This is a genomic window from Cohnella xylanilytica (assembly GCF_014212175.1).
Taxonomy (GTDB): domain Bacteria; phylum Bacillota; class Bacilli; order Paenibacillales; family Paenibacillaceae; genus Cohnella; species Cohnella xylanilytica.
The window spans coordinates 1-57,116 of the sequence record NZ_JACJVR010000130.1 but is presented as its reverse complement, the minus strand read 5'-3'; the positions used below and the strand labels follow the sequence as shown (position 1 = coordinate 57,116).

The window sequence follows — 57,116 nt, the reverse complement described above, 5'->3', positions numbered from 1 at the left end:
AAGCCGCGCAAAAATGAGGGTTGACTTTGACGCTGCGTAAAGGTGTACCGTTTATGTCGACGGGAGGCGATCGGAAGTGGAATACACGGTTCAGAAGCTGGGAAGGCTCGCGGGCATCAGTACCCGGACGCTCCGCTATTACGACGAGATCGGCATCCTGAAGCCGGCCAGAGCGAGCTCGTCGGGATACCGGATTTACGGCCCCGCGGAGGTGGACCGGCTCCAGCAGATTCTGTTCTACCGGGAGCTCGGCGTCGGGCTGGAGAAGATCAAGGAGATCGTCTCCTCGAAGGACTTCGACGGCGTCCAGGCGCTGAGGGAACATCGCCGCCAGCTTCTGGAGCGAAGAGAGCAGCTCGACAGACTGATCGCCAACGTCGACCAATCGATCGCGCAAGCGGAAGGGAGAACGGTCATGAGCGACCAAGATAAATTCGAAGGCTTCAAGCGGAAGATGATCGAAGAGAACGAGAACAAGTACGGCAAGGAGGTGCGCGAGAAATACGGCGACGACGTCGTGAACCGCTCGAACGAGAAGCTGATGGGCATGACGCAGGAGCAGCACGCCGAGGCGACCCGCCTCGCCGAGGAATTGACCCGCAAGCTGGCCGAAGCGTTCGAGACGGGGGATCCGGCGGGCGAGAAGGCGCGCGAAGCGGTCGAGCTTCATAAGCGCTGGCTCCTGCACTATTGGACGGAGTACAGTCCGGAGGCGCACGCCGGTCTCGGGAGAATGTACGTCGAGGACGAGCGCTTCAAGGCTCATTACGACGTCCAGCAGCCGGGAACGGCGGAATTCCTCCGCGACGCGATTCTCGCGTACACGGGCATTCAGGCGTAAGAGGATGCGAAAAGCAAGCGAAAATCAAGGGGCGGCGCGAATCGGCGCCGTCCCTTGATGTCCATTCGCGCCCGGCCGCGCTCTCTGGATTGATAACCTCGCTCCGGAATGGTAAAATTGTAAACACGCGTTCACGATGCCGCCCATCGGGTTCGCCGAGGCTTATTTTCTCCGAAGGAGGGCGTATTCATGAGATACCGAAGATTGGGAAGAAGCGGTCTGCAAGTCAGCGAGATCAGCTTCGGAAGCTGGATGACCTACGGGCATACGGTGGGAGAAGACGTCGGCGCCAAGCTGATCGACCGCGCGTTCGAGCTGGGCATCAACTTCATCGATACGGCCAACGTCTACGAGCAAGGCGAAGCCGAGAAAATGCTCGGCGACGTGCTGCCGAGGTACCCTCGCGAATCCTACGTGCTCGCGACGAAGGCGTTCTGGCCGATGGGCGAAGGGCCGAACGACCGGGGCTTGTCCCGCAAGCACGTCTTCGAGCAAGTTCATGCGAGTCTGAAGCGGCTGAAGCAGGATTACGTCGACATTTTCTACTGCCATCGGTACGATCCGAATACGCCCGTCGAGGAGACGCTGCGCACGATCGACGATCTCGTCCGCCAAGGCAAGGTTCTGTACGTCGGCGTCAGCGAATGGTCGGCGGCCCAGATTCAGGAAGCGCTTCATGTCGCGGATCGATATTTGCTGGATCGCATCGTCGTCAACCAGCCGCAATACAGCATGTTCTACCGCAACATCGAGGCGGACGTGCTTCCTGTCAGCGAGAAGAACGGCATCTCGCAGGTCGTGTTCTCGCCGCTGGCGCAAGGCGTCTTGACGGGGAAGTACCGTCTCGGGCAGCCGCTCCCGGAAGGAAGCCGCGCCGGCGACCCGAAGACGAACATGTGGATCAAGGGCTTCCTGACGGACGACCACCTTCGCAAGGTGGACAAGCTGGACGCGGTGGCGAAGGAGCTCGGCCTGTCCCTCTCCACGCTGGCGATCGCCTGGATCCTGCGCCACGAAGGCGTCGCGAGCGCGTTGGTCGGGGCGACCAAGCCGTCGCAGCTCGAAGAGAACGCGAAGGCATCCGGCGTCGTCCTGCCGCAAGAGGTTATCGACCGCATCGAAGAGATTCTGGCTTAACGGGATATGAGAAGAAGAGAGACCGAACGAGTACGGCGGCCTTGCGGCCGCCCGAAAGCCCGGTCTCTTTTCCGTCGCGGCGTCACTTCCCCTGGATGGGGTATGCGGGCATCGCGGCTTCGGCATACGTCTTCTGGCAGTGCATGTTGGAGATTCTCGGGATGACGACGGTCTCGCCTTGCTGCAGAGCGGCCGGATTCGACAGATGCGGATTCGCTTCCTCCAGAATCGGGGCCGGAATGTTGTACTGATGCGCGATCCGATCCAACGAATCGCCCGCCCGGACCTGATGATGGGCATAGACGCCTTCGTTCTGCTCGCCGTCGCGGAAGAAGGGGAAGAAGAACGGCGAGAAGAAGAAGAACGGGAACAGGAACCGGTTCGGGAAGAAGGGATGGGGGAACGGGCGGAAGAACGGACGAGGGCCGAAGCCGACCGGCGGGAAAAAGCGGGTGTCCATGGGCAATCCTCCATTTTCTTGGGTCATTCGTCTATATACGATATGGATCGGCCGCGTGTCCGGTTCCGGCGGGACAACGGAATTTGACTCTCGCATCCAAATCTTTTATGATTTATTTATCAATAAATCATCTGGAGGGGATCATGGCCGTTCGCGAAGACCGCAGGGAACAGATCATCGACAAAGCCGTCGCTCTGTTCGCGGAGTGGGGGTACTACAAGACGACGACGGCGCATGTGGCGGCCGCCGCTGGCGTTACGCAGCCGTATGTCTTTCATTTTTTCAAGAACAAGGAAGAGCTCTTCGTCGCCGTCATCGACCGGGCCGTTCGCCGCATGCGGGAGGCGTTCGAGGATACGAGGGCGGAGGACGCCCGGCTGCTCGACGGGATGGGGGAAGCGTTCATGCGAATGCTGAAGACCCATCGGGACGAGATGCTGATGGTCATGCAAGCCCACGTGATCGCCGAACCGTTCATTCGGGAGCGCGTGAAGGCGATGTTCCGGGACATTCACTCGTACTTGACCGGGCGGATTCGCGAGGCCGGCTATCCGAACGCGGAAGAGGAGGCGAGCCGCTTCATCGGGACGGGCCAGTTGATTACGATGTCGATCGTGCTGGAGCTGCCGGAATTGATGAAGTTTAAGAAGATGGCGCATAGAAGGGAGGAACTCGAATGAGGAAGCAGTCCGGAATGTTGAGAATGGGCATCGCGGCCGCCGCCGTGCTGGCCGTCCTCGGAATCGCCGCCGCCGGCGCCCACGCGAAGAACGGATTGGAGGCATGCGCCGCCGCGTTCCCGATGATCGCGATCGTTCTGTCGGTCGGCATCCTGATCCGCGGCCGGTCCGGCGGCTGCAAGAGCCGCACGGTCGGACGGGGCTGAGGCGAACGGCATGCTTGCACGCGAATGCACAACAGCGGCTTTTCCAAGTAAGGCTCTTGCCGATCCCAGGGACGACAAGAGCCTTATCTTGTTGGCCGCTTCGGGTCTTCCGGGCGAGGGCCGGACTTATTCCGTGACCGCGCCCTTGGAAGCGCTGGATACGAGCCGAGCGTACTTGGCCAACGCGCCCGTCCTCGCCTTGTTCGAAGGCGGAGCCCAGCGCTCGGCTCTTCGACGCAGCTCCTCGTCCGGCAATTCGACCTTCAGTTCCTGCGTCTCGCTGTCGATCGTGACGAGATCGCCGTCCTGAACGAAGGCGATCGGGCCGCCGACCTGCGCTTCGGGGGCGACGTGCCCGACGACGAAGCCGTGCGAGCCGCCCGAGAATCGGCCGTCGGTCAGCAGCGCGACGTCTTCGCCCAAGCCCTTGCCGACGATCATCGCCGTCACGGACAGCATCTCCGGCATGCCGGGTCCGCCCTTCGGCCCCGCGTAGCGGATGATCAGCACGTCGCCGCTGCGAATCTCGTCGTTCTCGATGGCTCGCGTCGCCGCTTCTTCGCTGTCGAAGACGCGCGCGGGGCCCGTGAAGCGCAGCTTCTTCAAGCCGGACATCTTGGCCACGGCTCCTTCGGGGGCGAGATTGCCCTTCAGCAGCACAAGGGGGCCCGTCGGCTTCAGAGGCCGATCGAAGGGACGGACGACATCTTGGCCTTCCTTCAGCGGCGCCGCTTCGGCCAAGTTCTCGGCCAACGTTTTGCCGGTTACCGTGAGGCAATCTCCGTGGAGAAGCCCGCGCTCCAGCAGCAGCTTCATAACGGCCGGCACCCCTCCCGCATCGGACAAATCCTGCATCATGTACTTGCCGCTCGGCTTCAGATCGGCGAGATGGGGAACCCTTCGGCGGATTCGCTCGAAGTCTTCGATCTTCAGGTCGACTCCTACCGAATGAGCGATCGCCAAGAGATGCAGGAACGCGTTCGTCGATCCTCCGAGAGCCATGACGACCGTGATGGCGTTCTCGAAGGCTTGCTTCGTCATGATGTCGCGCGGATAGATCCCCTTCCTGAGCAGCTCGACGACAAGCCGTCCGGCCTCGACGCATTCGGCTTCCTTGGCCGGAGCGATCGCGGCGGCGGAAGAGGACCCCGGCAGCGCCATGCCCAGCGCTTCCGCGGCCGAAGCCATCGTGTTGGCCGTGTACATCCCGCCGCAAGCGCCCGCTCCCGGACAGACGCTGCATTCGATCCGGTGCAGCTGCTCGTCGTCGAGGCGCCCGTCGAGATACTGGCCGACCGCTTCGAACGCCGTGACGATGTTGACGTCCCGACCGTCCAGCTTGCCCGGCTGGATCGTCCCCCCGTAAACGTAGACGGAAGGCAGGTTCATGCGTCCGATCGCCATGAGGCATGCGGGCGTATTCTTGTCGCAGCCCCCGATCGCGACCAGGCCGTCGAATCGCTGCGCGCCGGACACGATCTCGATGGAATCGGCGATGATCTCCCGGCTCGGGAGGGAATAGAGCATGCCGGCATGGCCCATCGAGATGCCGTCCGATACGGTGATCGTATTGAACACGAGCGGAGCTCCGCCGCCCTCTTGCGCCCCTCGCTTCGCTTCCCGGGCCAGACGGTCGATGTGAATGTTGCACGGGGTCACTTCGCTCCAGGTGCTGGCGATACCGATCATCGGCTTCTTGAAATCTTCGTCTTGGAACCCCACGGCCCGGAGCATAGCCCGGTTCGGCATTCGGTTGACTCCGTCGGTGACGGCGCTGCTGCGGATCCTCAAGTCCTCGTCGCTCTTCATATTTCTCCATCCTCTCCTTTAGGATTGTATATGCTCGTACAGCTCGCGCATCGGCCGAAGCAGGTTCTGCTTCATCATGGCGCTCGCGGCTTCCCCGTCATGGATCGAGAGAGCGTCCACGATAGCCGCATGCTCCCGGACCGACGCCGCGGTCGCCGCCATCGGCTGGGCTAGGAACACGTATTTGAACCGGCGGATATGGATTTGCAGGGATGCGCTGAAGGAGGCCACGTACGGATTGTCGCAAGTCTCCACGATCAGATTATGGAATTGCTCGTCGAGTTCCATGGCCTGGTAAGGTTGGCCGTTCTCGATCGCCTTGGCGAATCGCGAATTAAGCTCCTTCAGCTGTTCGATCTGTTCGGGCGCGATCCGGGACGCGGCGAGTTCGGCCGCGAGAGCATGCTGGGCCGCAAGGGCGGGATACAGCTTCAGAACGTCTTCCTTCTCGATGGTTCTGACTCTCGTATCCCGGCCCGGATGCATCTCGACGAGCCCTTGGACCTCGAGAAGCTGCAGCGCTTCGCGAATCGGCGTTCGCGACACGCCGAGCGCTTCGGCCAGCTCGGCATCGACGAGCTTCTCTCCGGGCAGAAGCGTTCCGTCGATGATCCAGCGTTGGATCTGGGACAGCGAACGTTCCTTGGCGGACATCCTGGCGGGAGTCGAATAACGGGGTGGAATCGGCATCGGCTTCACTCCTTTGATATGCAATATATCGCATACGTATATTTTGCGCAAGTTTATTTTTCTCGTATGAACCTTCTTCTATCGGGCTATACAGAGAATAGTTGATAGATTCGGGAAGAGGAGGCGCAAGCGATGCATGCCATGTGGAAGGGAACGCTGCAGATCGCGAAGTTCCAGGTGCCGATCAAGCTGTACGCGGCCGCGGAGGACAAGGAGATCGCGCTTAAGACGGCCCACCGGGAGTGCGGGGGCCCGATCTCCCATCTTCGGTATTGTCAAACGTGCCAAACGGCGGTAGAGGCGGGCCAGATCCGGAGAATTTACGATCTGGGCGGGGGGAACCGGGTGGAGATCGAAGAGGAGGAGCTGAAGGCGATCTCGCCGCCGGCATCCAGGAGCTTCGTCGTCGAACAGTTCGTCCGCGAAGACGAGATCGAACCGGTTTATTTGAAGAAGCATTATTACGTCGGCTCGGACGAAGTCGGCGAAGAAGCGTATCGCCTCGTGCATCGCTCGCTTCGCCAAGCCGGCAAAGCCGGGATCGGCTTCATTACGCTTCGTTCCGTCCGGAGCTTGGCCGCCTTGCGACCGACCCGGTACGGCATCGTGATGTCCACGATGCACTATGCCGACGAGGTGCGCGCCAATCCCGCATACAGGGAAGAGGGGAGAGAGGAGACTCCGGCAACGGACGACCTCTCGTTCGTCTTCCAGCAGCTGGTGGGCGCCATGACGGCTCCGTTCGACGGCGCCCGGTACGTCAACCGGTACAACGAAGCGTTGAAGCGGCTAATCGACGGCAAGATCGCCGATCGGGTCCCGGCCGCGCCGGAATGGCCGGAAGCGGACTTCGGGGGAGGCCGCGGCGCGGATTTGTTGTCCTCGCTCCGCAGGAGCCTCGACTTCGTCGCGGCCGACTCCTTATTCGCCGAGCCGAATCCGGATCAGCCGGGTGCTCCTCATTGAGAGGGTACGCCGTCCCGATCCCTCGAAGACGCTCCGCCCTGCCCCTTCTTGGGCCGGGGCGTTTTTTTTCGCGGGAAAGCCAACTTTGCCGGTTCCGCTGCGTACAAGAAGAGGAGAGAACGGCCGAATGCCGCGGTCTGACGCGGGAATCGGGAGCGTCCGAGGAGGCTGAGCGAATGGATTCGCTGAGGGAATGGAACGAGCAGCTGAGGCGGCAGCGGGAGCGGCTTCGCCTGAAGGAGAAGCGGCAGCGGAGAATCCGGGAGCTGGAGGAAGAGATCGAGAAGCAGGGGCGGGTCGCGGAGGAATGCCGGAGCTCGCTGAACGAGGAGCGGGAGGACGTCGAGCGGTTGGAATCGGCATCGCTTCCGCGAGTGTGGTACCGGTTGACCGGGCGTCTGGAAGAGCGGCTTGAGGCGGAGGAGAAGGAAGCGGCGGAAGCGCAGCTCCGGTACGACGCGGCCGAGGCGGCGCTCCGGGCGCTGGAGGCTTCGCGGGACGAGGAAGTCCGGCAGCTGGCCGAAGTGGACGACGCCGAAGCGGAGCTCGAGAGGATCGTTCGCCGGAAGGAGGAGTGGATTCGCCGGTACGACCCGGATACGAGTCGCTTGCTGGAATCTCTCTCCGAAGAGGCCGGGTTGCTGGAGGCGAGGCTGAAGGAGACGCAAGAAGCCGAAGAGGCCGGGCAGGAAGCCTTGGACCGGCTGGACGAAGCCCGGGAGAAGCTGCAATCCGCCCGCAATTGGGGCACCTACGACATGCTGGGCGGCGGGATGATCTCCACGCATATCAAGCACAATCGCATCGAAGAAGCGAGGGAGCATATGTACGAAGCCCAGCACGCCTTGAGACTGTTCGAGAAGGAACTGGCCGATCTCGAATGGAGGTCCGGCGCGAGCGGCGTGGAGATGGGCGGCTTCCTGACGTTCGCGGACTACTTCTTCGACGGCTTCTTGACCGATTGGGTCGTCCAGGGGCGCATCAACGACGCGTTCGACAGCGTGGAACGGGGCATTGAGGAAGTCGAGCGGCAGTTAAGCCGGCTGGCGCAAGAGAGGGCGAGAGTCGAAGAGGAGCTCGACGGGACGAACGCGAGGTACGAGCAGACGATCGAGGGACGTTGACGGCCGATCTCCGCGATCGGGTCCGCGTCTTCCATAGCTCATTCCGCGAAGAAGCGCAAGGTCTATCGAGACCGGGTTGAAAAGCCAACTCCCGCCGACATGGCGGGCATTACCTCGTGCTTGAGCGTATGATTTTTCGAACACAGATCAAGCAAGGAGCCTTTTCAAGGCAGGATTTGTATGATTTTTCGTACACAGATCGAGCAAGGCGCCTTCTCAAGGCATGATTTGTATGATTTTTCGTACACAGATCGAGCAAGGCGCCTTTTCGAGGCAGGATTTATATGATTTTTCGTACACAAATCAAGCAAAGCGTCTTCTCGAGGCCGAATCGGGTCCAAATCCAAATGTACCAGTGCGGGTTCCGTAAGCGTAATGGTCTAATCTAGTTTTTTTAAGATTAGGGCCTTTCCATATTCATGCAAAGTATGGTAAAATGCAAAAAGAGAACAAATGTTCCTAATCGCGCGCTGGTCGAAGGAGGGGCAGGTTCGTTGTCCGAGCGGTATTCCGAGATCGATGAAGTCGTCGCCTATATTCATCGGCATCTTCACGATCCGCTCTCGTTGGCCCGGCTGGCGAGCGAAGCCGGCTACAGCCCGTTCCACTTCACGCGGATCTTCAAGGAGCGGATCGGGCTCTCGCCTCAATACTACATCTCTTCCTTGCGCCTGCAGAGGGCGAAGGATCTCTTGCTGCGCACGAATCTGCATATCCGCGACATCGCGCTCGAAGTCGGGCAGCAGAGCCTCGGAACGTTCACGACCCGATTTACCGGACGGGTGGGGATGACCCCCTCCGAATTCCGCCAATCGCGGCATGAGGCCAATCACCGCCTGGAAGCGCTTAAGCGGTTGTCGGATTGGCAGACCCCCGAGGCTTCTTCTTCGTCGTTCGACCGGATCGAAGGCGAAGTCCGGGGGGAGGAGCCGTTCGATGGAATCGTGCTGATCGGCCTGTTCGCGAAGCCGATTCCCGAAGGGCTGCCGCTGTACGGGACGTTGATTCCGTCGGCAGGTCCGTTCCGGTTGGCCGGGGTCAAGCCGGGAACCTATTATCTGATGGCCACGTCGCTCTCCTGGAATACGGACGCCCTGAACATGCTGATTCCGCAGGCTACGCTGCGGACCCGATCGAAGGACCCGATCGTCGTGTCTCCCCAGCGGCCCGTTCCGCCCCTTCAGGTGACGCTTTATCCGCCGCGGCTGGACGATCCGCCCATCCTGATCTCGCTGCCCGTGCTGATGAACCAATTCCTCCGGCGCATGTCCCAGGAGCCGAAGTCCGCGGCCTTCTATCGGGTCGGCGCCGAATAGCCGGCCAAGAATATGCCAGTTCTGGACGAATAAGCGAACCCGCGCCGAGACAGGATAGTTCAGAAGACTATCCGGGAGGGTTCGATGAATGAGAAGGTTCGCCGCAATTCTGGTATCGTCATTCTGCCTATGGACGGGGATCGCGTGCGCTTCGGCGCCGGCATCCGCCTCCTCCGCCGGGGCCGCTTACGGGCAGGATGTCCGCCCCTACCACTTCGGCTTCAAGAAGAGCAAGAACGGCGAGCTGCCTTCGATCGCGGAGGAAGGATTTATGCCGATTCTGCAGAAGCACGAGGCGATATTCCTCGGGAACACGGACAAGAAGGAGCTGTACCTGACGTTCGACAACGGGTACGAGAACGGATACACGGGGAGAATACTCGACGTTCTGAAGGAGAAGAGGGCGCCGGGGGCGTTCTTCGTGACCGGGCACTTCGTCAAGGACCAGCCCGAGCTGGTGAAGCGAATGGCGCTGGAGGGCCACTTGATCGGCAATCATTCCTGGAGCCATCCGGATATGTCGCAGGTGTCGACGGCCCAGATCAAGGAGGAGCTGGAGAAGGTGAGCCGGGAAGTCGCCCGTCTGACCGGGCAGTCGGACATGAAGTTCCTTCGCCCTCCGCGCGGAATCTTCAGCGACCGGATGCTCGGGGCGTGCCGCGAGCTCGGCTACACGAACGTCTTCTGGTCCGTGGCGTACCGCGACTGGGACGTCAACAGCCAGAAGGGATGGCAATACGCCTATTCGAGCGTGATGGGCCAACTGCACCCCGGGGCGGTTATTCTGCTGCATTCGGTGTCGAGAGACAATGCGGAAGCGCTCGGCCGAATCATCGACGAGGCCCGTCAGCAGGGCTACGAATTCAAGAGGCTGAACCAACTGGACGTCCGGAAGTATCGGTAGAAGCCGGCATGCCGGGTGCGCGGAAGTTATAGAGAACGGCTCGCGGGATAACCTCCTCACGTTACGTGGAGGTTATCTTTTTATTTTCCAACGGGCAAATCGTCTCCTTCCGCCGGCGTCCGGACAGCCATCGCTTCCAGAAGGAAGGTTCGGCTGCTTCGCGAGCGATGAACTCTCCCCGGCGATCGCGTCTGTTCAGCTCCTCTTGCCGCATGCGCTCCAGAGTCTCGATCTCGTAAGGGTTCGGGAACATGGGAAATCTCCTTTCTCCTTGCCATTGAGGCTGTCGATAATCGTTGAAGGATGATCTCATTATGCTCTCGCCAAAAGGGGATAAAAAGGGTATAATCCGCAGCGGCGATTTCCCCTTTTCAAGGAACGCGCGCGGCCGGGCGGTTAATCTAAGACGTCAAGCCTATGACCGGTCCGCTGCCGTCATGATGACGGGCGTCACTACCGTGCCCGGGACAAGCCGATTACAATGAGGGGGCCGACATTCCCGACCTGTCGTGGGAGTGCGAGATCCAAGACGAGGTGCCCTCTATGAGAAAATCAGGAGTCGCTTTCACGTTGCTGCTGGCTTCATCGCTCGCTTTATCCGCTTCCGTTCTCGCGGCGGACACGGGGGAACCGAATGATTCGTTCGACAACGCGGTGCCTCTCCCGAACAGTGAATCCCTGACATCCTATTTATCCTTTTCCGGGGACGAGGACTACTACAAAGTAACGGCGGGGCAGTTCGGTTTGTTCCAGCTGAGAAGCCCGGCCGGCCTCGATTACGACCTCTATCTGTACGACGAGAACCGCCAGTTTCTCATGTCGTCGACGACGTCCGATACGTTCGACTATGTCGGTCGCTATTCTCCTTCGATGACGAACACCTATTACCTCAAAGTCGTCGGGAAGAACGGGCAATTCGATCCGAACGCCGCTTATTCGCTCAATCGGATAACCAAGATTTACGTTTAGTTTTTCCAGACTCGGGATGGGACAAGGGTTGACTCAGGGCTTCCGCCTTGGGGCAGCCCTTTATTTATTCAACGGGACCCTCCACCTGCAGACTGGTTGCTCGACGAATGGCGTACAACTCGCCTAATACTAAACGAAGGCTAGACAAATCGACTCGGCATCTAGTCTTGAAAGTTGACAGTGACTGGATGGAGGAATAGAATGTCTATATATTAAGCAAACGAATCGAAAGAAGGTTTGGCCCGAATGCAAGCAACCGAGTTGTTCTGGGAAGTGCCGCTGAGCGATTTGAAGCAGGGGTATACGTATCTTGAAGAAGCGGATTGTTACGTCTGCCTCGCCTGCGGCGAACGGTTCGAACGGGGAATCGTCTATCCGTCGGACGGAGTCCTGTACGAAGCCGCCAAGTTCGCCAGCCGCCATATCGAGAAGGAGCACGGCTCCATGTTCGACTACCTGCTCGGCCTGGACAAGAAGCTGACGGGACTGACGGACTTGCAGAAGCGTCTGCTGCATCTGTTCAACGCCGGCTTGCCGGACAACGAGATCGTCTCGGAGCTCGGCGGAGGCAGCGCCTCCACGATCCGCAATCACCGGTTCGCGCTCCGGGAGCGAATGAAGCAGGCGAAGGTGTTCCTCGCGCTCATGGAGCTTGCGAACGAACGCTCCGGACGCCAGCACCGCTTCATCACGACGCACCGCACCGCGACGATGACGGATGAGCGCTATGCGATCACGGAGAAGGAGAACGAGGAGATCTTGCGGACGTTCTTCAAAGAGGGGCTCGACGGCCCCTTAAGCGAATTCCCGCGGAAGGAGAAGCGGAAGATCGTCATTCTGCGCCATCTCGCCCGCCAGTTCGAAGAGAATCGAAAATATACGGAGAAGGAAGTCAACGAGATTCTCAAGGCGCGCTATCCCGACTTCGTCACGCTGAGGAGATATATGATCGAGTACGGCTTCCTGGACCGCCAACCGGACGGAAGCCGCTACTGGCTCAAGAGATAAGTAGCCTCGCACCGATGGCCCCGGTCATGCGGAACTGTCGCCCGCGGCCGGGGAAGCTTCAACCTTGCGGGAACTAGGGGTACAATAGAGAGAAGCGCAGACCTGAAGCGAGAGTGGACGGAAGCCGGTCCGGCTCGGGGCGCTAATCCACCGTATAGGGGAGAACGATGATGAGAGCGGTGCTGCAGGACGAGAAGACGAAGGTCTTGTACATAGGCGAGACGGAAGAGCCGGACAACTCGGCGGGCGACGTGCTCGTCCGCGTCAAGGCGGCCGGGATCAACCGGGCCGATCTGGCGCAGAGGCGGGGGCTGTACCCGCCGCCCCCCGGAGCTTCGCCGATCCTCGGTCTCGAGATGGCGGGCGTCGTCGAAGAGGCGAGCGGCGAGTGGAAGCCGGGGGACCGGATCATGGCGCTGCTCCCGGGCGGAGGTTATGCCGAGAAGGTTCGGATCCCGGAGGGGATGGGCATCCGGATTCCCGACGGGATGTCGTTCGAGGAAGCGGCTTCCATTCCGGAAGCGTTCCTGACCGCGTATCTCAACCTGTTCTGGCTCGGCGGCTTGAAGGCCGGGCAGACGGTTCTCATTCATGCCGGGGCCAGCGGAGTCGGCACGGCGGCGATCCAGCTCGCCCGGGAAGCCGGAGCGAACTCGATCGTCACCGCCGGCTCGGAGGCCAAGCGCGAGGCGTGTCTCGCGCTCGGGGCGGGCGAAGCGATCGACTACAGGGCCGGCCCGTTCCTGCCGCGCGTGAGGGAGGCGACGGGCGGCCGCGGCGTCGACCTCATCCTCGACTTCGTCGGAGCTTCCTATTGGGAGCAGAATTTGCAGGCATTGGCCATGGACGGCAAGCTGATTCTGATCGGAACGATGGGAGGCGCGAAGGTGCCGGAGCTCGATCTCGGGCAGCTGCTGTACCGCCGCCTGCAAGTGATCGGAACGGCGCTCCGCTCCCAGCCGCCCGCGAAGAAGGAGCGGCTGACGGCCGAATTCGCCGGGTTCGCGTCGGGCCTCTTCGCGGAAGGCAAGCTGAAGCCCGTCGTCGATTCCGTCTGGGATTGGAACGAAGCCGAGAAGGCCCATGCGCATATGGTCGGCAATCGCAATATCGGCAAAATCGTTCTTCGCGTCTCCGAATAAATCCCCGGTCCCGATCGTCGGATCGTCCGACGGTTCGTCAATTCGCCGGTTCGCCGATTCGCCACTTCGCCGGTTCGCCGGTTCGCCGAATCCCTTGTTGAAGCCGCCCGCCGCGCGGGTATAGAGACAATAAAGCGCGGAAGAGGTGACGGGGATGGAAGCTTACGTCGGCATCGCGATCAAGCTCGCGGCCGCCTTCGCCGGATTGTGGGCGATGACGAGGCTGCTGGGCAAGAGAGAGATCGCCCAGCTGTCTCCCTTCGACTTCGTGTCGGCGATGGTGCTCGGCGACTTGGTCGGCAACACGATCTACGAGGAGCAAGCCTCCTTAGGGATGCTGCTGTTCGCGCTGGCGCTATGGACAGGTCTCTCATACGGCTTCGACAAGCTGATGGAATTCGGCAAGCCGATCCGCAAGCGGCTGGAAGGAGAGCCCGAGCTCTTGATCTCGGACGGCAAGGTGAACCGGGAAGCGATGCGCCGCAACAGCATGGAGTTCGAGGAGCTGCGCATGATGCTCCGGCAGCGGGACGTCTTCTCCCTGGACGAGGTGGCCTACGCCGTCTTCGAACCGAACGGCTCGTTAAGCGTGCTGAAGAAGCCCTCGCACGAGGAAGTGCGCCGGAACGACTTGAAGCTGCCGTCGTCGCCGGCGCGGCTGCCCCGAAGCCTGGTCGAGGACGGCCAGGTCAAGCAAGCCGGTCTCGCCGCGATCGGACGGGACGAGAGCTGGCTGCGCCGGGAGCTGGACAAGCTGGGCTTCTCCGACATCCGGGAGGTCGCCTACGCGGAATGGACCCCGGAGGGGGAAGTCAAGGCGCTGCCGGGGCTGGAGAAGCGGGAGAAGCGAGAGAGGGTCGAAGGAGAAGCCTGAACGGGGGGAAGGGAGCTTGTTGGCAGCGATCGTATTGTTCGTCGTCGCGGGAATCGCGGAGATCGGCGGAGGCTACCTGGTATGGCTGTGGCTGAGAGAATCGAAGCCGATCGGATACGGCATCGCCGGCGGCCTTATTCTGGTCGCGTACGGCATCGTGCCGACGCTCCAGAAGTTCCCGAGCTTCGGCCGGGTGTACGCGGCTTACGGCGGCGTCTTCATCGTCCTGGCCGTTCTGTGGGGATGGCTGGTCGACAAGCGGACTCCGGATCTCTACGATTGGGTAGGAGCGGCGGTCTGCCTGGTCGGCGTCTCCATCATGTTATGGGCGCCGCGGGCTTCTTGAACGAATGCCCGCACGATAACCCGCGCGAAAAATAGAAAAAAATCTCGTCTTCTGCTAAAATGGGTAGAGTCGAAACAGCTGGTCCAACGTGGAACGTACTTCGCCTATCGCAGAGAAAGAGGATTAGAGAATGGGACGCAAATGGAACAATATTAAAGAGAAAAAAGCGTCGAAAGACGCGAACACGAGCCGCGTATACGCCAAATTCGGCGTCGAGATCTACGTCGCCGCCAAGAAGGGCGAGCCGGATCCGGAAGCGAATCGGGCGCTGAAGGTCGTTCTGGAACGGGCCAAGACGTACAACGTGCCCAAGGCGATCATCGACCGCGCCCTCGACAAAGCGAAAGGAGCTTCCGACGAGAACTACGTCGAGCTCCGTTACGAAGGGTTCGGGCCGAACGGCTCGATGGTCATCGTCGACGCGCTGACGAACAACGTCAACCGGACGGCGTCGGCCGTACGCGCCGCGTTCAGCAAGAACGGCGGCAACATGGGCGTCAACGGCTCCGTCGCCTACATGTTCGACGCGACGGCCGTCATCGGCGTGACGGGCAAGACGGTCGACGAAGTCATCGAGCTGCTGATCGAAGCCGAAGTCGACGTACGCGACGTCGTGGAAGAGGACGAGTCCGTCATCGTGTACGCCGACCCGGAACAATTCCACGCCGTTCAAGAGGCGTTCAAGCGAGCCGGCGTAACGGAATTCGCCGTCGCCGAGCTGACGATGATCCCGCAGACGTACGTGACGCTGCCGGAGGAATCGGTAGCCTCCTTCGAGAAGATGATCGAAGCTCTCGAAGATCTGGAAGACGTTCAGCAGGTCTATCACAACGTCGACTTCGAAGAGTAAGAGGGACTGTCCCTCGATCCGAGCATCCGGCCCTGACGGGCCGGATGCTTTTTTTTTGATCAATGGGCCCGCCGCCTCTACCGTTTGACATCCTCTATCGTGTAAAATCAGGAAGCAAATGACATCGGAACGGAAGCGACATTCGAATAACAGGCGAAGCGAGGTCGGAACGACCATGATGGACGCATCCGCCCGACCGTCTCTGGAAGGGCTGCTCCGCACGAAGCTGCACATGCCCGGCACGCCGGCTTGGCACCTCGCCCGAACCCGTCTGTGGGAGAAGCTGGACGGTTCGCCGGCTTGCCGGCTCACGACCGTCGCGGCGCCTCCGGGCTACGGCAAGACGACGCTGGTCAGCGTCTGGATCCGGGAGAGAGGCTGGCCTTCCGGATGGCTCTCGCTGGACGGGATGGAGAACGATCCGCTGCGGTTCTGGAGATATATGGCCGGCGCGGCCGAGAGGGCGCTGGGCTCCCCGCTGGGCGGGGGAAGCGCGGAATCGGGCATCGTCTCGGCCGAATCGCTGCAGGCTCTCATTCTCGACGCCTTGATCGATTACGCCGAACGGGAGGAAGCTCCGCTCGTTCTGGCATTGGACGATTACCACGTCATTCAAGCTCCGGCGATCCACGAAGCGCTTCACCGCTGGATCGAGCGGCTGCCGTCGCCCGTCCGCTTGGTGCTGCTCAGCCGTCACGGCATCCCGATGCCTCTCGCCGGCTGGAGGGCGAACGGACGTCTGCAAGAGCTCGACATGCGGGACCTTCGGTTCAACGAAGAAGAGACGATCGGCTACTGGCGGCTGCAATGGGGGCGGGAACCGGACGGCGAAGCGCTGGCCCGGTGGATGCATCGCACCGAAGGGTGGGCGGCCATGCTGAGGCTGATGACGATCTCCTCGGCGGCCGAAGGAGGCCCGTCCGAGGAAGAAGCCGTCTTGTCCGGACGAAGCCGCCGCGTGTCGGATTATCTGATGGAAGAAGCCTACGGGCGGCTGCCGGAAGAGATGAAGCGATTCCTGCGCCGGACGTCGATTCTGGATCGGTTGTGCGTTTCGCTGTGCGCGGAGGTGGCGAACGATCCGGGGGCGGAAGAGCGGCTGGGAGAGCTGGAACGGATCGGGATGTTCCTGATTCCTCTCGACGACGAGCGGAGATGGTTCCGCTACCACCATCTGTTCGGGGAATTTCTGAGGGATCGCCTGCGGCGGGAACAAGGCGAGGCGGAGCCTGAGCTTCAAGCGAAGGCGGCGCGATGGCACCAGTCCCACGGCTACGACGAGGAAGCGGTCGAGCACGCCTTCGCTTCCGGGGACGTCGGCCTGGCGGCGGAATGGATCGAGCGGAAGGCGCATGTCTGGTTGAAGCTGCGGGAGATCGCCACGCTGCGGGGCTGGCTGGAGCGGATTCCGGCTCCGTTCGCGAACCGGCCGGAGCTGGTGCTGCTCTCCCTCTGGATCGATCTGATGGAAGGAAGGACGGCCCCCGCGGACGAGAGGCTGCGGCGGTTGAACGAGGCTCTCGAGGGGATGAAAAGAGAAGGGAATGGCGCGGCCTATGCCCGCATGCACGAGGAAGTACGGATCGCGGAGAACTTCGCCGCCGTCCGAAGCGGCGACTTCGACCTCTCGCTCTCCCTTATTCGCGGCTACGGGGAGCGGAACGATCTGCCGGACCGGGATACGCCGCTGCTGCTCAGCCTCGGCCTCGAGTTGAACGAGGGGGCCGTGCCCTTCATCCGCGGCGCGTTCGGGTTCGAAGGAAGCGTCGCCCGCGCGGAGAGCTACCACCGTGCCTACGGCTACTTCCTGAGCAAGAACGGGCTGCAAGAGTTCGCCTACACTTCCTATCAGCAGACGGCCATGGCGGAAGTCAGCTATCTTCGCAATCGTCTCGCCGAGGCCAGGGAGTATGTCGAAGAAGCGCTTCGGCTCGCGAAGAAGAACGGAACGGCGGGAGCCTTCGTCCCGGCGGCCCTCGTCCGGTCGGATCTATGGGCGGCCGAAGGGGAGGAGGACGCGGCGCTCGCGGAGATCGACGAGGCGATGCGGGAGCTGCGCCGCCGGCACTGGCAGACGACGGCCTGGTACGGGAAGCTGGACGCGAGAAGGGTCTACCGCCGGCTGCTTCGGGGGGATCGGGAGCCGGCGGTTCTCTGGGCGGACGATTACGTTCGCCGTTCCGCCGCCCGGAAGGGCGGCCGTTCGGTCGTCTATCCCGACGACGAAGATTTCGCGTACGCGCGGATCCGGTTCGCGCTTGGCGAGACGGAAGCCGCGGCGACGGCGGCGCGCTCGCTGCTGCGCGCGGCGGTCGGCCGCGCCAACCCGTTGAGCGAGGTGCAGGCTTGCCTTCTGCTGTGCGAGATAAGCGCGGGACGCGGCGCTCCGGCGGAGAGCGAGCGTCATCTGCTCCAGGCTCTCAAGCGGGCTTGCCCGGACGACATCGCGCGTCCGTTCCTCGATGCCGGTCCGCCGGTCGCGAAGCGGCTGTCCGAATGGGCGAACGCCGCTCCGGTCGTGGCCGGGCTCGCGCCTTCGGAGACGGAATTCGCGCGAAGGCTGGCTTCGGCGGCCGGGTATGCGCCCGGGGAGCCGGAGCGGAGTCCGGGCGCCCGGTCCCTCGAATCGCTAACGCCGAGGGAGAGGGAGGTTCTGGCGTGCATGGCCCGGGGAATGTCCAACAAAGCGATCGCTTCCGAGCTCTATCTGACGGAGGGGACGGTCAAGCTCCATCTCCACCGGATCTACGGCAAGCTCGGGGCGGAAGGACGGGTTCAGGCGATCCGGATCGCGGAGAGGCTCGGGCTTCTCGAAGCTCGGTAGCGCCGCCGGGTGCTCGAACGGCGGGGTATCGCCGGACCTCCATCCTTTCCCGTATATCTTCGGTCTATATCTTTCGATAGTCGCCCTCTGCCATCCCGAAGAAGTAGGATGATGGTATCCGCAACGGGAGAAGGAGTGGAAGGGATGGAAGAGATGAATGAGATGGACGGAAGGGGCGGAACGGAAGGAATTCGTTCGGATTACGACGTGGTCATCGTAGGCGCCCGCGTGGCGGGCGCTTCTTTGGCTTGGGAGCTGGGACGTGCGGGGTACCGCGTTCTGCTGGCCGACAAGAGCCGGTTCCCGAGCGACGTCTTGTCGACCCACAACTTTTTCAACAATTCGGTGGGGATGTTGCGGGAGATGGGCGTGCTGGACCGGCTGCTCGCGACGGGGACGCCGACGTACCGGCGGGCGTACCTGAGGCTGGAGGACGCGGAGATCGACGGCTTCTTCCCCGAGGCGAACGGGGAGACCGAATGCCTGTGCGTTCGGCGGACGCATCTCGACCGCATTCTGTTCGAGCATGCCGCTTCGCTGCCCGGCGTCGACGCGAGGCCGAACTTCCGAATCACGGGTCTGCTGCGGAGCGGGGGGGCCGTCGCGGGCGTGGAAGGAACCGATTCGGAAGGGAAGCCCGTGCGGATCCCGGCTCGGCTCGTCGTCGGCGCGGACGGCCGCCGCTCGATCGTGCGGGAACTGGCGGGAAGCCGGCGGATCGTCTCCGTGCCGACCGACTTCGCTTCCTACGTCGGCTACTTCGAAGGCTTCCGGCAGGAGGGGGAACGCTGCACCGAGTTTTATCGGATCGGGGAGACGCTCGCCATCGCGTTCCCGACGAGCGACGATCTTCACGTGATCGGACTGATGTTCCCGCTCGAATGGAAGGATGCGCTCGCCCGGATGAAGGAGAACCCGGAAGCGGGGTTCCGCGAATTCGTCGCCCGAGGACTCGGCGCGACGTCGTTCCCCAGCCGATTGAAGGAAGCCAAGCGGTCCGGTCCGATCCGCGGCTTGCTCGGCTATGACAACGACTGGCACGAAGCGATGGGCCCGGGCTGGGCGCTCGCCGGAGACGCGTTGTCGTTCAAGGATCCCGCCGTCGGGCAGGGAATGCACGACGCCCTCCTCGGAGCGAGGCTGCTGCGGCGAATTCTCTCCTCCGAGCCGGATTGGGAGAGCCGGTGGGACGACATGGCTCGCCGGTACGAGCAGGAGCTGAACGACCATTTTATGCCGTTATTCCGGATGGCCTGCGGCATGACCCGCAACGTCCCTCTCCGTCCCGAACAGGCGGCCGTCAATCGGCTGATCGGCCGTCATCCGGAAGCGACGTCCGCCTTTCTCGGGCTGTACAATCATTCAAGGACGCCGGAAGAGCTGGAGAGGATCGTCGGCGGCCTTCTGCGGCAAGCGCCGCAGATCGATTCGGGAGAGGGATAGTCGACCTTCGGACCGGTCCTGCGATAGAGCGGGGCCGGTTCTCTGTTTTACGGGAGCGGATCGGACAAGGCGAATAGGGGTTCGATTATCGCGGAAATGGAAGGAAATTCGGAACAAAACGAAGCGCGCGTTGTCTAATGGGTAGAGGTGAGGGGCTTGGAGTATTTGAAAGGCATCCGGATTACGGACGACAACGTCCGCTGGATCGTCGAAGACTTGATGGAAGCCTACTCCGGCGACGTCTGGAACTACGTCTTCTTGCTCACGCGCGATCGCGAAGCCGCCGACGATCTGACGCAGGAGGTGTTCCTGAGCGCTCTGCGCGGTCTCCGCCGGTTCGAGGGGAGAAGCGCTCCGAAGACGTGGCTGCTGGCGATCGCCCGGAACGCGTCGCTCAATTGGCGGAAGTCCTCGTTCGTCCGGCGCGTCCGTCTCGTCGGCTTCGTCCGCCCGAGCTCGAGCCAGCGGTCGGCCGAGCAGGAAGCGCTCGAGAAGATGGGGATCCGCGCGATCTGGCGTTCCGTGATGAAGCTGCCCGTCAAGCAGCGGGAGGTGCTCCTGCTCGACGCGCATCACGGCTTGTCTTACTCGGAGATCGCCCGCGTGTTGAACGTCTCGGAAGGCACGGTCAAGTCCCGGCTGCATCGCGCCCGCGCTCGCATGGAGATTCTGCTGATGGAAGAAGGTGCCGATTCATGAACGACAAGATGAAGGCCAGACCCGGCTGGTACGCCGGGCTGACCGAGACGCCGTTCGAGTCGCCGGCTTGGACGGAGGAGAAGAAGGAGGCTCTGCGCACGGCTCTGCGCTCCGGCCCGGAGTCCGGCTTCGCTCGCCCCCGCCTGAAGAAGCGCGCCGCCGTCGCCGCCGCCGCGCTGCTGCTCGTTCTCGTCGCCGCGGCTTCGCTAGGAATCCCGAGTTCCGGCGCGCCGGGGATCGCGGGTCCCGCCGGGGACGAATCGTGGCTCCCCCGGTCGCAATACGAAGTCGGCGGCGTCGTGCAATGGGAAGTGTTCCCCGGAGGCGATCTCGTCGCCGGCAAGCCGGCCGGGGCCGGGTGGATGATTCGCAAGCCGCTGGCGGAACTGATGGGACACAAGGCGAGAATCGTGGCCACCCACCGACAGACGGGGCTGACGCTCGTGGAGCTGCCGGAGACGACGATCGACGAGACGACAGCCGTCGAATTCGATCGCCATTTGTCTTCCGCGTTCGGAGCGGTCGACCAGACGAGGCTCGCAACAGACCTGGCCTTGCCCCTTGGAGGCGAATGGAAGTTCCAGCTGTCGCTCGACGGAGAGCCGCAGGGGGATGTCGTGCTGAACGTACCGGAAGCGGCAGACTCGTGGAAGCCCAGCGGTTCGTTCGTCTCGGGTCCCTTCGAGATGACGGGCGTGAAGGACAAACTCGCCTTTATCCACCCCGGCTTCGTCGCGGGCAAGGGGAACAAGTACATGTGGCATTTCTGGGGGACGGACGAGGAGATCGGCGGCGACTTCCAAGTGTTCGGAGTCAAGCGGGGGAGCGGCGAGCTCGTCAAGGTGTTCGAAGGCCAGGTGCGTCCTTCCCCCCATAACGGAGCGGACGCCGCCATTCCGAGCAGCATGATGCTGCCCTCCGCCGGCGCCTGGAAGCTCGTCGTCACGATCAATGAACGGTGGTTCGGAACGGTGGTCGTCGAGGTCCGGGAGCCGACGGAACAGGAAGCAGCCGAGGCCGCGCGCCAAAATCAGTCCAATGAATAGAGGAGCAAGGGATCGCTATCTCCTCGGATCAAGCGAGTGCCGGCTTCGTACAGGTTCGGCGGGTATTCCGCGATCCGGCGGCATAGGTAAAGGAACCGTTCGTCGCCGTAGGTGACGTAGATGCGGACGGGAACCCCTTCGTTCTTCAGCCGCGCGGCGAGATCGGGACGCTCGCCGTCCCGGTACAGCTTCATGGCGGCCATCGGCATCCTCCTTCGTCGAAGCGTTATCGCAGTTCCCATCTTCCCCGTCGCGGCCGCGAAGTTGCAAGCTTAGGCCGCGACTTTTGTGGGTATAGGTATTGGCTATAGCTGGATATAGTTTATTCGAGTTACGTAATAACCGTTGCTCCATGATATCTTGGCAGTAATGGCGGGTTCGGCCGCCGAACATCGAAGCATGGAACAAGGGAGAGGAAGCAGATGATTCGAAGCAGCGCGTTAGGTTATCCGCGAATCGGCGATAACCGGGAATGGAAGAAGGCGATCGAAGCGTTCTGGGCGGGGAAGCTCGGAGAGGACGATCTTCACGCGGAGCTGAAGGCCATACGGCTCGGCCGCTTAAGGAAGCAGAAGGAGCTGGGGATCGACCTTATTCCGGTTCACGACTTCAGCTATTACGACCACGTTCTCGACACGGCCGCGATGTTCGGCCTCGTGCCGCCTCGGTTCCGCTATGGCGGAGGACCCGTTCCCCTGTCGGTCTACTACGCGATGGCTCGCGGCTCGAAGGACGCGGCCGCCTGCGAGATGACGAAGTGGTTCGACACCAACTACCACTACATCGTCCCCGAGCTGAACGGAACGAATCCCGCTCTGACGTTCAACGGCCCCTTGCGAGCGTACCGGGAAGCGAAGGAGGAGCTCGGCATCGAAGGGAAGCCGGTTATCCTCGGTCCGGTTACGTTCCTGAAGCTGTCCAAGGGCTATCCGCCCGAGCAGGCCGACTCCTGGCTGGAGAAGCTGCTGCCCTTGTACCTAAGGGTGTTCCGGGAGCTGGCGGACGAAGGGGCGGCCTGGGTGCAGGTCGACGAGCCGATCGTCGCGGCCGAACTGTCCGAGGAGGATATGCGGCGCCTCGAGTTCGCGTACGGGGAGATCGCGAAGGCGGTTCCCGAGCTGAACGTCATGCTGCAGACGTACTTCGAATCGGCGGATCGCTACGACCGCATCGCCGAGCTTCCCGTCCGCGGCATCGGACTGGATCTGGCTCGCGGCCTCGCCGGCAACCTGGCTTCGCTCGAAGCGCACGGCTTCCCGGGGGATAAGATCCTCGGCGCCGGAATCGTCGACGGCCGCGGCGTGTGGAGAGCCGACCTGCGGGAGAAGCGGGCGCTTCTCGACCGGCTGCGCGGGTTCGTTCCGGACGACAGGCTTATTGTGCAAACGTCCTGCAGCCTGCTGCACGTGCCGGTGTCGAAGGCAAGAGAGGATCGGCTGCCTCCGGCCTTGAAGGAGGCGCTGTCGTTCGCCGACGAGAAGCTCGCGGAGGCCGTCTGGCTGGCGAGAACCGCGCGCCTCGGAGAAGGCGAGCCGGCGGAGGAGCTGGCTGGCTGCGATTCCGCTCTCCGGGCGATGGCGGACAGTCCGGCCCGGCAGCGGCGGGACGTGCGGGAGGCGGTCGAAGAGCTGCGCGCGGCTTCGCCGGCTCGCTCGAAGCCGTTCGCGGAGCGGCGTGCCGTCCAGGAGGAGAAGTGGCGGCTTCCGCTCTTCCCGACGACGACGATCGGCAGCTTCCCGCAGACGGCGGAGGTGCGGAAGGCTCGCGAGCTGTGGCGCAAGGGAGAATGGACGGAAGAGAGGTACGAGGAATTCATTCGCGGCCGTATCGAAGAATGGATCGGTCTGCAGGAGAAGATCGGCCTCGACGTGCTCGTTCACGGCGAATTCGAACGGACGGACATGGTCGAGTTCTTCGGAGAGAAGCTGGACGGCTTCGCCTTCACCCGGTACGGATGGGTGCAGTCGTACGGTTCCCGCTGCGTCAAGCCTCCAATCATCTACGGCGACGTCGCATTCCGGGAGCCGATGACCGTGAAGGAGACGGCCTATGCGCAATCGCTCACGACCCGGCCGGTCAAGGGAATGCTGACGGGGCCCATCACGATTCTCAACTGGTCGTTCGTTCGGGACGATCTCCCGCGGGAGGAAGTCGCCTATCAGCTGGCTTACGCGCTGCGCCGGGAAGTCGAAGCGCTGGAGAAGGCGGGAATCGGCATGATCCAGGTCGACGAGCCCGCCGTCCGCGAGGGGCTGCCTCTGAAGGCGTCTCAGCGCCAAGCTTATCTGGATTGGGCGGTACGGGCGTTCCGCATGGCCACCTGCGCCGTGAAGGATACGACGCAGATCCACACCCATATGTGCTATTGCGAGTTCCAGGACATGATCGGATCGATCGAAGCGATGGACGCGGACGTGATCTCGATCGAGTCGTCCCGCAGCCACGGCGAGCTTCTCGACTCCTTCGAGAGGGAGACGTACCCGCTCGGCATCGGCCTCGGCGTCTATGACATTCACAGTCCTCGCGTCCCGGCGGCGGAGGAGATGGAGGCGACGATCCACCGCGCGCTGCGCGTCCTGGATCCGAAGCTGTTCTGGATCAACCCGGATTGCGGGCTGAAGACGCGAGGGCGAGAGGAGACGGAGGCCGCGCTCGGGCACATGGTGAAGGCCGCCCGCTCGGCTCGCGCGAAGTACGGATCTTCGACGCGAAGAAGGATTCCCGAACCGGGCGGGGAAAACATAGTCTGACGGACTTGCGTTCGACGTCCGGCAAGGAGGGAGAAGGATGCAGCTTTTTTTCCGCTATAACCGGATCGTCAGAGAGCAGTGGTACCGATGGTGCGAGGAGGTTCCGCCGGAAGAGCTGCTGCGCGAGAGAACGGGCGGCGTCGGGAGCATCCTGCGGACTCTGTTCCATGTCGTCGACGTGGAATGGAGCTGGATTCGCGTACTTCAAGGGAAGCCGGATTTCGAGGAGAGCTTCGAAGATTACGCCTCCCTGGAGAAGGTGCGGGAGTTGGACCGGCTCTTCCGTCCCGACGTCGAAGACTTCGTGAGCCGTTGGGAGGACTCGATGGAGACGAGAGTTCTGTACAACGATACGCCGGACGGCAAGGTCGAGAAGCATGCGTGGGGAGAAGTAATGCGCCACGTCATCGCCCATGAGATCCATCACATGGGGCAGCTGTCGGTCTGGTCCCGAGAACTGGGCCGAGCGCCCGTCTCCGCCAACGCGATCCGCAAAGGCTTGATCGAGCCGGCGGAGCCCCCGCGTTCATAAGTCCCTCTCCCGGCCGGTCCTTCGCTTGAAGGAGCGGCCGGCTGCGTTCCGCAGGGCAATCGGCCGTCTTCAACGCCGGGGGAAGCGGGACGGCGGAAGGAATCGGGGCCGAGATCGCCAATATAAATAGAAGACGCACGAATAGGGAGGAGAAACCAAGTGAAAGCGATTATTTTCGACCTCGACGGGACTCTCGGCAACACGCTTCCGCTCTGCATCGCCGCGTTCAAGAAGTCGATCGAGCCGCTCGCCGGACGCGTTCTTAGCGACGAAGAGATCGTCGCCACGTTCGGTCCGTCCGAGGAAGGGACGATCTCCGCGCTCATCCCGGAGCATTACGATCGCGGGGTCGAAGATTATCTCGCCCATTATCGCGAGCTTCACGGCATGTGCCCCGCTCCGTTCGACGGGATCGTGGACGTTCTGGAGCATCTGCGAAGCCGGGGAGTCCGCATCGCCCTGGTGACGGGCAAGGGGGGGCGCAGCGCCGATATTACGCTCGAGGCGTTCGGGCTCGGACGCTATTTCGAGGCGGTCGAGACGGGGTCGCCTCTCGGACCGCGCAAGGTGGAAGGAATCGCGGGCGTTCTGGAGAAGCTCGGGGTCTCGCCCGAAGCGACGGTCTACGTCGGGGACTCCCCGAGCGACGTCACGGCCTCGCGCGAAGCCGGGGTCCAGGTCGTCGCCGCGGCATGGGCCGAGACGGCCGAACCCGAGAAGCTGTCGACGATGAAGCCCGACGCCATGTGCCGGACGATCGAGGAATTCGCGCAATACGCGAGGTCCGTCTGGCCTTGATTCGAAGCCGGTGATTCAACATCGCCGAATTCGGGTTAATTGTTGTGTCAATACCTGCAACCCGGCGCATGGGAGAGGGTTCGCTCCAACGCAGATGCCGGCAGCCAGTGAACGGGGGCCCCGCAATAATGGAGAACACGCAGCTCCAGCCGAATACTCTTTTCGAACACTTGTTTAACCATACGCCCATCGGAATCGTGATGCTATCGCTCGATCGAAGGTGGATCCGAGTCAATCCGGCGGCTTGCCGCATCTTCGGCTACGACCGGAACGAGCTTCTGTCGATGAGACAGGAGGATCTCGCTTACCCGGACCCGCAGAACCCCCTGGACGCTTCCTTCCAAGCCCTTGTCGATGGGAGAATTTCCGAATTCACCCAGGAGAAGCGCTACAGGCACAAGAACGGCAGCGTCATCTGGACGTCCACTCACGTCTCTATTATCCGGGACGAGCTCGATTCCAGTCCGAAGCACTTCATCGCTCAGATCATCGACATTTCGGCGAACAAGCTCGCCGAGCAGAAGCTGATCGAGACGGTCGAACGGTATACGTCCCTGAAGAAATACAATCACGACGCCATCATCTCGTTCGATCTGCAGGGGAAGATCATGAACGCGAACGTCATGGCCGAGAAGCTGCTCGGAAGGCGCGTCGCCGACATGATCGGCACGCCGATCGCCGATATCATCGGAGAGTACCACGTGGGACGCATCCTGGCCGACAACGAGCAGTACGCGCAGATCGAAGGAGAGATCGACAGCGTCCCCCATGTCGACGGACATACGGTGGAAGTGCTCGTCACGATCGCCCCCATCATCGTCAACCAGAAGAACATCGGGTTCTATCTGCTGATCAAGGACATCACCGAGCAGAAGAAGCTGTTGATCGAGAAGGAAGCCGCGGTACGCACGAACGAGGTCAAGAGCGAATTCCTCGCGATGATGAGCCACGAGATCCGCACTCCGATGAACGGCGTCATCGGCATGACGGACTTGCTGCTGGATACGGAACTGGATTCCGAGCAGAGGGAGTATGTGTCGATTATCAAGAAAAGCGGAGATACGCTGCTCGCCATCATCAACGACATTCTGGACTTCTCCAAGGTCGAATCCGGCAACGCGGAGCTGATCGAAGAGCCGTTCAGCCTAAGCGGCGCGATCGCGGAGACGCTCGACACGCTGATGCCGAAGGCTCTCGAGAAGAACCTGCGCCTTAACGTGTCGATCCGGCCCGGCATTCCGCAGACGCTGTTCGGGGATTCGCTCAAGTTGAAGCAAATTCTGATGAACCTGACCAGCAACGCCATCAAGTTCACGCCGGAGGGCTCCATCTCGATCACGGTCGACGAGGCCGAGCCGGAAGGGGACAGGGTCCGGCTGCACTTCGCGGTACGGGATACGGGAATCGGCATTCCGGAGGACAAGGTCGAGAAGCTGTTCGAGCCGTTCTATCAAGTGGATCACTTCATGGCGCGGAGGGCGGAAGGAACGGGATTGGGGCTGGCGATTACGAAGAAGCTGATTCAGCTTATGGACGGCGAGATCCGCTGCGAGCCGAACGAAGGGGGCGGGACGGTCTTCCGCTTCCACGTTCGGCTTCGGCCCGAGGACCATCGGGAGACCGAGCCGTGCGAACCCGAAGCCGCTCCTTCCGGGCTTACGGGCGATTCTCTTCGGATCCTGGTCGCCGAGGATAACGACGTGAACCGCAGGGTGCTCGTCCGAATGGTGGAGAAGCTGGGCTTCCGCCCGGTCGCCGTTCGCAACGGCGCCGAAGTGCTGGAACAGGTCGGCCGAAGCCGATTCGACATCGTCTTCATGGACATCCAGATGCCGGTCATGAACGGACTCGAGGCGACGAGGCATATTCTGCGGTCGACGAGGCCCGAGGAACGGCCGTACATCGTGGCCGTGACCGCCAACGCGCTGGTCGGGGACCGGGAGCGGTACATGGAAGCGGGGATGAACGAATATATCAGCAAGCCGCTGCAGAGCGCGATCGTCTCCGAGATTATCCGGAGATGCCAGGCTGCGAGGAACCCGAATCCGTAGAATCGGCTTCGGGCGCGGGGGAATGGGATCTGCGGTATTCGCCGAGCGTAGTTCCCATTCGCTTCCGGAACAGGCGGCTTAGCGTCTTCCATTGCTCCAAGCCAACCCTCGGAGGAAGGTCCTTGATCGGGATCCGGGTGTCCCGCAGGAGCCGGCAGCAGGCTTCCGTCCGGATCTCCTCGAGGGCGGAGCGGAACGAGGTTCCCATGCGCCGCGCGAACAGGCGGCTCAGCTGGCGCGGACCGATTCCGGCCGCGGCGGCGGCGTCGGCCAGCGTGACGCGCTCGGCGTAATGCCGCTTCATATAGGCAAGCGCGAGAGACAGCGGGCTTCCCGGCCAAGGCCGGCGAACGGGCGATTGCGAATCGTCCGGGTCGCCGGCCTTGGCCGTTCGTTCCCGCGAACCCCGGTAGACGGCGGACAGCAGCTCCATCGCGCTCGCCCACAAGGACAGGGAGTCCGGTTCGAGGGAATGGCGGGAGTAGGCTTCCTTCAACCGGAGGAACGTTCGGCGAAGGTCTCCGCCGTCGTCGCGCAGCCGCAGCCAGCCCGATTCCGCGACGGCGTTCCCGAAGTCGCCGCCGTCTCCGACGAGCCAACGGGCGAAGTTCGCCGCTTCGCGATCGGCGAGGAATTCGGCCAGCCTCCGCATGGCCGAACGGCGGATGAGGCAATTGAACACCTTCAGCCGATTCCGCTTGGCGTCCCGGGACGGATCCCCGGACGGGCGGAACACGTGGCGGGTTCCGACGGGAAGGGCGAACAGGTCGCCGGATCGGACCTGCAGAGGCTCGCCGTTCAAATAATGCAGGCCGTTGCCCTCCGCGACGAGAACGATCTCGACGAAGTTGTGGACGTGCTCCAGCAGCCAGAGGTTCTCCTCGGCTTCGACGACGGCGATGTCGGGATGTACGGGGAAGTAGAGCTCTTCTTCGTATCGCAGCAGCACGCGTTCCACGGGCATATCGATCGGCCTCCGGATGTCTCGATTAGGGCGATGAATGTCCTGAACCGGGATATTCCCGCCGCACCTCCCATTCTACAATGAGGGTGAGAACGTTGTCATCCGACGTAACCGGGAGGTTCGCGACCATGGAGAGAAGCAAACGAACGCCTTGGCAGGCGAGATGGATCTGGGGAGGAGACGAAGAGAGCCCGCGGAACGAATGGCGATGGTTCCGCCATTCGTTCTTCTGCCCGGAGGATATGGAGGCGGACGCGGAAGCGGTTCTGTGGCTGACGGCGGATTCGCGGTACGAGGCGTACGTGAACGGAACGAGAATCGGCCGGGGGCCGGTTCGGGGATACCCGACCGACCTCTTCTACGACGGGTACGACGTCGGCTCGCTTCTCCGCCGCGGGGAGACGAACACGATCGCGATCCAGGTCCTGCATTTCGGCATCTCGAACTTCTATTATTTGCGGGGACGCGGCGGGCTGCTGGCCGAGCTCGCCGTCGCCTCAGGCGACGGGGAGACGATTCTGGCGGCGACCGGCGCCGAGTGGCGAACGGCCAGGAACCCGGCGCAGGATCCCGCGGTCTCGCGCATGTCGTGCCAGCAGGCGTTCGCGGAACGGATCGACGCCCGCCGGTTCGACGGCGATTGGACGTCGCCGGATTACGGGGACGACGGGTGGGAGGACGCCCGGGAGATCGGGGAGGCCGGCATGGAGCCGTGGGTTCGCCTTCAGCCGAGGGACATTCCTTACTTGACCGAAGAGCCGGTCGTCCCGGCGAGAGTCGGTTCGCTTCGGAGGGTCGTTCCGTATGCGCTCTCGGCGTTCATCGACACGTACGCGCTGATGAAGAACCCGGGCGAAGAGAACGCGAATCCGATCGGCTATGCCAGCGCGATCGCGACGGTGCTCCGTCTCGCGGAAGAGGCGGAAGTGAGCGTCCTGCTGAACGTGCCGGGATTCGGAGGCGGAAGCTTCCCGAAGGTACTCCGGCTCGGCCAACGTCTCGTGCCGTCCGACCGGTGGTCCGTCGAGCCGCCGCTCGTTCGATGCCGGGCGAAGCTGCCGGCCGGCGATCACTTGTTGCTCTACGCCGACTTCGGGCCGGATCATGGGCATATGCACCGAATCGCCGTCGACTGCGACCGCAAGATCGAATGGCTGTCGCCGATTCAGGCCGAGCGGCCGGGCGGGCCCGGAGGAGCGTCGCCGTTCGCGCTGATCGGGCCGACCTTCGCGTATACGATGGTCGACTATGTCGATCAATCGGCGCTCCAGCAGCGGTGGGAAGAGGAAGCGGCCAAGCTGGCGAATGCTCTCGCGCCGCTGTCGGCCATCGAAGAGATCGTGCAGGCCGGGTTCCCGGTCCGGGCGATACCGTACACGCACGCCAACGATCTCGACGCGTTCGCGCCGCAGTTCGCGATCCGGGAGGCCGAAGCCTATGCGGTGCCGGAGTCGCTGCAGAGGGCGGCGACCGCCTCCGCCGATCCGGGGATCGTGCCTGTGTTCAAGAACGGGGACACGGAATTCATGCTCGACTTCGGCAAGGAATGGAGCGGATATCTGTCGTTCGAGCTGGAAGCCGAAGCCGGCGTCGCGACGGATTGGTACGGAGTCGAGTACCGCAAGGGCGAATACGTTCAGCATACGTTCGGCCTGGACAACACGCTGCGCTATATTACGCGCGCAGGCGTTCAGAGCTACACGTCTCCCGTGCGCAGAGGGTTCCGGTATTTGTACGTCACCGTCCGGGGAGCCTCTTCCCCCGTCAAGATCCGCGCCGTCCGCGTGCTGCAGAGCAACTATCCGGCCCCGGAAGCCGGATCGTTCCAGTGCTCCGACGAACGGCTGAACCGGATCTGGGACATCAGCCGGCATACGACCCGGCTGTGCATGGAGGATACGTTCGTCGATTGTCCGGCCTACGAGCAGACGTTCTGGGTCGGCGACAGCCGCAACGAGGCGCTCGTCAACTATTACGCGTTCGGCGGAGCCGATATCGTCAAGAGATGCCTCCGCCTCGTGCCCGGTTCCTCGTTCCAGACGCCGCTCTACGTCGACCAAGTGCCGAGCGCCTGGACGAGCGTCATCCCGAACTGGACGTTCTTCTGGGTCGTCGCTTGCCGGGAATTCGCGGAGCACGCGGACGACCGGGCCTTCGCCGCCGAGATGCTGCCGCGCATCCTGAATACGCTCAAAGCTTATCTGGAGCACATCGATGGCGACGGACTGCTGAACATGAGAGGGTGGAACCTGCTCGATTGGGCTCCGATCGACCAGCCCGGCGAGGGCGTCGTCACCCACCAGAACGCGATGCTGGTCAAGGCGCTGCGGGATGCCGCCGCCCTGGCGGCATTCGCCGGAACGCCGGACGAGGCGGCATGGTGCGCGGAGGCCTCCGACCGTCTGGCGGCCGCGATCAACGCGCGCTTGTGGAGCGAAGAGCGGGGCGCGTACCTCGATTGCATCCATGCCGACGGGCGCCGCTCGGACATCTTCAGCATGCAGACCCAGGTCATGGCTCTGCTGTCCGGGGTGGCCGAGGGCGACAGGCTGGATAGGCTGACGGGTTATTTGACGGCGGCTCCCGAAGGCTTCGTGCAGATCGGAAGTCCGTTTATGTCGTTCTTCTATTACGAGGCGCTGATGAGAAGCCGGGAGCCGTCGGCGATGAGAACGATGCTGGACGACATCCGGAGGAACTACGGCTTCATGATCGAGAACGGCGCGACGACGTGCTGGGAGATGTACGGCCATACGACGGTGAACCGGGCGAACGAGAACGACTTGACGCGAAGCCATTGCCACGCCTGGTCGGCGGCGCCCGGCTACTTCCTCGGGGCGTACGCGCTCGGCGTTCGAGCGGCGGCGCCCGGGTGGAAGAAGGCGATCGTAGAGCCGCTCCCCGCCGATCTGGCGTGGGCGCGGGGCGCGGTTCCTCTGCCGGGAGGGGGGACGATCGAGTGCGAGTGGACCGCCGACGCGGGCCGGGTCGTCTCGCTCTCGGTCGTCGCGCCCGAGGACGTGGAGCTGGACGTTCGGGTGCCGGCCGGTGGCGAAGTTCGAATTCGCCGGCTCAAGCGGCTGCCGGTGGAATAACGTGCCTCGGCGCGGGGGATAAGCCCTTATTGGTCGCCTCTTCAGGTCTTCATGGACCTGGGGAGGCGGCTTTTATTTGGGGGACGTTCAGCTTCTTCCGCCGAAGCTACGGCCTGCGGCCGTCTCGAAAAATCTGCCCTCGGGCTCAGGATTGCCGCATGTCGGCGCCGGCTGAGATGGGATATAGTTAGATTACGTCAGCACGAATACGCGAAAGGGTGGGGAAACGATGCCGACGCGGCTCGAACCGGCCGGCCGAAGCCGGTCCTGGATCCGGAACCGAATCTACTCCGTCTCGTTCAAAAGAAGGATTTGGTTCGCGTTCGTCCTCCTCGTCACGCTCGGAATTACCGCCGCGGGCAGTCTCGCCTATCTGATCGCGGCGAAGGAGATTCAGAGAAGCGCTCTGCGCTCGAGCCAGGATACCGTGAACCAGTCGGCGCAGATCGTCAACGAACGGCTCAAGAACATCGGCGTCGCGATCCGGGCCCTCATGTTCAATTCCTCGTTCAAAAGCGTCCTGTTCGACGTCCAGAACGGAGACCGCTCCAATTATTACCGGACATGGACGAATCTGCAATCGGTGTTCTCCCAAGTGAAGTTCAACGACTCGATGATCGACAGCATCCTGATCGCCACTCCGATCGGGGACTTCTACCCGACGTCGAATACGCGGGATCCGGCCTCCTCCTTCTACGATTCCGAGATGTACGCCCGCTACAAGGAGCTCGGACACGGCTTCTGGACGGAAGGCCATGCCGATCCGTTCTTCAAGGACAAGCAGAACGTTCTCTCGCTCGTCGTCGAAGGGGTGTACGACAGCGTCGAGATGCCGCGCTCTTCCGACGTCTACGTCGTCGTGAACGTGAAGGAAGACGACCTGCTGGACTTGTTCATGGACAACCTGTCGGCCGCGGACACAAGGTACTATTGGATCGACTCGACGGGCCAAGAAGTCCTCGGGCGAGGAGACGATGAGGGCCCCGCGTTGACGGCGGCCCCCGGCTTCGTCTCCCGGCTTGCGGAGGATTCGACCGGCGCCTTCTTCTACGAGGACGGAGGGGAAGACGTCCTGGTGAATTACGCACGGCTCGGCGTCAAGGACGACTGGATGATCGTCGGCGTCCAATCCCGCGAGGTCCTTCTATCGAAGCTGAACGGCATCCAGAAAGCGACGACTCTTGTCATCGCGGGATTCGTCCTGCTCTCGCTGTTCATCTCCAACCGCCTGACCTACTGGCTGCTCCGGCCGCTGCGCCGACTTCAGCAGCTGATGAAGCGGGTGGAGGACAACGACTTGTCCGTCCGGTTCGAGAGTCCGTACCGGGACGAAGTGTCGCAAGTCGGGTTCCGCTTCAACCGGATGCTCGACGAGATCAACCAACTCATCTCGGACGTGAAGGAACGGGAGGGGGAGAAGCGAAGAGCCGAAGTCCAGGCTCTATCGGCTCAGATCTCTCCGCATTTTTTCTACAATACTCTCAACACGATCTATTGCAAGTCGGTGCTGGGCGAGAACGAGGACGCCAGCCGGATGATCCTGGCGCTGTCGCAGATGTTCCAGCTGAGCTTAAGCGGCGGCCGGGACCTCATTCCGCTCCGCGACGAATTGGATCACGTCCGCCAATACGTCGCGATTCAGCAGACGTCTTACGAGAGCCTGTTCGAATGCTCGATCGACGCCGATCCCGAAGCCCTCGACTGGCACGTGCCGAAGCTCATCCTCCAACCCCTCGTGGAGAACAGCATCCAGCACGGATTCCAGGACCGGACAAGCGGGGGAATCGTTCGAATCGCGGCGAGACGGACCGATGAAGGGCTCCGCTTGACGGTGGAGGACAACGGAGCCGGGCTCGATCCGGACAAGGCGAAGAGCGGTCTTGCGACCCCGCCGGCCGGGCGCAAGGGCTACGCGCTGCGGAACATCTACCGTCGGATGCAGCTCTATTACGGGGACGGCATGGGAATGGACATCGCGAACAACGAGAGCGGAGGAGCCCGGATCGAGCTCCGGCTCCCCCGCATGCCGGAAGGAGGATAACCGCATGAAGCCGATGCTTAAGCTGTGCGTCATCGACGATATCCGCAGCGTCGTGGACATGATCCGCACGAAGATCCCTTGGGCCGAACACGGAATCGAGGTCGCGGGAAGCGCGACCGACGGGGAGGCAGGGCTGGCGGTCATTCGGGAGGCGAAGCCCGAACTCGTCGTCACCGACATCCGAATGCCGAAGATGGACGGCCTGGAGATGACTCGCCGCATCATGGAGCTGCTCCCCGGCAGCAAGATCATCATCCTGAGCGCGTACACCGACTTCGAATACGCGCGGAAGGCGATCGAGTACGGAGCGTTCCACTACGTGACGAAGCCGTTCTCCGCAGACGATATCGTCCGGATCGTCCTCAAGGCGAAGGAAGCCTGGGAGGCGGACAATGCCGGCCGCCTTCGGGTGCTGGAGCTGGAGAAGCGGATGAAGGAGAGCTTGCCCGCCCTGCGGCAGGAATACTTGTCGCTGCTCGTCCACCATCCGACCGCGGAGGCGGACTCGTCCGAATGGTGGGACTTGCTCCGGCTGAAGCCGGTTCGGCCGCCGCTGGCGGTCATGGTCATCCAGATCGATCCGCCCGCGGAGGGCTTCGCGGCGCTCTCCCTGAAGGAGCTGGAGCTCGTTCGGTTCTCGCTTCAGAATATCGTCGAAGAGACGATCGGCGCCTTCGCGGACGCCGTCGTGTTCCGCGACGAATTCTACCGCTACGTCTGCCTGCTGGACGCTTCGGGCGCGGAGGACGGTCCGCTCGGGATCGCGGACGCCTGCTGCGCGAATATCGCCCGCTATACGAAGTTCACGATCTCGATCGGCATCGGCCGGACGGTCGGCGACGTCAGAGAGCTGCCCCGCGGCTACCGGGAAGCCATCGAGGCTCTCGCGCACCATTTCTACACCGGCGGCAACGGCGCTGTCCTGTACCGGTCGGAGTCGGACAAGGGGCCCGGGGATTGGATCTATTCCGCGGAGGGCGAGAGCGAATTCTTGTTCGCGTTCCGCTCCGGCAACCTGGACAAGTGCAGCCTATGGCTGTCCCGCGTCTTCGGGGAGCTGGAAGGCGCGAGCGGGCGGCCCGATCCCGGCTACGCCAAGCATCTGTTCCAGGGGCTCGCCTTGCGCATGCTTAGGATCATGCTGGAGAAGTTCCCGCGCGAGGCGATCGAGGACTTCGAGGCCGGGGTCGAAGCGAAGCGTCCGGCGGATCCGGCCGATCTGCGGGAATACCGGAGATGGCTGTTCGGCCTGTGCGAGCTCGGATGCGGCCGCATGAACAGCGAGCGGGCGAGCGAATCGCGCAAAATCATTTTCCGTTCCATGGAGTACATCCGGGCCCATCTTCATATGGACCTGACGCTCGAACATTGCGCGCGGCAGGTGAACCTCAGTTGGGGGTACTATTCCAATCTGTTCAAGAAGGCGTCTGGAATGACGTTCCAGCAGTTCGTCACGCAGGAGAGGATCGAGCGCGCCAAGGCGATGCTGCTGGAAGACTTCCAGGTGCAGGAGATCGCCCAGAGCCTCGGCTACGAGCATCGGCGCTACTTCAGCGACGTGTTCAAGAAGCAGACCGGCATGACGCCGACGGAATTCAAAGAGTCGTACTTGGGCAAGCGGGAGTAGGAAGAAGCGCGGGAGCAACAGAGCGAGAATTCTGCCCCCGAACTCGAATTCGCCTCCTTCCGGGCCGATCGGCGTTCCCCTATAGTTGATAGTGCAAGCGATAAAGCGTTCTCATCCACAAGGGAGGATCAGCCATGATCAAGCAAGTTGGAACCGCCGCGCTCGTCGGAGCGCTGACCGTCGCCGTCGCGGCATGCGGAAGCGGCGGAGGGAACGGCGGCGGCTCGGCCGCGTCCCCGACCGGCTCGTCCGAAGCGGCCTCATCCGCTCCGGCTTCCGCGAAGCCGGCCGGGAAAATCAAGCTCAGCTACTGGACGGGCGACCGGCACGATCAAGACTATATCAAAGAGATCGTGCAGAAGTTCAACGACACGAACCCGGACGGCATCGAGGTGGAGATGGTCGTCAAAACCGACGACTTCAACCAGGCGATCGATCTCGCCTTCTCGTCGGGCCAGGCTCCGGACCTGATCCGCGTCAAGGAGAACACGATCCAGCCTTGGGCGAAGAAGGGATACCTGGAGCCCATCGATTCGTATCTGACGGACGAATTCAAACGGAAGTTCCCCGCCATCCCTGACTTCAACGTGATCGACGGCAAGACGTACAGCCTGCCGAACTACGGATCGACAATCCGGCTCGTGTACAACAAGGACTTGTTCAAGAAGGCGGGTATCGCCGAACTGCCGAAGACGCTGGCCGAGATGGTCGAAGACGCCAAGAAGCTGACGGCGGCCGGCAAGGCCGACGGAGCGTACGGCTTCGCCCAGAACTTCAAGAGCACGCAGAGCGCCCTGTTCCGGTCCGCCCGGGTCATCGCCGAGGCGAGCGGGTACGGCGGGCTCGGCTACGACTTCAAGACGGCGAGATACGACTGGAACGGCTATAAGGAGATCATTCAGGCGTTCAAGCAGATGGTGGACGACGGCAGCACGATGCCGGGGATGGAGTCGCTCGACATCGACCCGCTGCGCGCGCAATTCGCCGAAGGCAAGATCGGCATGTACCTGTCGTTCTCGTCCGAGCCGGGCGTCTACAAGGATCAATTCCCGGCGAAGATCGACTGGGCGGCCGCTCCGGCGCCGACGATCGACGGTACGGTGAAGGGCAAGACGTCGCTGCTCGGAGGCCAATGGCTCGCGATCAGCGCCCAATCCAAGAACAAGGACGCGGCCTGGAAGTTCATGCAGTACATGTACGGCGACGACATCCTGAAGACGTACCAAGAGAAGGGCTTCGGCCTCTCGATGGTGCCCGAGATCGCCAAGATCGCCGGGAAGCCGAACATCGTCGGAATCGACGGGTTCCTGCCGACGGAGAACGACGGCACCTGGCCGCTGGAGCCGACCTCGGCCATCAAGGTCGAAGGGGAGCTGGCAACCGACGTGTTCTTCAAGTACATGCTGAGCGGCGGCGATCTGGACGCCATGATCCAGGATCTGAACAAACGTTACAACGACGCCCTGGATAAGGCGATCGCGGCCGGGGAAGCGAAGGCGGAGCCGGACCCGGGCTTCGACCCGATGAAGATTCGATAAGAAGGAGGAAGGGCGGGCAGGGGAACGGATCGTTCCGCCCGCCTTTTCCATCGAACCGAGAGCGTCTATGGGAGTGGAACCAATGATCAAATTGCGGCGAATCGGCTTCTCTTACGCGTTCCTGGCGCCCAGCCTGCTGCTGACCGTCGTGCTTGGAATTTACCCGATCGGCTGGGCTATCCGCTATATGTTTTTCGACTACAAGGGCTACGGCGAGGCCAAGTTCGTCGGCCTGGACAACTTCGAGAGATTGTACCGCGACGGTCCGTTCTGGCATTCGGTCGCCAATACGTTCGTCTATGCGGGCGGCAAGCTGATTCTGACGATCCCGCTCAGCCTGGTCCTCGCGGTCGTCCTGAACCGCGCGTTCCGCGGCCGGAGCGCGCTGCGGGCGATCTACTTCATGCCCACGATCATCAGCTCGTCGGTCATGGCGGTCGTGTTCTACATTCTGTTCAACTCGTATAACGGGATCTTGAATCAATACCTTCTGAAGCTGGGCCTGATCTCCGTTCCGATTCCGTGGCTCGGCCCGAAGCACGCGATGCTGACGACGATTCTGATCGCGGCGTGGGGGGCGGTCGGCAATTACATGCTGCTGTTCCTAGCCGGCTTGCAGAACATCCCAAGGGACGTGTACGAGAGCTCTTCCTTGGACGGGGCGAACCGGTGGCAGCAATTCCGGTACTTGACGCTGCCGATGCTCGGGCCGGTCTTGCAGATCGTCGTCATGCTGGCCATCATCAACGCGCTGAAAGGGTACGAGAGCATCATGGTGCTGACGGACGGAGGTCCGATCGGCAAGACGGAAGTGATGTATCTGTACGTGTATAAGCTGTTCTTCCCGACGCCGTCCGCATCCTACGTGCCCGACCAGCAATTCGGTTACGGCAGCGCCGTCGGCTTCGCCACGGCCGTCATCGTCGGCGTCGTGACGCTGGGCTACCACTTGCTGTCCCGGCGGCTGAATCGGCTTCAATAGAAGGAGGACTCCTCATGAAATCGGAAGCTTGGCCATCCATGCGAACAAGGAATTCCTCCGGGCGCCCCGCGGCGGGGCCTTGGCCAGGCCGTCTGCTGCTGGGGCTGTTCCTTCTGGTCACGGCGGTTCTGATCCTGTTCCCGCTCGTCGCGGCGTTCCTCGGCTCGTTCATGACGAACGCCGAGATCGCGGCGGGCGGCAAGCTGGTCCCGTCCGTCTGGCAGTTCGCCAATTACAAGGAAGCGTGGGTGCAAGCGAACTTCTCCCGGTTCGCCTGGAACAGCCTGTTCGTAAGCGCGGCGACGACGGTAGGGACGCTGATCGTCGCGTCGATGGCGGCGTACGTCGTCGAACGGATGAAGTTCCCCGGCAAAGCGCTGTTCGTCGGCCTTCAGGCGTCCACGATGTTCGTCGCGATCGGAGCGGTCGTGCTGCGTCCCCAGTTCCAGCTGATGGTGGACCTGAATCTGAATACGTCGCTGTGGGGGGTCATTCTCATTCTGATCAGCTCCCACGCGTATATTTTCTTTATCCTCCTCAGCTTCCTTCAGGGCATCTCCCGGGAGCTGGACGAAGCGGCCCGAATCGACGGCTGCTCGAGCGCGGGCATCTACTGGCGGATCGTTCTGCCCTTGCTGCGGCCGGCTCTGGGCGTCGGAGCCTTGTTCACGTTCTGCGGCGCCTGGAACGAGTATTTGAGGCCTCTCGTCTTCACGCTGAACAACCCGAACCTGCAGACGCTGACCGTCGGCCTCTCTTATCTGCGCTACGGGTCGAGCGCCGCCGTTCAGACGCATTACTTGCTCGCCGGCGCGTGCCTGTCCATTCTGCCGCTGCTCGCCGCTTATCTCGTCGCCAACAAGTCGTTCATGCAGATGACGGCCGGCTCGCTGAAGGGATAGGAGGCGCGGATGAACGAGAGACGGTTGTCGAAGCTGCGGGAGAACGCGGCGAACCCCGCGTTCGCTTCCGCGATGGAGGCTCTGCGGCGGGAGGCGGAAGCGGCGAAGGCGATCCGGTACGAGATCGGGCCTCGCGAGCGTGGACAATGGGCGCATTATTACTACTGCCCGAAGGACGGGGCGGCGTTGGTCTTCGAATGGGAGCGTCCGACGCGGCACCGCTGCCCGGAATGCGGCGAGGTCTACGCCGGGGAGCCGTACGATTCGTGCTGGACGACGATCGCCCATAACCGGATCGGGCGCGCCGCGTTCCACGCCTCGCTGCTGAACGCGGTCCGGCCGGACCCGGGGCTTGCGGCCGCGGCGAAGGGCTTCTTGCTGGCCTATTCCGACTATTACGCCGGATACGAGATTCACGGGGATATTCCGTATAACGGCCCGGGGAAGCTGTTCGCGCAGACGCTGGACGAAGCGCACTGGATCCAGGACGTCGCCGCGGCTTACGCGTTCTTGCGCGGGGAATGGTCCGACGAGGAAGAGGAACGCGTCCGCCGGGGACTCCTCGAGCCGTGCGCCCGCTTCCTCGTCGCCCATAAGGAGAAGCAGATTCATAACCATGCCGTCCTGATCACGTCCGCGATCTCGGCGCTGAGCCTCCTGCTCGGAGACGAGGGCGTGCGGACGGCCGGCATGGACGGCGAGTTCGGCTTGCGGGACCAGATGCGAAGAGGCATCTTCTCCGACGGTCTCTGGTACGAAGGCAACATCCAGTATCATGCGTACGCGCTCCATGCGCTGACGGCCTTCGCGCTCGTCGCCGAAGGGACGCATTGGGACCTGTGGACCGATCAATCGCTGAAGGCGATGTTCGATTACCCGCTGGATTGGGTGCAGCCGGACGGAACGATGCCTTCGTTCAACGACGCCGGTCCGAACGACTCCATCGGCAAGTATGCGTCCTTGTACGAGGTCGCGTACGGCGTGTACGGGGACGGTATCTACGGCTCGTTCTTGAACGCGGCTTACGGGTTGCCGTCCGTCCGCCGGGATTCCGCGAACGCGCTGTTGTTCGGCCGGGAGCTCGGCGCGGCCGAAGAGAACGGTCCGGATGCGCTGCTGGAAGCTTGTTGCCGGCCTGTCGTCCGGCCGGAGAGCGGGCTCAGCAAGCTGGCCGGAAGGGAAGGGTGGCAGGTGACCGTGAAGCACAGCAAGTACGGCGGGGAGCATGACCATCTGGACCGGCTCGGGTTGTCCGTCTGCCTGGGTTCCGTTCCGTTGTTCATCGATCCCGGAACGACGGCCTACGGCGTGCCGGCGCATTACGGTTGGTTCAAGCATACGTTCTCGCACAACACGGCGACGCTGAACGGGGCCGACCAGCCGCCCCGCGACGGCCGGCTCGTCCGGTTCGAGGAGACGGACTGGGGCGCGTGGATCGAGACGGCGGTCGACTGGCGCGGCGACGATTATGCCGTTCGGGACCGAATCTATCCGCCGCCGGAGCCGGCGTCCTGGGACGATAGAGCCTACTTCGGCGCGTCATTCCGGCGAATCGCGCTGCTGGCGGACGGCTGGCTGATCGATCTGTTCAGGGCCGATACGCCGGAGCCGAGGGACATCGCGCTCGCTTGCCATTTCAGCGGGGAAGAGGCGCCATCGGCCGGCGAAGAGTGGGCGGAGACCGACGAGACGCCGTTCGCCGCCGCGGATCCGCGATGGCTTCGCGGAACCCGCAAGCTCGCGTCCGGAGCCGGCGGGACGTTCGTCTGCCGGATGAGAGACGGCAGCCTTCTGCGGCAGCTGAGCTGGTGCTCGGAGCCGTCCGACGTGTATACGGCCCGGACGCCGGACAACCCGCCGACGCGGGAGAGAACGACTTGGGTTCGGCGGGCGCCGGGAAGCCGCGGAGCTTTGTTCGTCCAGGCATACGCCGCGACAAGAGAGTCCTATTGCGGTTATGCCCCGGCTATGCCAACGCTCGAGGTGTCGAACGTCTCGGACGGAACGTGGAAGATCGCGCTTCGGACGGCTTCGGCGCCGACCGCCTTTTTGCTCGATTGGCGGAAGGAGACCGGAGCCTCGATCGAGAAAATCGATTATGGGGTTGATAACGAAGGAGGCGAACGCAGGTGAGCGCGAGCGGAGAATGGGAGAACGCGGAGCCGGGAGTCCGAAGGAAGATCTTCGCCCCGGGCGCGTCGCTTATGATGATGGAAGTCCGTTTCGAAGCGGGGGCGGAAGGGTACGAGCATTCGCATCCGCACGAGCAGCTGACTTATTGTCTGAAGGGAAGCTTCGAATTCCGGATCGACGGGAAGAAGATCGTCTTGCGTCAAGGCGAGACGCTGTACATTCCGAGCGGCACCCTCCACGGCGTGACCGCCCTGGAGGAAGGAGCGCTGCTCGATTCGTTCACGCCGCTCAGGGAGGATCTGCTGCGCCGTCGAGAATGAACGAGCCGCGAACTTCCCGATATCTGCGCCGAAGACGAACGTCCGGCGGATAAAGCTCCCTCCCGCTTTTCATAATATAAGGAAAAAAGCGAGCGGAGGGACGTTCATGACCGGGAAGGGAGAACGCCTGCTAATCGCCGCCTTGGGCGGAGTGAACGAAGTAGGCAAGAACATGTACATGCTGCAGCACGGTGACGACATCCTCGTCATCGACTGCGGGTCGAAGTTCCCCGACGAGAGCCTGCTCGGGATCGATCTTATCATTCCGGATATCGCCTATCTGCTGAACAACCGGGACAAGGTTCGGGCGCTCATCGTCACGCACGGCCACGAGGACCATATCGGCGGCATCCCGTATCTGCTGAAGCAGCTGCCGATGCCCGTCTACGCGTCTCGGCTGACGCTCGGACTTATCGAGATCAAGCTGAAGGAGCACGGCCTGCTGCGCGAGACGAGCCTGAACCGCATCGATTCGGACTCGCAGCTCGAGCTCGGTTCCGTGAAGGTGTCCTTCTTCAATACGAACCACAGCATTCCCGATTGTCTCGGCGTCGTCTTCGACACGCCGGAGGGAACGGTCGTCCATACGGGAGACTTCAAGTTCGACATGACGCCCGTGAACAAGCAGTACCCGGACATTCACAAGATGGCGGAGATCGGCCGGCGGGGCGTGCGGATCCTGCTGTCGGAGAGCACGAACGCGGAGCGGCCGGGCTTCACCCCGTCGGAGAGGATCGTCGGCGCCCACCTCGAAGAAGCGTTCGTCAAGGCGAAGCGCCGGGTGTTCGTCTCCACCTTCGCCTCGAACGTCTCGCGGCTGCAGCAGGTCGTCGACGCGGCCGCGCGCACCGGCCGCCGTCTCGCCCTGCTCGGACGCAGCATGGTGAACGTCGTCGAGGTCGCGCGGGAGCTCGGGTATCTCGACATCCCCGAAGGCATGCTCGCGGATCCCGCGGAAGCCGCGAACCTGCCTCCGGAGCAGGTCGCGGTTCTGTGCACGGGCAGCCAAGGAGAGCCGATGGCGGCGCTGTCGCGGCTGGCTTCCTCGAATCACCGGCTGATCGAGATCCAGGCCGGAGACACGGTCATCATCGCGGCGAACCCGATTCCCGGCAACGAGCGGAACGTCTCCCGCATCGTCGACAACTTGTACATCCTCGGCGCGGAGGTCGTCTACGGCTCGCGCAGCGAGCTGCACGTCTCGGGACACGGCAGCCAGGAAGAGCTGAAGCTGATGCTCACTCTGATGAAGCCGGACTACTTCATTCCGATTCACGGCGAATACCGGATGCTGCACCATCATCGCCAGCTGGCCGAGGCGGTCGGGGTCGAAAGCGACCGGATCTTCCTGCTCGGCAACGGGGACGTCGTGGAGTCGAGCGGCGGCGTCGTCCGGCAGGCGGGACGCATCCCGGCCGGACAGATTCTCGTCGACGGGCTCGGCATCGGCGACATCGGCAATATCGTGCTGCGGGATCGCCGCCAGCTGTCGGCGGACGGCATTCTGATCACCGTCATCACGATCAGCAAGGAGGACGGCAAGATCTTGTCCGACCCCGACACGATCTCCAGGGGCTTCGTCTACGTGAGGGATTCGGAAGGGCTGATCCGCGAGGTGAACCGGCTCGTGACCGACACCGCGAGGAGAATGCTCGAGGAGAACGCGAGCCAATGGAACGTCATGAAGCAGACGCTGAAGGACGCGCTCGGCCAATTCCTGTACGAGAAGACGAAGAGAAGGCCGATGATTCTCCCGATTATTATCGAGGTTTGAACCGCGGCCAGCTCCGTCCGCCGGCAAGCGCGAACCGGCCCCCGCATTCCGTTAAGGGAAGCGGGGGCCTTCGCGTTCAAGGCGATTCGCACGATTCGAACAAGGCTGCCCGAAGACGGCAATCGGACGGCGATTAGTCGGCCAAGGCGGCGTCGACCCGATCCCACACCTCGCTGCCGAACCGCAGGCCCGAAGCTTCGGCGTTCTCCGCGACTTGCTCCGGGGTGCTCGCTCCGACGATGGCGCTGGAGATCTCGGGGAGGCGGAGCGTCCACGCGAGAGCCAAGCGGGACAACGAGACGCCGGCTTCGTCGGCGATCGCCTGCAGCCGTCTCGTCTTGGCGAGCAAATCTTCGCGCAGCCAGGACCGGATCGTCTGCGAGCCTTCTTCGGTCGAGGAGCGCGTGGCGGGCACGGAATCGTCCGCGGAGCGATACTTGCCGGTCAGCACCCCTTGGGCGAGCGGGGAGTAGACGACCTGACCGATTCCGTGCTTCTTCGCGAGCGGAATGACGTTCTGCTCGATGTCCCTCGCGAACATATTGTAAAGGGGCTGATTGGCCGCGATCGGGTGGAGAGCGTACTTCTCGACGATCGAGACGGCGCTCGTTATCTCCAGCGCCGACATGTTGCTGATGCCGACGTACAGCACTTTGCCTTGGCGGACGAGATCGTCCATCGCCCGGAGCGTCTCGTCGAGCGGCGTGTCCGCGTCCGGGTAGTGGCAATAATAGAGGTCGATATAGTCCGTTCCGAGCCGCTTCAGCGAAGCATGGCATTGTTCCATAATATGCTTGCGAGACAATCCCTGGTCATTCGGAAGCGGGCCCATCGGGCCGCGGACTTTGGTCGCGAGCGCGTAGGACGTTCTCGGGTATTCGGCGAGCGCGCGTCCGACGACCTGCTCGGCTTCCCCTTGGCTATACACGTTGGCCGTATCGAAGAAGTTGATCCCGGCCTCGTAAGCGGCCCGAATCGTCCGGACGGCCCGGTCCTTGTCCACGTAGCCTCCGTAAGTAAGCCAGCTGCCCAAGCTGATCTCGCTGACCTTCAATCCGGTGCGGCCCAATCTGCGATACTCCATCTTTAAACCTCCCTGTTCGGCACGAAGCTCGTAGGCGCGTCGCGCTTCGTTGTCAGTTGAAATGTATGAGCGGGGGGTCGTCAAACATACATGGACAACGAATGATCCGCGCAAAAAAAAACGGCGACGGCCCCGCAGAGCTATTACCCGTACCCGGCCAAAGACGAAACCGAAGAGCCGGACAGCCGCGCAAAAAAAACGAAAACGCCCCGACGTCGGCGGACGTCGAGGGCGCTTCGGGGTCGCGAGTCCGGTCAGGAGCGAGTCTTGTTCTCGCTGATCGGTCCGGGCGCGTCGGCCTCTTCGATGAGGACCGGCTTCGCGGTCGTGCGGGTCTCGTGCAGCGTCGCGGATCCGGCCTGGTGCGTCTTGAGATCTCTCATCTCGGGATTGGATCGGGAATCGCTCATGTCTTCGGTCGACCTCCTTGCTCTTCGGGTTCGGACGCTTCGTTAGTGTGGGGAAGAGGAAGTTCGGCTATGCGCGGAAGCGGTCGCGGCGGCGAACGCGGCAGCGAACCCCGAAGGGGAACGTCGGCGGGGAACGTCGGCTCCGTCACGAAGCCTCCGGCTCCCGGATCGGCATCCGGATCTTCAGCACGGAGCCCGGCAGCACATCCTCGGAGGGGCTCAGCTCCACGGAACCGCCCAGGCGGCGGATCCGGTCGTGCATCGAGGACAGCCCGAACCCGCGAGGCACCGACGCGACCGGAACCCCGTCGTTATACAGCAAGAAGGTGAGCCATTCTCCCTCGGCCTGGAGCGAGAAATGGAATTGACGGCAGCCCCCGTGCTTGATTCCGTTCGTGATTCCTTCCTGGCAAAGCGTGGTAAATCGTTTTTTTGCGCATGGCGTCGAGAGGCGGGAGGGGCGTCATCGATCGTTCGATCGTGACTCCGGTCATCTTCTCCGTATCGTCCATCAATTCGTTCAAATAAGCGACCAGATCGCGATTCGCGAAGTCGTCCTTCATGAGACGCACGGCGGTACGGACGTCCGATAAGCCCTTGCGGACCGATTCGAGCGCCGAATCCAGCTTCGCCTGGGCCGTCTCCATGTCCTTGTCCATCAGCCTTCGGGCGGCTTCCATCTGAATAATCGTCCCGATCAGCTTATGGCCGAGAATGTCGTGGATCTCGTGGGAGATTCGGTTGCGCTCCTCGAGCAGGGCCACTTCTCCGAGCGCCTCGAACTTCTCCCGCATGGATTCTTGCAGCTGAAGATGCATCCGTTCGAGATCGGCCGTCCGCTCCTTCACTTGCTCTTCCAAGCCTTCGTTCAGCTTCGCCAGCTGCTTCTGCATATCGCCCAGGTAGGAGGCCAGAACCCGGGCCGTGCACAAGGCGAAGATGAAGCCGGCGATGTAGCCGATGTTCGGCTGCCAATAGAACGAGTACAGCGGGAAGCGTTCGAAAATCCATTCCTGCAGCGCGTAAAAATGGGACAGCAGCCATCTCTGGATCCAGAGCAGGAAGATGATGCCGTTGCCGAGCAGCATCCATTCGATCGTGCCTTCCGGCTTCTCGCGCTTCGATCGGAGGATCGAGAACGATACGCCGGCCAGGACGAGGACGAGCAGGAATTGAAAGTTGGGGCCGGTCAGCCAATCGTACGCCTCTTGATTCGCCCAGGAGAACGCGGCGCTGACGAGGAAGCAGGCCAGCATCAGCTGACGCGCCCTTCGAACGATGGACAGGTAGCCGGCTCCGTAGAGTCTCTCCAGGAAGGCGAGGTAGGCGACCATGGAGAACGGCCAGGCCAGCGGATAATAATAGGAGACGGCGGAAGCGTCGACGTAATAATTCAGCGCTTCCGAACGGACGAAGCAGCCGAAGCCTTGGCCCAAGCTTAACAGCCCGAAATAGAGGAACAAAGGGTTGCGGCGGTTCGTCAGATAAGCGAATAGGGAGACGGCCGCCATGAACGCGAAGACGACTCCGAGAATGATCTTGACCGCGTTCTGGCGCAGAATGTGAGCGTAGGCGTCGTCGGCGTCCGCGATCATGACGGAATTGATATGAACGCCGACGCCGTCCTTCCCCGCGACGAAGCGGAACAGAATCGTTCCTTCCGGCGGCAAGGGGACGAGCCGGAATTGAGTGAAGGTGCTCACCCGCGGATTCGGGCGTTCGTTATTGAAGGCCAGGACGGAAGTCCCGTTCACGTATACCTCGTATTGCGGGACCCCGCGGATCCAGACTCTCGGCGAGTGCATGTCCAGATCCCGATAGGTCATGCGCACCCAGTATACCCCTTCGTAGCGATCGGCGGCGGAGGATCCGAGAACGGAAGCGAGCTCTTCCCAACCCGCCCGGCCTTCCGCGTTCCCCGGAACGGCAGGATTCAGATCGCCGAGCCGGATCTGGGCATGCAGCTTGTCGTCCGCCATATCGAGTCCTTGGGGAAAATGGGGCGTCTTCAAGCCGCCGTTGATCAGCGCGGTGAGGAGAACGAAACTGACGCCTATTAGCGTCAGAAAAAGACAGTATTGAAGAAGAAGCCTCCCGGCTTGCCTTCTCCGCGTGGACGACATCTATGAGATCTCTCCCAACCGTTCGGCATATAAACTTCCACTCGTATTATAAGGCATCCTGCCGATTCTCCGATACGGCGAATTGAACGCTCCGAGGCGACCTTCCGGACACGAGGAAGAGACCGAAGTCGGACGCGGGTTCGGGCATATGCGAGTGGATCGTCCTATTCGACGGAGGCGAACATGATGACCGTCCGAATGACCGCGGTCACTACCCGGACGATCGGCCGCATGGTTTGATGGAGGTGGAGTCCATCAATCGAGAGGAAGGTCATCTATGTCCAGCTTAACGGATCTGAGATTGGACCCTTATCCGTGGTACGCTCAGATGCTCGAATCAAGTCCCGTCGTCTTCAGTCCCGAATTCGGCGCTTACCTCGTCTTCCGCGCGGACGACGTCAAGAAGGTGTTCGCCGATCATCAGACATTCTCTTCGGCCGTGTTCGACGGATTGTCCCAGGACTTCCCGTTCGAGAACCAATTGACCGGAATGGACCCGCCCCGCCATACGCAGCTTCGGGCGTTGGCGACGCATGCGTTCACTCCGAAGGCCGTCATGGAGCTCGAGCCCCGCATCCGGCAGATCGTCGACCGGCTGCTCGACGCGATGTTCGCCAAGGAAGAGATCGACTTCGTGCGCGACTTCTCCGTGCCGTTCCCGATCTCGGTCATCGCCGAGATGCTCGGCATTCCGCCGGAAGACTTCGGCCGCTTCAAGGGCTGGTCCGACACGACGGTGGAGATCTCCGAACGGCTGCTGACCGGGCAGACGGAGGCGCTCCCGGAGCACGTCGCCGCTTTTGACGAGCTGCTCGGGTATTTCCGGGATCTCCTTAACGAGAGAAGAAGGGAGCCGAAGGGCGACCTGATCTCCCGGCTGGCCGTCGCCGAAGTGGAGGGGCGGGCGCTGTCGGATACCGAAGCGAGCTATTTATGCTCCTTGCTCCTGGTCGCCGGCAACGAGACGACGACCAATCTGCTCTCCAACGCGATCCGCACGTTCGCCGAACATCCCGACCAATGGGAGAAGCTCGCGAACGATCCGAATCTGGCGTCCCAGGCCGTCGAGGAAGTGATGCGGTATCGGACGTCCGTCCAGCTCATGTTCCGGCTCGTCAAGCAGGATACCCAAGTGGGAGGCGTCGCCATGAAGGCCGGCGACCGTGTCGCCGTCTTCTTGGGAGCGGCGAACCGCGACCCGGCCAAGTACGACCGCCCGAACGAATTCGATATTACCCGGCCGCCGGCTCCGCACCTGACGTTCGGCCACGGCATCCACTTCTGTCTCGGTGCGCCCTTGGCCCGGCTGGAGGTAACGACCGCGCTGAAGGCGTTGGCCGGCCGGGTATCCGCGTTCCGCATCCCGGAAGGCTCCGACTTGGAGCCGCTGACGAACTTCAACCTGCTCGGGCTTAAGCGCCTTCCTCTGCGAATCGAACGCAGAGACTCCGGCCGCCCCAAGTCCTGAGCCATCCGATTCGGCGTCGCGACGCCCGGCGAACAACCGGGCCGTCGCGGCGCCTTTCGTTCTGAAGACGGTCCAAGAAGTCGAGGACTTATGTCCTTTTCGCCGGGGAGGAATCTATCGTGTAATAAAGGGGAGATCGATAGAGGGGTGACGAACCGATTGGGAATCTTGTATGCTGTGGTTGCCGGAGCTTGTCTCGCGCTTCAAGGAGCGGCCAATTCGCGAATCGGCCAGGCGATCGGAACTTGGCAGGCGGCGGCGATGACGCAATTCGCCGGATTCGCGCTGTCGCTGGCCATTCTCGCGTTGCGAGGGGACGGCGGCTGGCGAAGCCTTAAGCGGGCGAAGCCGCTGTATTTGACCGGAGGCGCCTTCGCCGCGCCGATCATCTACTGCAACGTAACGGCCATGCACCGGATCGGCGCCGCGCTGACGATCGCCTCCGTGCTTATCTCCCAGCTGTGCCTCACGTTCGTCGTCGAGAAGCGCGGGTGGCTCGGCTTGGAGAAGCGGAGGACGAATCCGGCCGAATGGGCCGGAATCGCGCTGATGATCGCCGGCGTGGCGATTCTACGAGGGTGAACCGAGGTTCCTCTCGGGTGACAGGAGGAAGAGCGCGCCAATGAAGGAATGGAAGGACCCCGAGGCGATGAACGGCTATCTGCGCCGGTATCGGATCGAATCCGCTCTGCCCGAGGAGCTGCTGCCCCATCTGGCTCTGCGGAAGTACGAGCCCGACGAACGCCTATGTTCCCAAGGAGACAAGCCGGATCATCTCTACTTGCTCGTAGAAGGCAAGCTCAGAGTCTCCACCTCCTCGGCGGAAGGAAGGACGCTAGTCCTCACCTTCCATCAGCCTCCCGAGTTGATCGGGGAGATCGAATTCGCGAGAGGCGCCGATTATCTCAATACGGTCGAAGCCGTCACGCCCGTCGTCGCGATCTCCGCTCCCTACCGCTATTTAAGCGCCTTCGCCTTGGATCATCCCCCCTTCCTGCGATGGCTGCTGGACGTCATCTCGCGCAAGTTCTGGACCAAGTCGGAATCGTTAAGCTTCAACCTGATGCACCCGGTCGAGACTCGGCTCGCGGGTTACTTGCTGTCGCGCGCCGCCGATTGTTCCGGCACGCCGTTCCAAGGACGGTTGCGTTCCGCCGAACTGAAGGACGCGGCGAACGCGATCGGAACGAGCTACCGCCACTTGAACCGCGTCATCGGCCGGTTGTGCGCGGAAGGGCTTTTGGAGCGGGTCGGCGGGCATATCGTCGTGAAGGATAGACGCCGGCTTCAAGAGCTGGTCGATCCGATGCCGAGCGGATAAGAGTTTAAGGAGATAGAAGGAAGGGATACGGCATGATTGCAGGATTCGTCCTCGCCCTGGCCGCCGGGGCTCTCGTAGGCGTGCAGAATGCGTTCAACGGCCGGGTGAACGGAGCCGCCGGCTCCTGGGCGACGACGGCGCTCGTCCTGGGCCTCGGCTTCGCGGCTTCGTTGACGCTGGGCCTCGTCTTCGAAGGCAAGCGGTTGTTCGCGCTGGAATCGATGGAGACCTGGTTCGCGTTCAGCGGCTTCATCGGAGTCGGAGTCGTCTTCTGTCTCGTGCGCGGCATCCAGCGGCTCGGGCCGACCGTCGCCGTCGCGGCGGCTCTGTCCTCGCAGCTCTTGTTCGGACTGCTGTGGGATTCCCTCGGATGGTTCGGGCTTCGCCAAGTCCCGTTCACGGCCCAGCAAGCGGTCGGAGCGCTGGTCATGATCGCCGGAATCGCGCTCTTGAAGCTTGGCGGCCAAGCCCGGGAACGGGCGGCGCCCGGGGAGGAGGCTTCGGAAGCGTAACGATTCGGTGTTGCCCCCGGAATCGGACCTCCTATATAATGTATTCGTACGAAGGAGGTCGGTACGGATGGCAAATCACATTGCCGGGACTCGCAACGACTCATGCAAAGCCTAATTAGGGGCGATACTTTGCATGGGGCGGACTTGAACGAGAGAAGATCGCCCGATTAAGCCGATATCGTTTCTAATAATGGGCTTTGCACCTTATTGAACCATCCAATTTGCCAATAAGGGGCGTAAAGCGATGAACCAACCATTTATTAGAAACCATCAGTATAACCTAATTCGGAAGCAAGTCCGCTTGCTTCAGCATACGTGCCAGACGGTGTTCGATCCCAAGGTGGTCAAGTCGGTCAGAGAGAGCGTCCAGCTGCGAATCGCGGAGGCGTTCCCGAACGCGACGGGCGAGCAGGCCGCGGCGCTGGAGGCGTTCCTGCCGTACGACAAGGAGGAGCAGTTCCAGAGTTATTTGCGCTCCCTCGAGCCTTATCTGGAACCATTCCCGCCAACGACGGAAGCGCAGCTGCGGAAGCTGTTCCCGAAGGCCAAGAAGCTGAAGCTGCCCGACCTCGAAGCGGTCGACTTCCGCCGCGTCTCCTATCTTGGCTGGACCGATATCGCGACGAACAAGCTGTTCCTCGTCTATCCGATGGACGGGAAGCTGGCCGGAGTCGAGGGAAGATTCACGCCGGCTAACAAGAAGAGCACTTGCTTCCTCTGCAATAAGCAGGAAGAGGTCGCCTTGTTCACGGCTACCGCCAAGTCGAAGCCGGCCGGCGCTTCGCCGGATTACTACAAGGCGATCGGCAACTATCTGTGCGTGGACAGCAAGAAGTGCAACGATAACTTGACGGAGATCGACGCGTTGGAGAGATTCCTCGCGGACGTCCTCGGTTAATCGAACGATTCGAAGCGGAAGACCGCCGGAGCCTCCGGCGGTCTTTCCCGGTTGTTCGCGCGGCCGCGACACGGAGTGAACATCGCGGGCGACGCTAGGCCCGAGGATCGGACGGGCCCCGTTACATACTACGGCGCCGGCTTGTCAACGATAACTGCTGCAAGCGTCAGCGCAAGGAAGGGATACGATGAAGCATCGGGGCGTGTTCTCCAAGCTTCGAAGCAAGGCGAGAGAGCTGAAGCAAAATCTGTTCGTCCTGTACTTGGCCTACAAGGACCCGAGAATTCCGAAGTACGCCAAATGGTTCACGTTATGCGTGGTCGCTTACGCGTTCAGCCCGATCGACCTGATTCCCGACTTTATTCCGATCGCGGGTTATCTCGACGACCTGGTCATCGTGCCGCTGGGCATTACGCTGGCGCTCCGCATGATCCCTTCCGAGGTGATCGAAGATTGCCGGGCCGAAGCCGAAGCGATGCGCGGGAAGGGCAAGCCGGCGAATTGGGCGGCCGCCGCCGTCTTCATCGCGGTGTGGATCCTGTTCGCCGTCTGGCTCGGCTCCGTGCTCTATCGCCTCTTCTGACACGAATCCGGCCGCCGGCGAAGGCGGCCTTGATCGGAGGGCGTCCATTGAAGCTGATTTTTCTCGGTACGAGCGCCGGCCGGCCGACGCCGGAACGCAACGTGATGTCCGTGGCGCTCCGGTTCCCGGAGGAGCGGAACCGGTTCTGGCTGTTCGACGCCGGCGAAGGCACGCAGCATCGGCTGCTGGGAACGAAGCTGAAGCTGAGCAAGCTGGACCGGATCTTCATTACCCACATGCACGGCGACCACCTCTACGGACTTCCGGGCCTACTGACGAGCCGCACGTTCCATGACGGCGCCGGCAAGCTGCGGGTGTACGGGCCCAAGGGACTCGCCGACTATCTCGGGACCGTGCTGAGGGTAAGCGAGGCCCACCTGAATTACGAGCTGGAAGTGAGCGAGATCGAGCCGGGCGATACGCTGGACTTGGACGATCGCTTCTCGGTCGAGACGGCCGAGCTCGATCACCGGATTCCGTGCATCGGCTACCGGATCACGGAGCGTCCTCGGCCCGGGGCGCTCGACTTGGCCGCTCTGGCCCGACTCGGCGTTCCTCCCGGCCCCTTGTACGGGAAGCTGAAGAGAGGGGAAGACGTCGCGCTGGACGACGGAAGCACGATTCTCTCCTCGGAAGTCGTCGGACCGCCGTCCGACGGCCGGATCGTCACGATCCTCGGCGATACGAGTCCGTGCGACAATGCCGTGAAGCTGGCCCGGAACGCGGACGTGCTCGTGCATGAAGCGACCTTCGGCGCCGGCATGGAGGAGAAGGCGCTCGACTACGGCCACTCGACGATTACCCAAGCCGCCGGCATCGCCAGGCGGGCGAAGGCCAAACGGCTGATCGTGACGCACATCAGCGCCCGTTACGGGGAAGAGGAGGTCGCGGCCATGGTCGCGGAAGCGCGCAAGGAGTTCCCCGAGCTGGAAGCCGCCCGCGACTACCTCGAAGTCGGGGTGACCCCGTGAAGATTCGAGAAGCCGTTCGCTTGCCTGGGAGATCGATAACGACAAGAAGCTTCCAGTCCGCCGCATGGCTCGTCGTAATCGGATTGCTCCTCGGCTGCGGCGCCTCACAGCCGTCGCTTCCCGAGCCGGAAGGCAGCGCTTCGGAGGGGACGCATGCGGGGACGGATTCCGGATCGGCCGCGGGCGCCGGTGCGGAAGGCGAACCCGATGCCGGCGCCGACGATTCCGATGCCGGAGAAGGGCCGAAGACCGGGAAAGATTCCCAGGCATCGGAGAAGCCGGGCGAGGTCGTGCAGGTCGGTTCCGTGCGTTACCTGATTATGGACGATCGCGCCGTGACGCTGTTCGAGTATTCGGCCGACGCCGCGGAGCGGTACGCGAAGGCGCTCAACCGCTTCCGGGAACGGACGGATTCCGCGATTCGCGTCTACAGCATGCTCGTTCCCACTTCCGCGGAGTTCGTAGACGCTTCCGGCTACGAGTCGATGAACGATTCGCAGAAGGAGGCGTTCGCCCATATCGACGACGGGCTGGATCCCGCCATCGTCCGGGTCGATGCATACGGCGCCCTCAAGAGCCGGGCCGGCGAATACCTCTTTTTCCGAACGGATCATCATTGGACGGCGATCGGCGCCTATTACGCCTATGTTCAATTGATGGATACGATGGGAGAGAAGCCGATCGATTACGGCCGCTTCGAGAAGGGGACGATCGAAGGGGTGCTGGGCAGCGACTACAAGGCGACCGGGAGCGCCAAGCTCAAGGCCCATCCGGATACGCTGACGTACTGCCTTCCGCTCGGGAGCTACAAGTACTACGCTTATACGAAGCAAGACAAGCCTCTTGAGAAGAAGGCGGTCGATCCCAGGTACGCGAAGCTGGGGAACGGGGCTTACGCCGTCTTCCTCGGAGGGGACTACCCATGGGGAGCGATCGAGACGGGGACGGCGAACGGAAGAAGGATTCTGGTCGTCAAGGATTCCTTCGGCAACGCCTTGATTCCGTATCTGATCCCCCATTACGAGACGATCTACTATATCGACCCCCGGTCGTACGGAGGCAGCCTGACCGGGTTCCTGAGGGACCGGGACATCCAAGACGTTCTGTTCCTGAACAATTCGACGGTGGCGCGCAACTCCTCCGTAGCGGAGAGTCTGGATCGCCTCATGGAGAGCGGACGGGAGTAGAGACGAGTCAGGAGCAGGAGTTCGCGCGGCGGCGCGGGCTCTTTTCGCTATGTTTGCGTCTGGTTCCGGTTTTGCCGTTTGACTATCCTTGCGGTCCGGGCTATGATGAGTTGGGAATTAGTAACCGAGTAATCGAGTAATTCGAGCTAATCGATGAAATCGATTCGCAGAAGTATTTCCGTTATTCAAAAGTTACCGGGATAAGGGGACGCATATGAAAATTCCGACAACGTTAAAGCATAAACCGGTCGTCGTCTCGGAGAACTACGAGCAGGTGGACGGCCGTTACGCCGGCAAGACGGACGCGAAGGGCTTGTCCCTCGGCTTGGCCCAATGGAACGATCGCGGCAAGGTCGATATCTCCGCCAAGGTATGGAGGTATACGGGAGAGAAGTGGTCCCGGCAGTCGGAAGAGCTTCCGCTGCACCGCGTGCTCGATCTGTCGATCCTGATCTGCCGGACGATGGCCCACTTCCGCGAAGCGTACCGTTACGAGAATCTGTACGACCCGGAGAAGCCCGTTATCGACCGGGTCGGGCTTCAAGGCGACGCCATGACGGTGGCGGTCTGCACGGACAACGAACGGATCGACGAGGATATCAAGCTGTTCGGACAGGCTCTTCGAGACGACGACGAGCTGATCGGCGAGCGTCTTCGTACCCTGTCGGGGATCTTGAAGGAGATGGGGTATTGAATCGCGTTCGATCTTAGCGCGGGCGAGACCTCCTTGCGGAGGCTTGAAGGAAATTGACGACGAACCGCGAATACTTGAAGGAATAGAAGCAGGATGGATGCGAAGCCGGACGAAGTTCGCGGGGTGAGCCATGAATTCGCCGTTAGTTCCTACGCCCGACCTGATTCGGTCGATCGAGGCCTCCGAGATCGAATACATGACGGACCGGATGAAGGCGATCCGAGGCAGGCCGGGCAACCCGGAGGGCGTCGAGATCCGCGAGTTCGGGAACGCCGTCTGCTATTACAGCGAGACGATGCCTTGGCCGTCGTTCAACACCGTCAAAGGCCTTAGAAGCGATGACATCGATTCGATCGAACCGATTCTCGACTTCTATCGGACCCGAGGGCGGAAGCCGCAATTGGAGATCGTGCCTTCGGCGGTCGACTCCGCGTTCCTCAGACGGCTCGTCGAGAACGGCTGTTATCCGTCGGGGACCCACGCTTCGCTCTACATGGCGCCGGGAGCGATCGCGCCGGAGCCCTCGGACCGGATTCGAATCGAGGAGCTGCAGGAGGATCAATTCGAGCTCTACGCGCGGATCCACTGCCGGGGGACGGGCCTCTCCGACGACGGCATCCCGCACGTGGCCGCGAACAACCGCGTGCTGCACGGACGGCCGGGCTGGAAGTTCTACGTCGCCTGCCTGGACGGGAAGCCGGCCGCGGCCGGCGTGCTGCGAACGCGGGACGGGATCGCCTCCATGACGTTCGCGGCGACGCTGCCCGAATACCGGAACATGGGCTTGCAGCGCCGCCTGCTGCTGCGAAGATTGGAAGAAGCCGGGCGACAATCGTGCGGCCTGGCGGTCGGCCAATGCGCCTATCTGTCCGCCAGCCATCGGAACATGGAACGAGTCGGCATGAAGATCGGCTACGTCCGGACTTCCTGGACGTTATGATGATTCGGTTCCGAGCGGAGAGGAGCGATTCCTTATGAAGGCGAGCAAACTGTCGGGGCCTGAACAGGTCGCCGATTTCCTCGATAAGCTCGTGCATCCGCTGAAAGACGAGATTCTCGAAGCGAGGCGGATCATACTCGGCGCTAACGGGGAGATTACGGAGCATATCAAGTGGAACGCGCCGAGCTTCCTTTACCGCGGCGAGGACCGGGTCACGATGAACCTGCAGGGGAAGGGGTTCTTCCGCCTGGTCTTCCACACGGGAGCGAAGCCGGCCGGATCGGCGGATGGCATTCGAATTCCGGAAGACGACGCCGGGCTGCTGGAGTGGGCCGCGAAGGATAGGGCGATCTTGATCATAACGGACAGGAGCGACTTGGATTCCAAGAGAGCGAAGCTCGCGGCGATCGTCGACGGTTGGATGAGGGCGACAACCCCTGGAGAAGGAGAGAGCGAAGATGGAGATTAAGCGCGACGATCTGACGGGGCCTGAAGTGCAGGCCTTGATCGGAGAACATCTGCAAGGCATGTTCGAGCATTCCCCTCCGGAGAGCGTCCATGCGCTCGACCTGGACGGCTTGCGCAAACCCGAAATCACGTTCTGGAGCGCATGGGAAGGGGATCGGTTGGCGGGCTGCGGGGCCTTGAAGGAGCTGGATCCGGAGCATGGAGAGGTCAAGTCGATGCGAACGTCGTCGGCCTTCCTCCGCCGAGGCGTCGCCTCGAGAATGCTCGAGCATATTATCGGGGAAGCGAAGCGTCGCGGTTACCGGCGGCTCAGCCTGGAGACGGGGTCGATGGAAGCGTTCGTTCCCGCGCGCAATTTGTATGCGCGCTTCGGGTTCGAGTATTGCGGGCTGTTCGCGGATTACGCGGAGGATCCCAACAGCGTGTTCATGACCAAGGAGCTCTAGTCCGCTTGCCCGTGTTCGCAGGGCAACAAGCGCCTTAAGTAGCGATTAAGGGCAGAAAAGGCAAACTTTATCCTCCAATTTCAATAAATTTGCCACATGTTTTTGACAGATTGATGATGGATTGCGAATTATCCGTATAGAAGCCTCTCTTTTTGGTAGGATAGAGACAAGAAGGGGGAAGGGAGGCGTGTTCGATTGCGCGCGCTGAAAGGAAACGAAGCCGTCGCGGGCTACGATCTCGCGGCCGGCTCCTTGCCGAAAGTCATCTTCGATACGATCAAAATCGGCATTATCAAATCGAATCTGATCGCCATGTTCGCCGGACTGTGTATGGCGCTGCTCGTTAACGACATCCCGTTCTTCGACAAAATCGGAAGCATCGTTCTGGCGTTAATCGGCTCCACGCTCGTCATCGGTTCGGCGGGAGCGTTCAATAACGTGTACGACCGGGACATCGACATCATTATGGAACGGACGAAGAAGAGGCCGACCGTGACGGGACGGGTCAGCGCGAGAAGCGGCCTGGTCATCGGGTCCGCGATGGCCGCGGCCGGATTGGCCGCTCTGTACATGGCTTCGCCGCTGGCCGCGTTGTTCGGCTTCCTCGGCCTGTTCCTGTACGTCGTGCCTTATACGATGTGGACGAAGCGGAGAACGGTCTACAATACGGAGGTCGGAAGCTTGTCCGGCGCGACGCCGCCGCTGATCGGGTGGGCGGCCATCTCCTCGGACATGACGCATTCGGGCATCGCCGCCTTGTTCATCCTGATGCTCCTGTGGCAGATGCCGCACTTCTACGCGATCGCGATCCGGCGCCTGGAGGATTACCGGGCCGCCAACGTTCCGATGCTGCCGGTCGTGAAGGGCATACGCCGCACGTACCAGCAGACGAACGTCTATCTCGCGCTGCTGTTCGTCTCCAGCGGATTGTTCTGGAGCTTCAGCCCGTTCGTCGCGATTACGGCCGCCGTGCTCAGCCTGGCCTGGCTCGTTCTGAGCCTCGCCGGTTACCGCCGGATGAAGGAAGCCGGCTGGTCCAAGTGGATGTTCATTTTCTCGCTCAACCACATTACGGTCCTCATGTTCGCGATCATCGGGTATTCGCTCCTTAAGCCGTTGTTCTAAGCCGCGTTCGCGCGGCTTTTTTTCATGGCGTGCCCAGAGGCACGC

At 62.2% G+C, this 57,116-nt stretch carries 54 protein-coding genes; 44 read left to right on the top strand and 10 right to left on the bottom strand.

The window, feature by feature from the left end:
• Window positions 1-76 precede the first annotated feature (76 nt).
• Together H7B90_RS29775 and H7B90_RS29770 are read left to right on the top strand one after the other, a co-directional pair.
• Window positions 77-841, top strand: a complete 765-nt coding sequence (locus H7B90_RS29775) for a MerR family transcriptional regulator (RefSeq protein ID WP_185139534.1) — start codon at window positions 77-79, stop codon at window positions 839-841.
• A gap of 189 nt (window positions 842-1,030) precedes the next feature.
• Window positions 1,031-1,978 (top strand): aldo/keto reductase family protein, encoded by a 948-nt coding sequence (locus tag H7B90_RS29770; protein WP_185139533.1) that lies wholly within the window; start codon window positions 1,031-1,033, stop codon window positions 1,976-1,978.
• A gap of 82 nt (window positions 1,979-2,060) precedes the next feature.
• Here the strand turns inward: H7B90_RS29770 and H7B90_RS29765 are convergent, their stop codons facing one another.
• Window positions 2,061-2,438, bottom strand: coding sequence for a LysM peptidoglycan-binding domain-containing protein (locus H7B90_RS29765; RefSeq protein ID WP_185139532.1), 378 nt, complete (start codon window positions 2,436-2,438; stop codon window positions 2,061-2,063).
• A gap of 143 nt (window positions 2,439-2,581) precedes the next feature.
• On the opposite strand from H7B90_RS29765, the gene H7B90_RS29760 reads away from it, so the two are divergent.
• Both H7B90_RS29760 and H7B90_RS29755 read left to right on the top strand, forming a co-directional pair.
• Window positions 2,582-3,118 (top strand): TetR/AcrR family transcriptional regulator, encoded by a 537-nt coding sequence (locus H7B90_RS29760; protein ID WP_185139531.1) that lies wholly within the window; start codon window positions 2,582-2,584, stop codon window positions 3,116-3,118.
• Window positions 3,115-3,324, top strand: coding sequence for a hypothetical protein (locus H7B90_RS29755; protein WP_185139530.1), 210 nt, complete (start codon window positions 3,115-3,117; stop codon window positions 3,322-3,324). The genes H7B90_RS29760 and H7B90_RS29755 overlap by 4 nt, the downstream gene beginning before the upstream one ends.
• Window positions 3,325-3,450: 126 nt before the next feature.
• On the opposite strand, the gene ilvD is transcribed toward H7B90_RS29755, so the two are convergent.
• A complete protein-coding gene (gene ilvD / locus H7B90_RS29750; RefSeq protein WP_185139529.1) occupies window positions 3,451-5,133 on the bottom strand; it encodes a dihydroxy-acid dehydratase in 1,683 nt (560 codons plus the stop codon).
• An 18-nt stretch (window positions 5,134-5,151) separates the two neighbouring features.
• On the bottom strand, window positions 5,152-5,823 hold the full coding sequence (locus tag H7B90_RS29745; RefSeq protein ID WP_185139528.1) for a GntR family transcriptional regulator: 672 nt from the start codon (window positions 5,821-5,823) through the stop codon (window positions 5,152-5,154).
• Window positions 5,824-5,955: 132 nt separating this feature from the next.
• On the opposite strand from H7B90_RS29745, the gene ku reads away from it, so the two are divergent.
• From ku to pdaA, 4 genes are all read left to right on the top strand, one after another.
• Complete coding sequence (gene ku / locus H7B90_RS29740; protein ID WP_185139527.1) at window positions 5,956-6,789, top strand: non-homologous end joining protein Ku; 834 nt, start codon at window positions 5,956-5,958, stop codon at window positions 6,787-6,789.
• Window positions 6,790-6,965: 176 nt separating this feature from the next.
• Window positions 6,966-7,913 carry a hypothetical protein gene (locus tag H7B90_RS29735; protein ID WP_185139526.1) on the top strand — a complete coding sequence of 316 codons (948 nt, stop codon included), beginning with the start codon at window positions 6,966-6,968 and terminating at the stop codon, window positions 7,911-7,913.
• Between the two features lie 494 nt (window positions 7,914-8,407).
• Window positions 8,408-9,229, top strand: a complete 822-nt coding sequence (locus H7B90_RS29730) for an AraC family transcriptional regulator (protein WP_246578550.1) — start codon at window positions 8,408-8,410, stop codon at window positions 9,227-9,229.
• An 88-nt stretch (window positions 9,230-9,317) separates the two neighbouring features.
• On the top strand, window positions 9,318-10,133 hold the full coding sequence (gene pdaA, locus H7B90_RS29725; RefSeq protein ID WP_185139525.1) for a delta-lactam-biosynthetic de-N-acetylase: 816 nt from the start codon (window positions 9,318-9,320) through the stop codon (window positions 10,131-10,133).
• Between the two features lie 61 nt (window positions 10,134-10,194).
• On the opposite strand, the gene H7B90_RS29720 is transcribed toward pdaA, so the two are convergent.
• A complete protein-coding gene (locus H7B90_RS29720) occupies window positions 10,195-10,386 on the bottom strand; it encodes a hypothetical protein (protein WP_185139524.1) in 192 nt (63 codons plus the stop codon).
• Window positions 10,387-10,676: 290 nt separating this feature from the next.
• Here H7B90_RS29720 and H7B90_RS29715 point away from each other — a divergent pair, with 290 nt between their 5' ends.
• The 10 genes from H7B90_RS29715 (at window position 10,677) to H7B90_RS29670 (ending at window position 21,334) form a co-directional block, all read left to right on the top strand.
• A complete protein-coding gene (locus H7B90_RS29715) occupies window positions 10,677-11,102 on the top strand; it encodes a hypothetical protein (protein WP_185139523.1) in 426 nt (141 codons plus the stop codon).
• A 246-nt stretch (window positions 11,103-11,348) separates the two neighbouring features.
• Window positions 11,349-12,110, top strand: coding sequence for a DUF2087 domain-containing protein (locus tag H7B90_RS29710; protein WP_185139522.1), 762 nt, complete (start codon window positions 11,349-11,351; stop codon window positions 12,108-12,110).
• Window positions 12,111-12,280: 170 nt separating this feature from the next.
• A complete protein-coding gene (locus H7B90_RS29705) occupies window positions 12,281-13,252 on the top strand; it encodes an NAD(P)H-quinone oxidoreductase (protein WP_185139521.1) in 972 nt (323 codons plus the stop codon).
• A 154-nt stretch (window positions 13,253-13,406) separates the two neighbouring features.
• Entirely contained in the window at window positions 13,407-14,126 is a 720-nt protein-coding gene (locus H7B90_RS29700) for a DUF421 domain-containing protein (protein WP_185139520.1), read from the top strand.
• A gap of 16 nt (window positions 14,127-14,142) precedes the next feature.
• Entirely contained in the window at window positions 14,143-14,472 is a 330-nt protein-coding gene (locus tag H7B90_RS29695) for a YnfA family protein (protein WP_185139519.1), read from the top strand.
• 130 nt (window positions 14,473-14,602) lie between these two features.
• A complete protein-coding gene (locus tag H7B90_RS29690; RefSeq protein ID WP_185139518.1) occupies window positions 14,603-15,322 on the top strand; it encodes a YebC/PmpR family DNA-binding transcriptional regulator in 720 nt (239 codons plus the stop codon).
• Window positions 15,323-15,497: 175 nt separating this feature from the next.
• The gene (locus H7B90_RS33535; protein WP_185139517.1) at window positions 15,498-18,146 is read left to right on the top strand and encodes a winged helix-turn-helix domain-containing protein; all 2,649 of its coding nucleotides are present in this window, start codon (window positions 15,498-15,500) and stop codon (window positions 18,144-18,146) included.
• Window positions 18,147-18,290: 144 nt separating this feature from the next.
• The gene (locus tag H7B90_RS29680; RefSeq protein WP_246578551.1) at window positions 18,291-19,589 is read left to right on the top strand and encodes an NAD(P)/FAD-dependent oxidoreductase; all 1,299 of its coding nucleotides are present in this window, start codon (window positions 18,291-18,293) and stop codon (window positions 19,587-19,589) included.
• Window positions 19,590-19,745: 156 nt separating this feature from the next.
• Window positions 19,746-20,288 carry an RNA polymerase sigma factor gene (locus tag H7B90_RS29675; RefSeq protein ID WP_246578552.1) on the top strand — a complete coding sequence of 181 codons (543 nt, stop codon included), beginning with the start codon at window positions 19,746-19,748 and terminating at the stop codon, window positions 20,286-20,288.
• Entirely contained in the window at window positions 20,285-21,334 is a 1,050-nt protein-coding gene (locus tag H7B90_RS29670; RefSeq protein WP_185139516.1) for a DUF4871 domain-containing protein, read from the top strand. Before H7B90_RS29675 ends, H7B90_RS29670 begins: the two co-directional genes overlap by 4 nt.
• Here the strand turns inward: H7B90_RS29670 and H7B90_RS29665 are convergent.
• Entirely contained in the window at window positions 21,319-21,537 is a 219-nt protein-coding gene (locus H7B90_RS29665; protein WP_185139515.1) for a hypothetical protein, read from the bottom strand. The two genes, H7B90_RS29670 and H7B90_RS29665, sit on opposite strands and share 16 nt — an antisense overlap.
• A gap of 219 nt (window positions 21,538-21,756) precedes the next feature.
• Here H7B90_RS29665 and metE point away from each other — a divergent pair, with 219 nt between their 5' ends.
• The 4 genes from metE to H7B90_RS29645 all read left to right on the top strand — a co-directional run bounded on the left by metE (window position 21,757) and on the right by H7B90_RS29645 (window position 27,465).
• Window positions 21,757-24,084, top strand: coding sequence for a 5-methyltetrahydropteroyltriglutamate--homocysteine S-methyltransferase (gene metE, locus H7B90_RS29660; RefSeq protein WP_185139514.1), 2,328 nt, complete (start codon window positions 21,757-21,759; stop codon window positions 24,082-24,084).
• A gap of 37 nt (window positions 24,085-24,121) precedes the next feature.
• Window positions 24,122-24,616, top strand: a complete 495-nt coding sequence (locus H7B90_RS29655) for a DinB family protein (protein WP_185139513.1) — start codon at window positions 24,122-24,124, stop codon at window positions 24,614-24,616.
• Between the two features lie 159 nt (window positions 24,617-24,775).
• Window positions 24,776-25,414 (top strand): HAD family hydrolase, encoded by a 639-nt coding sequence (locus tag H7B90_RS29650; protein ID WP_311772836.1) that lies wholly within the window; start codon window positions 24,776-24,778, stop codon window positions 25,412-25,414.
• A gap of 128 nt (window positions 25,415-25,542) precedes the next feature.
• Window positions 25,543-27,465, top strand: coding sequence for a PAS domain S-box protein (locus tag H7B90_RS29645; protein WP_185139512.1), 1,923 nt, complete (start codon window positions 25,543-25,545; stop codon window positions 27,463-27,465).
• Here H7B90_RS29645 and H7B90_RS29640 read toward each other — a convergent pair.
• On the bottom strand, window positions 27,425-28,429 hold the full coding sequence (locus tag H7B90_RS29640; RefSeq protein ID WP_185139511.1) for an AraC family transcriptional regulator: 1,005 nt from the start codon (window positions 28,427-28,429) through the stop codon (window positions 27,425-27,427). The genes H7B90_RS29645 and H7B90_RS29640 overlap by 41 nt on opposite strands.
• Window positions 28,430-28,557: 128 nt before the next feature.
• On the opposite strand from H7B90_RS29640, the gene H7B90_RS29635 reads away from it, so the two are divergent.
• The 9 genes from H7B90_RS29635 to H7B90_RS29595 all read left to right on the top strand — a co-directional run bounded on the left by H7B90_RS29635 (window position 28,558) and on the right by H7B90_RS29595 (window position 42,841).
• Window positions 28,558-31,524, top strand: coding sequence for a family 78 glycoside hydrolase catalytic domain (locus H7B90_RS29635; protein ID WP_185139510.1), 2,967 nt, complete (start codon window positions 28,558-28,560; stop codon window positions 31,522-31,524).
• A gap of 229 nt (window positions 31,525-31,753) precedes the next feature.
• Window positions 31,754-33,565 carry a sensor histidine kinase gene (locus H7B90_RS29630; RefSeq protein ID WP_185139509.1) on the top strand — a complete coding sequence of 604 codons (1,812 nt, stop codon included), beginning with the start codon at window positions 31,754-31,756 and terminating at the stop codon, window positions 33,563-33,565.
• A gap of 4 nt (window positions 33,566-33,569) precedes the next feature.
• A complete protein-coding gene (locus H7B90_RS29625; RefSeq protein WP_185139508.1) occupies window positions 33,570-35,192 on the top strand; it encodes a response regulator transcription factor in 1,623 nt (540 codons plus the stop codon).
• A 134-nt stretch (window positions 35,193-35,326) separates the two neighbouring features.
• Window positions 35,327-36,730, top strand: coding sequence for an ABC transporter substrate-binding protein (locus H7B90_RS29620; protein WP_185139507.1), 1,404 nt, complete (start codon window positions 35,327-35,329; stop codon window positions 36,728-36,730).
• Between the two features lie 82 nt (window positions 36,731-36,812).
• Entirely contained in the window at window positions 36,813-37,712 is a 900-nt protein-coding gene (locus tag H7B90_RS29615) for a carbohydrate ABC transporter permease (RefSeq protein WP_185139506.1), read from the top strand.
• 38 nt (window positions 37,713-37,750) lie between these two features.
• Window positions 37,751-38,614 carry a carbohydrate ABC transporter permease gene (locus tag H7B90_RS29610; RefSeq protein ID WP_185139561.1) on the top strand — a complete coding sequence of 288 codons (864 nt, stop codon included), beginning with the start codon at window positions 37,751-37,753 and terminating at the stop codon, window positions 38,612-38,614.
• A 9-nt stretch (window positions 38,615-38,623) separates the two neighbouring features.
• Entirely contained in the window at window positions 38,624-40,747 is a 2,124-nt protein-coding gene (locus tag H7B90_RS29605; RefSeq protein WP_185139505.1) for a heparinase II/III domain-containing protein, read from the top strand.
• A complete protein-coding gene (locus tag H7B90_RS29600; RefSeq protein ID WP_311772835.1) occupies window positions 40,744-41,067 on the top strand; it encodes a cupin domain-containing protein in 324 nt (107 codons plus the stop codon). Before H7B90_RS29605 ends, H7B90_RS29600 begins: the two co-directional genes overlap by 4 nt.
• A gap of 106 nt (window positions 41,068-41,173) precedes the next feature.
• Window positions 41,174-42,841: a ribonuclease J gene (locus tag H7B90_RS29595; protein ID WP_185139504.1), complete on the top strand. Its 1,668-nt coding sequence runs from the start codon at window positions 41,174-41,176 to the stop codon at window positions 42,839-42,841.
• Between the two features lie 133 nt (window positions 42,842-42,974).
• Here H7B90_RS29595 and H7B90_RS29590 read toward each other — a convergent pair whose 3' ends face one another.
• From H7B90_RS29590 to H7B90_RS29575, 4 genes are all read right to left on the bottom strand, one after another.
• Entirely contained in the window at window positions 42,975-43,925 is a 951-nt protein-coding gene (locus tag H7B90_RS29590; RefSeq protein WP_185139503.1) for an aldo/keto reductase family protein, read from the bottom strand.
• A 254-nt stretch (window positions 43,926-44,179) separates the two neighbouring features.
• The gene (locus tag H7B90_RS29585) at window positions 44,180-44,335 is read right to left on the bottom strand and encodes a hypothetical protein (RefSeq protein WP_185139502.1); all 156 of its coding nucleotides are present in this window, start codon (window positions 44,333-44,335) and stop codon (window positions 44,180-44,182) included.
• Between the two features lie 145 nt (window positions 44,336-44,480).
• Window positions 44,481-44,657: a hypothetical protein gene (locus tag H7B90_RS29580; protein ID WP_185139501.1), complete on the bottom strand. Its 177-nt coding sequence runs from the start codon at window positions 44,655-44,657 to the stop codon at window positions 44,481-44,483.
• Complete coding sequence (locus H7B90_RS29575) at window positions 44,647-46,458, bottom strand: sensor histidine kinase (protein WP_185139500.1); 1,812 nt, start codon at window positions 46,456-46,458, stop codon at window positions 44,647-44,649. Before H7B90_RS29575 ends, H7B90_RS29580 begins: the two co-directional genes overlap by 11 nt.
• Window positions 46,459-46,735: 277 nt before the next feature.
• Between H7B90_RS29575 and H7B90_RS29570 the strand changes: the two genes are divergently transcribed.
• The 13 genes from H7B90_RS29570 (at window position 46,736) to cyoE (ending at window position 57,071) form a co-directional block, all read left to right on the top strand.
• The gene (locus H7B90_RS29570) at window positions 46,736-47,926 is read left to right on the top strand and encodes a cytochrome P450 (protein ID WP_185139499.1); all 1,191 of its coding nucleotides are present in this window, start codon (window positions 46,736-46,738) and stop codon (window positions 47,924-47,926) included.
• A 147-nt stretch (window positions 47,927-48,073) separates the two neighbouring features.
• Window positions 48,074-48,508, top strand: a complete 435-nt coding sequence (locus H7B90_RS29565; protein WP_246578555.1) for a DMT family transporter — start codon at window positions 48,074-48,076, stop codon at window positions 48,506-48,508.
• 40 nt (window positions 48,509-48,548) lie between these two features.
• Entirely contained in the window at window positions 48,549-49,247 is a 699-nt protein-coding gene (locus tag H7B90_RS29560; protein ID WP_185139497.1) for a Crp/Fnr family transcriptional regulator, read from the top strand.
• Between the two features lie 32 nt (window positions 49,248-49,279).
• Window positions 49,280-49,759, top strand: coding sequence for a DMT family transporter (locus H7B90_RS29555; protein WP_185139496.1), 480 nt, complete (start codon window positions 49,280-49,282; stop codon window positions 49,757-49,759).
• A gap of 244 nt (window positions 49,760-50,003) precedes the next feature.
• Entirely contained in the window at window positions 50,004-50,657 is a 654-nt protein-coding gene (locus H7B90_RS29550; RefSeq protein WP_185139495.1) for a FusB/FusC family EF-G-binding protein, read from the top strand.
• 187 nt (window positions 50,658-50,844) lie between these two features.
• Window positions 50,845-51,240 carry a YkvA family protein gene (locus H7B90_RS29545; RefSeq protein WP_185139494.1) on the top strand — a complete coding sequence of 132 codons (396 nt, stop codon included), beginning with the start codon at window positions 50,845-50,847 and terminating at the stop codon, window positions 51,238-51,240.
• Window positions 51,241-51,287: 47 nt separating this feature from the next.
• Window positions 51,288-52,211 (top strand): ribonuclease Z, encoded by a 924-nt coding sequence (rnz, locus tag H7B90_RS29540; protein WP_185139493.1) that lies wholly within the window; start codon window positions 51,288-51,290, stop codon window positions 52,209-52,211.
• 20 nt (window positions 52,212-52,231) lie between these two features.
• A complete protein-coding gene (locus tag H7B90_RS29535) occupies window positions 52,232-53,398 on the top strand; it encodes a DHHW family protein (RefSeq protein ID WP_185139492.1) in 1,167 nt (388 codons plus the stop codon).
• A gap of 214 nt (window positions 53,399-53,612) precedes the next feature.
• Window positions 53,613-54,092 carry a DUF6530 family protein gene (locus H7B90_RS29530; RefSeq protein ID WP_185139491.1) on the top strand — a complete coding sequence of 160 codons (480 nt, stop codon included), beginning with the start codon at window positions 53,613-53,615 and terminating at the stop codon, window positions 54,090-54,092.
• Between the two features lie 130 nt (window positions 54,093-54,222).
• Window positions 54,223-55,032, top strand: coding sequence for a GNAT family N-acetyltransferase (locus tag H7B90_RS29525; RefSeq protein WP_185139490.1), 810 nt, complete (start codon window positions 54,223-54,225; stop codon window positions 55,030-55,032).
• Between the two features lie 34 nt (window positions 55,033-55,066).
• On the top strand, window positions 55,067-55,501 hold the full coding sequence (locus tag H7B90_RS29520; RefSeq protein WP_185139489.1) for a DUF1801 domain-containing protein: 435 nt from the start codon (window positions 55,067-55,069) through the stop codon (window positions 55,499-55,501).
• Window positions 55,491-55,946, top strand: coding sequence for a GNAT family N-acetyltransferase (locus H7B90_RS29515; RefSeq protein WP_185139488.1), 456 nt, complete (start codon window positions 55,491-55,493; stop codon window positions 55,944-55,946). The genes H7B90_RS29520 and H7B90_RS29515 overlap by 11 nt, the downstream gene beginning before the upstream one ends.
• 195 nt (window positions 55,947-56,141) lie before the next feature.
• On the top strand, window positions 56,142-57,071 hold the full coding sequence (gene cyoE / locus H7B90_RS29510; protein ID WP_185139487.1) for a heme o synthase: 930 nt from the start codon (window positions 56,142-56,144) through the stop codon (window positions 57,069-57,071).
• The last annotated feature ends 45 nt before the right edge of the window (window positions 57,072-57,116 follow it).

Bases quoted from the DNA above. Each gene is read 5' to 3' on its own strand.
- H7B90_RS29770 (WP_185139533.1), top strand. From the start codon at position 1,031: ATGAGATACCGAAGATTGGGAAGAAGCGGTCTGCAAGTCAGCGAGATC.
- H7B90_RS29765 (WP_185139532.1), bottom strand. From the start codon at position 2,438: ATGGACACCCGCTTTTTCCCGCCGGTCGGCTTCGGCCCTCGTCCGTTC.
- H7B90_RS29760 (WP_185139531.1), top strand. From the start codon at position 2,582: ATGGCCGTTCGCGAAGACCGCAGGGAACAGATCATCGACAAAGCCGTC.
- H7B90_RS29755 (WP_185139530.1), top strand. From the start codon at position 3,115: ATGAGGAAGCAGTCCGGAATGTTGAGAATGGGCATCGCGGCCGCCGCC.
- ilvD (WP_185139529.1), bottom strand. From the start codon at position 5,133: ATGAAGAGCGACGAGGACTTGAGGATCCGCAGCAGCGCCGTCACCGAC.
- H7B90_RS29745 (WP_185139528.1), bottom strand. From the start codon at position 5,823: ATGCCGATTCCACCCCGTTATTCGACTCCCGCCAGGATGTCCGCCAAG.
- ku (WP_185139527.1), top strand. From the start codon at position 5,956: ATGCATGCCATGTGGAAGGGAACGCTGCAGATCGCGAAGTTCCAGGTG.
- H7B90_RS29735 (WP_185139526.1), top strand. From the start codon at position 6,966: ATGGATTCGCTGAGGGAATGGAACGAGCAGCTGAGGCGGCAGCGGGAG.
- pdaA (WP_185139525.1), top strand. From the start codon at position 9,318: ATGAGAAGGTTCGCCGCAATTCTGGTATCGTCATTCTGCCTATGGACG.
- H7B90_RS29720 (WP_185139524.1), bottom strand. From the start codon at position 10,386: ATGTTCCCGAACCCTTACGAGATCGAGACTCTGGAGCGCATGCGGCAA.
- H7B90_RS29715 (WP_185139523.1), top strand. From the start codon at position 10,677: ATGAGAAAATCAGGAGTCGCTTTCACGTTGCTGCTGGCTTCATCGCTC.
- H7B90_RS29710 (WP_185139522.1), top strand. From the start codon at position 11,349: ATGCAAGCAACCGAGTTGTTCTGGGAAGTGCCGCTGAGCGATTTGAAG.
- H7B90_RS29705 (WP_185139521.1), top strand. From the start codon at position 12,281: ATGAGAGCGGTGCTGCAGGACGAGAAGACGAAGGTCTTGTACATAGGC.
- H7B90_RS29700 (WP_185139520.1), top strand. From the start codon at position 13,407: ATGGAAGCTTACGTCGGCATCGCGATCAAGCTCGCGGCCGCCTTCGCC.
- H7B90_RS29690 (WP_185139518.1), top strand. From the start codon at position 14,603: ATGGGACGCAAATGGAACAATATTAAAGAGAAAAAAGCGTCGAAAGAC.
- H7B90_RS33535 (WP_185139517.1), top strand. From the start codon at position 15,498: ATGATGGACGCATCCGCCCGACCGTCTCTGGAAGGGCTGCTCCGCACG.
- H7B90_RS29680 (WP_246578551.1), top strand. From the start codon at position 18,291: ATGGAAGAGATGAATGAGATGGACGGAAGGGGCGGAACGGAAGGAATT.
- H7B90_RS29670 (WP_185139516.1), top strand. From the start codon at position 20,285: ATGAACGACAAGATGAAGGCCAGACCCGGCTGGTACGCCGGGCTGACC.
- H7B90_RS29665 (WP_185139515.1), bottom strand. From the start codon at position 21,537: ATGGCCGCCATGAAGCTGTACCGGGACGGCGAGCGTCCCGATCTCGCC.
- metE (WP_185139514.1), top strand. From the start codon at position 21,757: ATGATTCGAAGCAGCGCGTTAGGTTATCCGCGAATCGGCGATAACCGG.
- H7B90_RS29655 (WP_185139513.1), top strand. From the start codon at position 24,122: ATGCAGCTTTTTTTCCGCTATAACCGGATCGTCAGAGAGCAGTGGTAC.
- H7B90_RS29645 (WP_185139512.1), top strand. From the start codon at position 25,543: ATGGAGAACACGCAGCTCCAGCCGAATACTCTTTTCGAACACTTGTTT.
- H7B90_RS29640 (WP_185139511.1), bottom strand. From the start codon at position 28,429: ATGCCCGTGGAACGCGTGCTGCTGCGATACGAAGAAGAGCTCTACTTC.
- H7B90_RS29635 (WP_185139510.1), top strand. From the start codon at position 28,558: ATGGAGAGAAGCAAACGAACGCCTTGGCAGGCGAGATGGATCTGGGGA.
- H7B90_RS29630 (WP_185139509.1), top strand. From the start codon at position 31,754: ATGCCGACGCGGCTCGAACCGGCCGGCCGAAGCCGGTCCTGGATCCGG.
- H7B90_RS29625 (WP_185139508.1), top strand. From the start codon at position 33,570: ATGAAGCCGATGCTTAAGCTGTGCGTCATCGACGATATCCGCAGCGTC.
- H7B90_RS29620 (WP_185139507.1), top strand. From the start codon at position 35,327: ATGATCAAGCAAGTTGGAACCGCCGCGCTCGTCGGAGCGCTGACCGTC.
- H7B90_RS29615 (WP_185139506.1), top strand. From the start codon at position 36,813: ATGATCAAATTGCGGCGAATCGGCTTCTCTTACGCGTTCCTGGCGCCC.
- H7B90_RS29610 (WP_185139561.1), top strand. From the start codon at position 37,751: ATGCGAACAAGGAATTCCTCCGGGCGCCCCGCGGCGGGGCCTTGGCCA.
- H7B90_RS29605 (WP_185139505.1), top strand. From the start codon at position 38,624: ATGAACGAGAGACGGTTGTCGAAGCTGCGGGAGAACGCGGCGAACCCC.
- H7B90_RS29595 (WP_185139504.1), top strand. From the start codon at position 41,174: ATGACCGGGAAGGGAGAACGCCTGCTAATCGCCGCCTTGGGCGGAGTG.
- H7B90_RS29590 (WP_185139503.1), bottom strand. From the start codon at position 43,925: ATGGAGTATCGCAGATTGGGCCGCACCGGATTGAAGGTCAGCGAGATC.
- H7B90_RS29585 (WP_185139502.1), bottom strand. From the start codon at position 44,335: ATGAGCGATTCCCGATCCAATCCCGAGATGAGAGATCTCAAGACGCAC.
- H7B90_RS29575 (WP_185139500.1), bottom strand. From the start codon at position 46,458: ATGTCGTCCACGCGGAGAAGGCAAGCCGGGAGGCTTCTTCTTCAATAC.
- H7B90_RS29570 (WP_185139499.1), top strand. From the start codon at position 46,736: ATGTCCAGCTTAACGGATCTGAGATTGGACCCTTATCCGTGGTACGCT.
- H7B90_RS29560 (WP_185139497.1), top strand. From the start codon at position 48,549: ATGAAGGAATGGAAGGACCCCGAGGCGATGAACGGCTATCTGCGCCGG.
- H7B90_RS29555 (WP_185139496.1), top strand. From the start codon at position 49,280: ATGATTGCAGGATTCGTCCTCGCCCTGGCCGCCGGGGCTCTCGTAGGC.
- H7B90_RS29550 (WP_185139495.1), top strand. From the start codon at position 50,004: ATGAACCAACCATTTATTAGAAACCATCAGTATAACCTAATTCGGAAG.
- H7B90_RS29545 (WP_185139494.1), top strand. From the start codon at position 50,845: ATGAAGCATCGGGGCGTGTTCTCCAAGCTTCGAAGCAAGGCGAGAGAG.
- H7B90_RS29530 (WP_185139491.1), top strand. From the start codon at position 53,613: ATGAAAATTCCGACAACGTTAAAGCATAAACCGGTCGTCGTCTCGGAG.
- H7B90_RS29525 (WP_185139490.1), top strand. From the start codon at position 54,223: ATGAATTCGCCGTTAGTTCCTACGCCCGACCTGATTCGGTCGATCGAG.
- H7B90_RS29520 (WP_185139489.1), top strand. From the start codon at position 55,067: ATGAAGGCGAGCAAACTGTCGGGGCCTGAACAGGTCGCCGATTTCCTC.
- H7B90_RS29515 (WP_185139488.1), top strand. From the start codon at position 55,491: ATGGAGATTAAGCGCGACGATCTGACGGGGCCTGAAGTGCAGGCCTTG.